81 protein-coding genes and 1 tRNA gene (1 of these 82 only partly in view) are annotated in these 47,313 nt (G+C 63.7%); 12 read left to right on the forward strand and 70 right to left on the reverse strand.

From position 1 onward, the window contains the following. Positions 1–32: 32 nt before the first annotated feature. Positions 33–245 (forward strand): hypothetical protein, encoded by a 213-nt coding sequence (locus NGM29_RS20615; RefSeq protein WP_254161568.1) that lies wholly within the window; start codon positions 33–35, stop codon positions 243–245. A 1-nt stretch (position 246) separates the two neighbouring features. On the opposite strand, the gene NGM29_RS20620 is transcribed toward NGM29_RS20615, so the two are convergent. From NGM29_RS20620 to NGM29_RS20895, 56 genes are all read right to left on the reverse strand, one after another. Continuing rightward, positions 247–498: a hypothetical protein gene (locus tag NGM29_RS20620; protein WP_254161570.1), complete on the reverse strand. Its 252-nt coding sequence runs from the start codon at positions 496–498 to the stop codon at positions 247–249. Positions 499–564: 66 nt separating this feature from the next. Further along, positions 565–840 carry a hypothetical protein gene (locus NGM29_RS20625; protein ID WP_254161572.1) on the reverse strand — a complete coding sequence of 92 codons (276 nt, stop codon included), beginning with the start codon at positions 838–840 and terminating at the stop codon, positions 565–567. A 770-nt stretch (positions 841–1,610) separates the two neighbouring features. Next, positions 1,611–2,297, reverse strand: coding sequence for a hypothetical protein (locus tag NGM29_RS20630; protein ID WP_254161574.1), 687 nt, complete (start codon positions 2,295–2,297; stop codon positions 1,611–1,613). 2 nt (positions 2,298–2,299) lie between these two features. Further along, positions 2,300–4,738, reverse strand: a complete 2,439-nt coding sequence (locus NGM29_RS20635) for a structural protein (RefSeq protein ID WP_254161576.1) — start codon at positions 4,736–4,738, stop codon at positions 2,300–2,302. Positions 4,739–4,786: 48 nt separating this feature from the next. Next, a complete protein-coding gene (locus tag NGM29_RS20640) occupies positions 4,787–5,104 on the reverse strand; it encodes a DUF7331 family protein (protein ID WP_254161578.1) in 318 nt (105 codons plus the stop codon). Continuing rightward, positions 5,055–5,633, reverse strand: coding sequence for a hypothetical protein (locus NGM29_RS20645; protein WP_254161580.1), 579 nt, complete (start codon positions 5,631–5,633; stop codon positions 5,055–5,057). Before NGM29_RS20645 ends, NGM29_RS20640 begins: the two co-directional genes overlap by 50 nt. After that, positions 5,630–5,806 carry a hypothetical protein gene (locus NGM29_RS20650; protein WP_254161582.1) on the reverse strand — a complete coding sequence of 59 codons (177 nt, stop codon included), beginning with the start codon at positions 5,804–5,806 and terminating at the stop codon, positions 5,630–5,632. The genes NGM29_RS20645 and NGM29_RS20650 overlap by 4 nt, the downstream gene beginning before the upstream one ends. Beyond that, positions 5,803–7,428: a hypothetical protein gene (locus NGM29_RS20655; RefSeq protein ID WP_254161584.1), complete on the reverse strand. Its 1,626-nt coding sequence runs from the start codon at positions 7,426–7,428 to the stop codon at positions 5,803–5,805. Before NGM29_RS20655 ends, NGM29_RS20650 begins: the two co-directional genes overlap by 4 nt. Then, complete coding sequence (locus tag NGM29_RS20660) at positions 7,425–7,805, reverse strand: ribbon-helix-helix domain-containing protein (RefSeq protein WP_254161586.1); 381 nt, start codon at positions 7,803–7,805, stop codon at positions 7,425–7,427. Before NGM29_RS20660 ends, NGM29_RS20655 begins: the two co-directional genes overlap by 4 nt. A gap of 48 nt (positions 7,806–7,853) precedes the next feature. Continuing rightward, positions 7,854–8,321 carry a hypothetical protein gene (locus tag NGM29_RS20665; protein ID WP_254161588.1) on the reverse strand — a complete coding sequence of 156 codons (468 nt, stop codon included), beginning with the start codon at positions 8,319–8,321 and terminating at the stop codon, positions 7,854–7,856. Beyond that, positions 8,314–8,643 (reverse strand): hypothetical protein, encoded by a 330-nt coding sequence (locus NGM29_RS20670; RefSeq protein WP_254161590.1) that lies wholly within the window; start codon positions 8,641–8,643, stop codon positions 8,314–8,316. Before NGM29_RS20670 ends, NGM29_RS20665 begins: the two co-directional genes overlap by 8 nt. Positions 8,644–8,755: 112 nt before the next feature. Beyond that, entirely contained in the window at positions 8,756–9,010 is a 255-nt protein-coding gene (locus tag NGM29_RS20675) for a hypothetical protein (RefSeq protein ID WP_254161592.1), read from the reverse strand. Further along, entirely contained in the window at positions 9,003–9,542 is a 540-nt protein-coding gene (locus NGM29_RS20680; RefSeq protein ID WP_254161594.1) for a hypothetical protein, read from the reverse strand. Before NGM29_RS20680 ends, NGM29_RS20675 begins: the two co-directional genes overlap by 8 nt. Further along, positions 9,535–9,930 carry a hypothetical protein gene (locus NGM29_RS20685; protein WP_254161596.1) on the reverse strand — a complete coding sequence of 132 codons (396 nt, stop codon included), beginning with the start codon at positions 9,928–9,930 and terminating at the stop codon, positions 9,535–9,537. The genes NGM29_RS20680 and NGM29_RS20685 overlap by 8 nt, the downstream gene beginning before the upstream one ends. Further along, positions 9,927–10,346: a hypothetical protein gene (locus NGM29_RS20690; protein WP_254161598.1), complete on the reverse strand. Its 420-nt coding sequence runs from the start codon at positions 10,344–10,346 to the stop codon at positions 9,927–9,929. The genes NGM29_RS20685 and NGM29_RS20690 overlap by 4 nt, the downstream gene beginning before the upstream one ends. Next, complete coding sequence (locus NGM29_RS20695; protein ID WP_254161600.1) at positions 10,343–10,585, reverse strand: hypothetical protein; 243 nt, start codon at positions 10,583–10,585, stop codon at positions 10,343–10,345. The genes NGM29_RS20690 and NGM29_RS20695 overlap by 4 nt, the downstream gene beginning before the upstream one ends. Beyond that, positions 10,582–11,046, reverse strand: coding sequence for a hypothetical protein (locus NGM29_RS20700; RefSeq protein ID WP_254161602.1), 465 nt, complete (start codon positions 11,044–11,046; stop codon positions 10,582–10,584). Before NGM29_RS20700 ends, NGM29_RS20695 begins: the two co-directional genes overlap by 4 nt. A gap of 7 nt (positions 11,047–11,053) precedes the next feature. Next, on the reverse strand, positions 11,054–11,500 hold the full coding sequence (locus NGM29_RS20705; RefSeq protein WP_254161603.1) for a hypothetical protein: 447 nt from the start codon (positions 11,498–11,500) through the stop codon (positions 11,054–11,056). Beyond that, on the reverse strand, positions 11,493–11,777 hold the full coding sequence (locus tag NGM29_RS20710) for a hypothetical protein (protein WP_254161605.1): 285 nt from the start codon (positions 11,775–11,777) through the stop codon (positions 11,493–11,495). Before NGM29_RS20710 ends, NGM29_RS20705 begins: the two co-directional genes overlap by 8 nt. Continuing rightward, positions 11,774–12,211 carry a hypothetical protein gene (locus NGM29_RS20715; protein WP_254161607.1) on the reverse strand — a complete coding sequence of 146 codons (438 nt, stop codon included), beginning with the start codon at positions 12,209–12,211 and terminating at the stop codon, positions 11,774–11,776. The genes NGM29_RS20710 and NGM29_RS20715 overlap by 4 nt, the downstream gene beginning before the upstream one ends. Next, a complete protein-coding gene (locus NGM29_RS20720; protein ID WP_254161609.1) occupies positions 12,204–13,505 on the reverse strand; it encodes a DNA modification methylase in 1,302 nt (433 codons plus the stop codon). Before NGM29_RS20720 ends, NGM29_RS20715 begins: the two co-directional genes overlap by 8 nt. A gap of 309 nt (positions 13,506–13,814) precedes the next feature. Next, a complete protein-coding gene (locus tag NGM29_RS20725; protein ID WP_254161611.1) occupies positions 13,815–14,165 on the reverse strand; it encodes a PadR family transcriptional regulator in 351 nt (116 codons plus the stop codon). Positions 14,166–14,239: 74 nt separating this feature from the next. Beyond that, positions 14,240–14,315, reverse strand: a tRNA-Met gene (locus NGM29_RS20730). 210 nt (positions 14,316–14,525) lie between these two features. Continuing rightward, positions 14,526–15,257, reverse strand: a complete 732-nt coding sequence (locus NGM29_RS20735) for a hypothetical protein (RefSeq protein WP_254161613.1) — start codon at positions 15,255–15,257, stop codon at positions 14,526–14,528. 87 nt (positions 15,258–15,344) lie between these two features. Next, on the reverse strand, positions 15,345–15,617 hold the full coding sequence (locus NGM29_RS20740; RefSeq protein WP_254161615.1) for a hypothetical protein: 273 nt from the start codon (positions 15,615–15,617) through the stop codon (positions 15,345–15,347). Further along, positions 15,617–15,829, reverse strand: a complete 213-nt coding sequence (locus tag NGM29_RS20745; RefSeq protein WP_254161617.1) for a hypothetical protein — start codon at positions 15,827–15,829, stop codon at positions 15,617–15,619. The genes NGM29_RS20740 and NGM29_RS20745 overlap by 1 nt, the downstream gene beginning before the upstream one ends. 91 nt (positions 15,830–15,920) lie before the next feature. Next, positions 15,921–16,478: a gamma-glutamylcyclotransferase family protein gene (locus NGM29_RS20750; RefSeq protein ID WP_254161619.1), complete on the reverse strand. Its 558-nt coding sequence runs from the start codon at positions 16,476–16,478 to the stop codon at positions 15,921–15,923. Positions 16,479–16,677: 199 nt separating this feature from the next. Next, the gene (locus NGM29_RS20755; RefSeq protein ID WP_254161620.1) at positions 16,678–16,944 is read right to left on the reverse strand and encodes a hypothetical protein; all 267 of its coding nucleotides are present in this window, start codon (positions 16,942–16,944) and stop codon (positions 16,678–16,680) included. A gap of 1 nt (position 16,945) precedes the next feature. Continuing rightward, complete coding sequence (locus NGM29_RS20760) at positions 16,946–17,119, reverse strand: hypothetical protein (RefSeq protein WP_254161622.1); 174 nt, start codon at positions 17,117–17,119, stop codon at positions 16,946–16,948. 59 nt (positions 17,120–17,178) lie between these two features. After that, complete coding sequence (locus NGM29_RS20765; RefSeq protein ID WP_254161624.1) at positions 17,179–18,261, reverse strand: deazapurine DNA modification protein DpdA family protein; 1,083 nt, start codon at positions 18,259–18,261, stop codon at positions 17,179–17,181. 17 nt (positions 18,262–18,278) lie between these two features. After that, positions 18,279–18,485 carry a hypothetical protein gene (locus NGM29_RS20770; protein ID WP_254161626.1) on the reverse strand — a complete coding sequence of 69 codons (207 nt, stop codon included), beginning with the start codon at positions 18,483–18,485 and terminating at the stop codon, positions 18,279–18,281. Positions 18,486–18,567: 82 nt separating this feature from the next. Beyond that, a complete protein-coding gene (locus NGM29_RS20775) occupies positions 18,568–18,909 on the reverse strand; it encodes a hypothetical protein (protein ID WP_254161628.1) in 342 nt (113 codons plus the stop codon). Between the two features lie 123 nt (positions 18,910–19,032). Next, positions 19,033–19,290: a hypothetical protein gene (locus NGM29_RS20780; RefSeq protein WP_254161630.1), complete on the reverse strand. Its 258-nt coding sequence runs from the start codon at positions 19,288–19,290 to the stop codon at positions 19,033–19,035. Beyond that, the gene (locus NGM29_RS20785; RefSeq protein WP_254161632.1) at positions 19,287–19,523 is read right to left on the reverse strand and encodes a hypothetical protein; all 237 of its coding nucleotides are present in this window, start codon (positions 19,521–19,523) and stop codon (positions 19,287–19,289) included. Before NGM29_RS20785 ends, NGM29_RS20780 begins: the two co-directional genes overlap by 4 nt. Continuing rightward, positions 19,524–19,811, reverse strand: a complete 288-nt coding sequence (locus tag NGM29_RS20790; protein WP_254161634.1) for a hypothetical protein — start codon at positions 19,809–19,811, stop codon at positions 19,524–19,526. A gap of 103 nt (positions 19,812–19,914) precedes the next feature. Further along, positions 19,915–20,913: a hypothetical protein gene (locus NGM29_RS20795; protein ID WP_254161636.1), complete on the reverse strand. Its 999-nt coding sequence runs from the start codon at positions 20,911–20,913 to the stop codon at positions 19,915–19,917. Between the two features lie 225 nt (positions 20,914–21,138). Then, complete coding sequence (locus NGM29_RS20800) at positions 21,139–22,029, reverse strand: twin-arginine translocation signal domain-containing protein (RefSeq protein ID WP_254161638.1); 891 nt, start codon at positions 22,027–22,029, stop codon at positions 21,139–21,141. A gap of 478 nt (positions 22,030–22,507) precedes the next feature. Beyond that, complete coding sequence (locus NGM29_RS20805; protein ID WP_254161640.1) at positions 22,508–22,852, reverse strand: ASCH domain-containing protein; 345 nt, start codon at positions 22,850–22,852, stop codon at positions 22,508–22,510. Next, positions 22,853–23,053 carry a hypothetical protein gene (locus tag NGM29_RS20810; RefSeq protein WP_254161642.1) on the reverse strand — a complete coding sequence of 67 codons (201 nt, stop codon included), beginning with the start codon at positions 23,051–23,053 and terminating at the stop codon, positions 22,853–22,855. Continuing rightward, a complete protein-coding gene (locus NGM29_RS20815; protein ID WP_254161644.1) occupies positions 23,050–23,223 on the reverse strand; it encodes a hypothetical protein in 174 nt (57 codons plus the stop codon). Before NGM29_RS20815 ends, NGM29_RS20810 begins: the two co-directional genes overlap by 4 nt. Beyond that, the gene (locus NGM29_RS20820) at positions 23,213–24,763 is read right to left on the reverse strand and encodes a DNA cytosine methyltransferase (RefSeq protein WP_254161646.1); all 1,551 of its coding nucleotides are present in this window, start codon (positions 24,761–24,763) and stop codon (positions 23,213–23,215) included. Before NGM29_RS20820 ends, NGM29_RS20815 begins: the two co-directional genes overlap by 11 nt. Then, positions 24,756–25,079: a hypothetical protein gene (locus NGM29_RS20825; RefSeq protein ID WP_254161648.1), complete on the reverse strand. Its 324-nt coding sequence runs from the start codon at positions 25,077–25,079 to the stop codon at positions 24,756–24,758. Before NGM29_RS20825 ends, NGM29_RS20820 begins: the two co-directional genes overlap by 8 nt. Then, positions 25,069–25,569 carry a hypothetical protein gene (locus NGM29_RS20830; protein WP_254161650.1) on the reverse strand — a complete coding sequence of 167 codons (501 nt, stop codon included), beginning with the start codon at positions 25,567–25,569 and terminating at the stop codon, positions 25,069–25,071. Before NGM29_RS20830 ends, NGM29_RS20825 begins: the two co-directional genes overlap by 11 nt. Continuing rightward, positions 25,562–26,002: a helix-hairpin-helix domain-containing protein gene (locus NGM29_RS20835; protein WP_254161652.1), complete on the reverse strand. Its 441-nt coding sequence runs from the start codon at positions 26,000–26,002 to the stop codon at positions 25,562–25,564. Before NGM29_RS20835 ends, NGM29_RS20830 begins: the two co-directional genes overlap by 8 nt. Next, positions 25,995–26,234, reverse strand: a complete 240-nt coding sequence (locus tag NGM29_RS20840) for a hypothetical protein (protein WP_254161654.1) — start codon at positions 26,232–26,234, stop codon at positions 25,995–25,997. The genes NGM29_RS20835 and NGM29_RS20840 overlap by 8 nt, the downstream gene beginning before the upstream one ends. Beyond that, positions 26,227–26,442 (reverse strand): hypothetical protein, encoded by a 216-nt coding sequence (locus NGM29_RS20845; protein WP_254161656.1) that lies wholly within the window; start codon positions 26,440–26,442, stop codon positions 26,227–26,229. The genes NGM29_RS20840 and NGM29_RS20845 overlap by 8 nt, the downstream gene beginning before the upstream one ends. Beyond that, a complete protein-coding gene (locus NGM29_RS20850; protein ID WP_254161658.1) occupies positions 26,442–26,762 on the reverse strand; it encodes a DUF7389 domain-containing protein in 321 nt (106 codons plus the stop codon). The genes NGM29_RS20845 and NGM29_RS20850 overlap by 1 nt, the downstream gene beginning before the upstream one ends. Positions 26,763–26,796: 34 nt before the next feature. Next, on the reverse strand, positions 26,797–27,384 hold the full coding sequence (locus NGM29_RS20855) for a J domain-containing protein (RefSeq protein WP_254161660.1): 588 nt from the start codon (positions 27,382–27,384) through the stop codon (positions 26,797–26,799). Beyond that, positions 27,377–28,120: a hypothetical protein gene (locus NGM29_RS20860; protein WP_254161662.1), complete on the reverse strand. Its 744-nt coding sequence runs from the start codon at positions 28,118–28,120 to the stop codon at positions 27,377–27,379. Before NGM29_RS20860 ends, NGM29_RS20855 begins: the two co-directional genes overlap by 8 nt. 99 nt (positions 28,121–28,219) lie before the next feature. Next, complete coding sequence (locus tag NGM29_RS20865) at positions 28,220–28,453, reverse strand: hypothetical protein (RefSeq protein WP_254161664.1); 234 nt, start codon at positions 28,451–28,453, stop codon at positions 28,220–28,222. A gap of 2 nt (positions 28,454–28,455) precedes the next feature. Then, the gene (locus tag NGM29_RS20870; RefSeq protein ID WP_254161666.1) at positions 28,456–28,698 is read right to left on the reverse strand and encodes a hypothetical protein; all 243 of its coding nucleotides are present in this window, start codon (positions 28,696–28,698) and stop codon (positions 28,456–28,458) included. 95 nt (positions 28,699–28,793) lie between these two features. Next, positions 28,794–28,949 carry a hypothetical protein gene (locus tag NGM29_RS20875; protein WP_254161668.1) on the reverse strand — a complete coding sequence of 52 codons (156 nt, stop codon included), beginning with the start codon at positions 28,947–28,949 and terminating at the stop codon, positions 28,794–28,796. After that, positions 28,950–29,219: a hypothetical protein gene (locus tag NGM29_RS20880; RefSeq protein ID WP_254161670.1), complete on the reverse strand. Its 270-nt coding sequence runs from the start codon at positions 29,217–29,219 to the stop codon at positions 28,950–28,952. It abuts the gene before it with no gap. A 597-nt stretch (positions 29,220–29,816) separates the two neighbouring features. Further along, positions 29,817–30,179 carry a hypothetical protein gene (locus NGM29_RS20885; protein ID WP_254161494.1) on the reverse strand — a complete coding sequence of 121 codons (363 nt, stop codon included), beginning with the start codon at positions 30,177–30,179 and terminating at the stop codon, positions 29,817–29,819. Continuing rightward, positions 30,176–30,910, reverse strand: coding sequence for a hypothetical protein (locus NGM29_RS20890; RefSeq protein WP_254161495.1), 735 nt, complete (start codon positions 30,908–30,910; stop codon positions 30,176–30,178). The genes NGM29_RS20885 and NGM29_RS20890 overlap by 4 nt, the downstream gene beginning before the upstream one ends. A 282-nt stretch (positions 30,911–31,192) precedes the next feature. Next, positions 31,193–31,570: a hypothetical protein gene (locus NGM29_RS20895; RefSeq protein ID WP_254161496.1), complete on the reverse strand. Its 378-nt coding sequence runs from the start codon at positions 31,568–31,570 to the stop codon at positions 31,193–31,195. Positions 31,571–31,777: 207 nt separating this feature from the next. Here NGM29_RS20895 and NGM29_RS20900 point away from each other — a divergent pair, with 207 nt between their 5' ends. Further along, positions 31,778–32,233 (forward strand): hypothetical protein, encoded by a 456-nt coding sequence (locus NGM29_RS20900; RefSeq protein ID WP_254161497.1) that lies wholly within the window; start codon positions 31,778–31,780, stop codon positions 32,231–32,233. Here NGM29_RS20900 and NGM29_RS20905 read toward each other — a convergent pair. From NGM29_RS20905 to NGM29_RS20915, 3 genes are read right to left on the reverse strand one after another with little or no spacing between them, the layout of a single operon-like run. After that, positions 32,227–32,508 (reverse strand): hypothetical protein, encoded by a 282-nt coding sequence (locus NGM29_RS20905; protein WP_254161498.1) that lies wholly within the window; start codon positions 32,506–32,508, stop codon positions 32,227–32,229. The genes NGM29_RS20900 and NGM29_RS20905 overlap by 7 nt on opposite strands. A gap of 4 nt (positions 32,509–32,512) precedes the next feature. After that, a complete protein-coding gene (locus tag NGM29_RS20910) occupies positions 32,513–32,671 on the reverse strand; it encodes a hypothetical protein (RefSeq protein WP_254161499.1) in 159 nt (52 codons plus the stop codon). Between the two features lie 4 nt (positions 32,672–32,675). Beyond that, positions 32,676–32,930 carry a helix-turn-helix domain-containing protein gene (locus tag NGM29_RS20915; RefSeq protein ID WP_254161500.1) on the reverse strand — a complete coding sequence of 85 codons (255 nt, stop codon included), beginning with the start codon at positions 32,928–32,930 and terminating at the stop codon, positions 32,676–32,678. 90 nt (positions 32,931–33,020) lie between these two features. Here NGM29_RS20915 and NGM29_RS20920 point away from each other — a divergent pair, with 90 nt between their 5' ends. Further along, positions 33,021–33,332: a hypothetical protein gene (locus NGM29_RS20920; protein ID WP_254161501.1), complete on the forward strand. Its 312-nt coding sequence runs from the start codon at positions 33,021–33,023 to the stop codon at positions 33,330–33,332. Between the two features lie 21 nt (positions 33,333–33,353). Here the strand turns inward: NGM29_RS20920 and NGM29_RS20925 are convergent, their stop codons facing one another. Together NGM29_RS20925 and NGM29_RS20930 are read right to left on the reverse strand one after the other, a co-directional pair. Continuing rightward, positions 33,354–33,500, reverse strand: coding sequence for a hypothetical protein (locus NGM29_RS20925; RefSeq protein WP_254161502.1), 147 nt, complete (start codon positions 33,498–33,500; stop codon positions 33,354–33,356). Between the two features lie 127 nt (positions 33,501–33,627). Next, positions 33,628–33,774, reverse strand: a complete 147-nt coding sequence (locus tag NGM29_RS20930; protein WP_254161504.1) for a hypothetical protein — start codon at positions 33,772–33,774, stop codon at positions 33,628–33,630. Positions 33,775–33,946: 172 nt separating this feature from the next. Here NGM29_RS20930 and NGM29_RS20935 point away from each other — a divergent pair, with 172 nt between their 5' ends. From NGM29_RS20935 to NGM29_RS20975, 9 genes are all read left to right on the forward strand, one after another. Continuing rightward, positions 33,947–34,984 carry a hypothetical protein gene (locus NGM29_RS20935; protein ID WP_254161507.1) on the forward strand — a complete coding sequence of 346 codons (1,038 nt, stop codon included), beginning with the start codon at positions 33,947–33,949 and terminating at the stop codon, positions 34,982–34,984. A 13-nt stretch (positions 34,985–34,997) separates the two neighbouring features. Beyond that, on the forward strand, positions 34,998–35,561 hold the full coding sequence (locus NGM29_RS20940; protein WP_254161509.1) for a class II glutamine amidotransferase: 564 nt from the start codon (positions 34,998–35,000) through the stop codon (positions 35,559–35,561). 130 nt (positions 35,562–35,691) lie between these two features. Beyond that, complete coding sequence (locus tag NGM29_RS20945) at positions 35,692–35,982, forward strand: hypothetical protein (protein ID WP_254161511.1); 291 nt, start codon at positions 35,692–35,694, stop codon at positions 35,980–35,982. A 1-nt stretch (position 35,983) separates the two neighbouring features. Continuing rightward, the gene (locus NGM29_RS20950; RefSeq protein ID WP_254161513.1) at positions 35,984–36,277 is read left to right on the forward strand and encodes an outer membrane lipoprotein carrier protein LolA; all 294 of its coding nucleotides are present in this window, start codon (positions 35,984–35,986) and stop codon (positions 36,275–36,277) included. 210 nt (positions 36,278–36,487) lie between these two features. Next, positions 36,488–36,898, forward strand: coding sequence for a hypothetical protein (locus NGM29_RS20955; protein WP_254161515.1), 411 nt, complete (start codon positions 36,488–36,490; stop codon positions 36,896–36,898). Positions 36,899–36,900: 2 nt separating this feature from the next. Then, complete coding sequence (locus tag NGM29_RS20960; RefSeq protein WP_254161517.1) at positions 36,901–37,365, forward strand: hypothetical protein; 465 nt, start codon at positions 36,901–36,903, stop codon at positions 37,363–37,365. Positions 37,366–37,455: 90 nt separating this feature from the next. After that, entirely contained in the window at positions 37,456–37,641 is a 186-nt protein-coding gene (locus NGM29_RS20965; protein WP_254161519.1) for a hypothetical protein, read from the forward strand. A 67-nt stretch (positions 37,642–37,708) separates the two neighbouring features. Continuing rightward, positions 37,709–37,960, forward strand: a complete 252-nt coding sequence (locus NGM29_RS20970; protein ID WP_254161521.1) for a hypothetical protein — start codon at positions 37,709–37,711, stop codon at positions 37,958–37,960. Positions 37,961–38,080: 120 nt separating this feature from the next. Further along, a complete protein-coding gene (locus NGM29_RS20975) occupies positions 38,081–38,401 on the forward strand; it encodes a hypothetical protein (RefSeq protein ID WP_254161522.1) in 321 nt (106 codons plus the stop codon). Here NGM29_RS20975 and NGM29_RS20980 read toward each other — a convergent pair. The 9 genes from NGM29_RS20980 to NGM29_RS21020 form a co-directional block, all read right to left on the reverse strand. Beyond that, positions 38,395–38,991, reverse strand: a complete 597-nt coding sequence (locus tag NGM29_RS20980; RefSeq protein WP_254161523.1) for a hypothetical protein — start codon at positions 38,989–38,991, stop codon at positions 38,395–38,397. The two genes, NGM29_RS20975 and NGM29_RS20980, sit on opposite strands and share 7 nt — an antisense overlap. Beyond that, entirely contained in the window at positions 38,991–39,374 is a 384-nt protein-coding gene (locus NGM29_RS20985; RefSeq protein WP_254161524.1) for a hypothetical protein, read from the reverse strand. The genes NGM29_RS20980 and NGM29_RS20985 overlap by 1 nt, the downstream gene beginning before the upstream one ends. Continuing rightward, positions 39,367–39,822 (reverse strand): hypothetical protein, encoded by a 456-nt coding sequence (locus NGM29_RS20990; RefSeq protein WP_254161525.1) that lies wholly within the window; start codon positions 39,820–39,822, stop codon positions 39,367–39,369. Before NGM29_RS20990 ends, NGM29_RS20985 begins: the two co-directional genes overlap by 8 nt. Positions 39,823–39,967: 145 nt before the next feature. Beyond that, on the reverse strand, positions 39,968–42,691 hold the full coding sequence (locus NGM29_RS20995; RefSeq protein WP_254161526.1) for a right-handed parallel beta-helix repeat-containing protein: 2,724 nt from the start codon (positions 42,689–42,691) through the stop codon (positions 39,968–39,970). 2 nt (positions 42,692–42,693) lie between these two features. Beyond that, positions 42,694–43,398, reverse strand: a complete 705-nt coding sequence (locus tag NGM29_RS21000) for a LamG domain-containing protein (protein WP_254161527.1) — start codon at positions 43,396–43,398, stop codon at positions 42,694–42,696. Further along, positions 43,395–44,321 carry a hypothetical protein gene (locus NGM29_RS21005; RefSeq protein WP_254161528.1) on the reverse strand — a complete coding sequence of 309 codons (927 nt, stop codon included), beginning with the start codon at positions 44,319–44,321 and terminating at the stop codon, positions 43,395–43,397. Before NGM29_RS21005 ends, NGM29_RS21000 begins: the two co-directional genes overlap by 4 nt. Positions 44,322–44,323: 2 nt before the next feature. Continuing rightward, positions 44,324–45,304, reverse strand: a complete 981-nt coding sequence (locus NGM29_RS21010; RefSeq protein ID WP_254161529.1) for a hypothetical protein — start codon at positions 45,302–45,304, stop codon at positions 44,324–44,326. Further along, positions 45,304–46,086, reverse strand: coding sequence for a hypothetical protein (locus tag NGM29_RS21015; RefSeq protein WP_254161531.1), 783 nt, complete (start codon positions 46,084–46,086; stop codon positions 45,304–45,306). Before NGM29_RS21015 ends, NGM29_RS21010 begins: the two co-directional genes overlap by 1 nt. Further along, positions 46,083–47,313, reverse strand: the 3' portion of a protein-coding gene (locus NGM29_RS21020) for a hypothetical protein (RefSeq protein WP_254161533.1). The gene runs 185 nt beyond the window's last position; only the last 1,231 of its 1,416 coding nucleotides appear in the window; its start codon lies off the right edge, out of view — the gene reads right to left on this strand; the stop codon is at positions 46,083–46,085. Before NGM29_RS21020 ends, NGM29_RS21015 begins: the two co-directional genes overlap by 4 nt.

Consider the following 47,313-nt stretch of genomic DNA (forward strand, 5'->3'; position numbering starts at 1 on the left):
GCAATCAGAATACGGTCAGACCGCCATCTAACATGGGACGACGAAAGATCACCGAAGAAGCCGAACGGAAGAAGCAGTCCGAAACCGAGCCAGACCAGGACGGCGATCAGCCCGACGGCCGGGACCAGCTCACACAACGGATGCCGACGGACCTCGTCGAGGACGTCGACGACTTCGCCGAGGCTCACGGGATGAGTCGAAACGCCGCGATCAACTTCCTGGTCCGTCAGGCCCTCCCGGAGTAAACTACTCGTACAGTTGTCCCAGGAGGTACACGACCAGGCCCATTACGGCCAGGAAACCAAGATGGACGAATGCGCCCGTCCAGTCCGTGGGAGGGCGCATGAGGGCACCGATAATGAGGTGCGCCCATACCAGAAGCAGGAAGAATAGGACGGCCGCGAGGGTGATCTGGACCAGGACGATCAGCCCGATCACGGACTCCTCGTGCCTTCCAGCATCGAATCGGAGCCTCGGGCCGGGTTGACTCATAGCCATACTTGGTGTTCGTCTACTCAAATATTTAAGGGTTGTCGCGATTGTGCGTTAATTTCACCAGCCAGGTTACTCGTACAGCTTCCCGAGGAGGTACACGGCTGCGACAATCGCGAGCATCACTGGTACCCAGTGACCGAGGTACAGCACTGATCGGGTCTCGAGGAAGATGGAGTTGGCGGTGACAAGCGTCCAGGGCAACAGCATAACGAGCAGGATGATCCCGAGCAGGCCCCGGAGAGTCATAATTGCCTTCACCAGGAAGTCCTCGTGGTCTCCAGCGTCGAACCGGAGCTTTGCATCTGGGAGGTCGGTGCGGTCTCGATCTTCCTGGGTCATAGCCATACTATTCAATCAACCTGTAGCGGTAATAAGAGTTGTCGCAGACATGGGATGAACACGTAGTAAAACGGCATCGGATTCCCCGGCTCTCTATCGGCTGGATAGCGGCCAGTATGAACCCATCGACCACAAAAATGATGTGCAGATTATGGTGTGGAATCGATACTTCTATATTATTTTAATTGTTAGCATTACGTGACGATTAAGGGACAATTGTTATCTGCTCCCGGCAAATATTTCGATAAGAAGGTGTCATATGTCAGTGGAAATTGCAAAAAAAGTAAACTCATTATCTAAGTTGACACTTGGTGCGTGCATCTTATTTAATGACCGAGCCGTGCCGGTTGTGGTGAAAGATATGGAAATGAGTGTGTACGACGATCACGAGACGTTTACTGTTGTACACCGGGCCTTCTGCGATGGTCCCCGCGGAGGGAGCCTGATCCTCGAGGAACTCGACAGTGGGAGATTACGTGTCCTCCGGGAATTCGGTGCCGAAGGGCGAACCGTAACCAATCTTCGTCGCAGCCAGTAACTATGCTCATCCCGTGCCCGCGCCAGCGGTAGCGGATGCCATCGCGGGGGCCATAGTCCATATCGCGTTATGGGATTTATGGGCCGAGTGTGGCGGGCTCCAGTGACCGATCAGGTCTGACAGCTTACCACAGGGATACGACTCGGGAGTAGATCAGTTATCTAAACACGTAACCCCCCGATTTCGGGTAGAAGAACGTATCCGTAAGGTGATCCACGAGACGTTCTCGCCGGCTCGCTCACTCGGCGTCGTCAGCTCCCTCGTGATCGCCCTCGCCGTCGCCCTCACCCCTACCCTCCTCGTCGACGTCAGCGCCAGCATCGCCGTCGACGGGAAGCCGGTGGGCCTCGATGGGCTCGATCACGTTCCCGGTCGCTTGCTGCAGGTCCTCGATGCTCCCGTAGATCGAGACGTGCGGGTCCTCCAGCGGCTCCGGGAACGCCTCACGCCGCCAGTCCACGTAGACGTCGTGCTCGGGGAAGTCGACACCGATGCCCAGGACGTCACCGTTGTACTCGGTCTCGTCGTCCGGGTTCGCGATCACCTGGAACACGTCCACCCCGTAGCCGTCGCCTTCCTCCTTCTGATCCGCACCCTCGCCTTCACCCTCGCCCTCGTCCTCCTCACCGCCGACCTCGTAGCCGGCGAACTCGAGCAGCGAGGCGAACGAATCACCGACCGGTTCGTCCTCGCCGGCCAGGGACTTCGCGATCTCGATGGCCTGGTCTCGCTCACTCTCATCGAGCTCGGCTTTCACCGACGCGGTGCAGATCGCGTGAGCCGACTGCTCACCGTGACCGTCCTCCATCACCTGGCGGACGCACTGATCGTAGGCTTCACCCTTCTGATCCGGGTCGCCCCGAAGTTTCGACCACTTCTCTTTCATGAAACTGTACCACGCGTCCGCCACTGTTTCTTCTGACATGGTTAGGCACTCACCTCCTGGAAGGTCCCCTGGACCGCAGCGGGCCCGGGAGCCTCGCCGAACTCGGCTTTGAACGTCTCGATCATGGTGTGTCGCTCGTTCGGATGCAGGACGAGATCTCCGCCGTACTTCAGGTTCGGGAAGAACTTGGCACTCGCTTCCTCGAGGATATCGTGCATCCGCTCGAGGCTCACCCCGCCTTTCGTCTGCTCTTTCACCCAGGCGCAGGCGTCGGTCTCGCGGTGATCTGACGGGCCGGTCCACTTGAACTTCCGGCCGTCGACGTCGCCCTGTTGTTTGTACGCCTCCTCGCGGGTCTTGTTGAGCACCCGCGCCGACTCCGTCCGCCCGATGGTGTCAGCCACTTCCTGATCGAGGTCGAACCGGTCCTGGAGGTCCTCGGCGATGCTCCCGAGGCTCCACCCTTCCGGTTGCGTCAGCTTCTCCCGGAAGAAGTCCTCGAGCTTCCGTTCCTGGCCCGACGTCAGTGACTGGATGCCATCGAAGATTGCGTCCCCGCGGTCGATCACCGCCTCGATGGCGTCCTGGACGAACTCGGGGACCTGATCGTCGGCGTCCCAGAACGGGTCCGCCTTCGTATCCTCGTCAGCCCACACGATGTGTTCGAAGCCCTCGTCGAGCTTCTCCGTGAGCCGCTCGAGCTCACGGCTGCTAAAATTTCCCAGGGTGGCCTCCGGATCACCCCCGGCCTCCGGGTCGTCAGCGTCGGGAACCTCGCCGTCTGCGTCCTCGCTGAAGAAGCCGCCCCCGCCGGCCTCGGCGTCGGCCGACTCCTCGAAGTCGCCATCAGCGATGTCGACCTCGCCGTCCTCGAGGCGGGCGTCCAGGCCGGCGTCAGCAGCGGCCTGACCCAGGTCGATCTTCGCCTGCCGTTCGTCGGTGTCCTCGTCCTGCTCGGGGACGAACGCCATCCGGTAGTCGGTCAGCCCCATCAGCTTCGCGAGCTCGTCCAGCGGCCCCGTCGATAGGTCGTGATGCCTCGAGGCAACCCCCCGCTCGGTCACCTCGAGTTGCAGGCCCTCGTTGTTGAGCCCGCCGGCGTCCTCGAGCTCGGAGTCGAACACGTCCGTTACCCGCCAGTTCTGCCGGATGTCAGACTTGAACCGCTTTTTCATCTGATCGTCCTGGCCGAGCAACTCGTCGTTCATCAGGTCGATCACCTGGACCTCCGGCGTCGACTGACTCTCGCCGGAGTACTCGTTCATCATGATCTGCTCGCTGTAGGGGTTCTCCTTCGCGTCAGACTCGGCCTTCTTGAAGTTCCGCTCCCAGGTGTCCGGGTTCGTCGTGTGGACGACCATGAACTTGTTTGGATACCGGTCGCTCGAGGGGTCGTAGAACGCCGAGGCGTAGACGTCCATCCAGTGGAGGATGGCCTGCTTCAGCCAGACGTGATGGGTAGGCGAGAGTCCGTCCAGTCCGTTGAGCCGCGGATACCAGAACGCCCAGGTGACGATCTCCTCGTTGAAGTAGTACTTCGTCGGCTTCCGGACGGTGGCCGCGCCGCTCTCTTTCTCGACGAAGTACACCTCCCGAAGCCGGGAGTTGCAGACTTCACAGTGGCCCGGCTCGCGTTCGACCACCGCTGCCTCGTGAGGCGGGCGGTGGACCGGGCAGGCCCACCAGTAGTTGCCCACCCGCCCGTTCGCGTCGACGACCGGGACGATACGCTTCGGGTCGCCCCTGACGAGCTCATCGATCTCCTCGTGGATCATGTCGCCCGGGTCGTAGGTCGGGACGTCACCCTGGGCGATCACGTACCGCCACTTGACGACGTGAAGGCCGACCCCCAGGCGGTTGTGATCGTCCTCGCAGAGTTTGTACAGATCACGAAGCGACTGGCCCTCCTTGTTGACGCTCTCGAACTCGCGTTCGGCCTCTCGCTTCTGTGCCGGGTCCGGATGCCTGACCGGGTGATCGCGGTAGCCCTCGGGGACGTCAGCCGGGTCCGCCGGTGGGGAGGAGACCCCGTCCCGGAGCATTTCACGCCGGGCACACTCGAGGCAGAAGGCGATCTCCTCGTCGTACTCGGCCCCGCAGTCGTCGTCCTCGCACTTGACGGTGAACCGCGGGATCAGGATGGGGAAGTTGTTGAGGAAGGTCTCGTCCCGGAACACGGTCGTCGCCTGGGCGATCTCGTAGCCGTCCAGGCCGAGCGCCTCGATCTGGACTGACCCCAGGGACGTGAAGATATCGTTGAACCGGCGGACCGGGCCCCCCTTCCGGGAGTCGTAGTTCTCCTCCTCGCTCGTCGGGTCCGGCGTTTTAGCCTCCGGATCACTATCGGTTTGTTCGTTCAGGGCTTTCCCGACGGCCTCCGACGCGAGCCCCTCGTCGTAGGGCATTAGCAGGACTGACCGTCCCTGCCCGTCCTGACCGAGGGGCATCACCGGCGAATCTGGATTAGGTGACGAGCTCATGCGCTTGAACCTACCTTTGTACCCATAGCCCGGAGTGATCGGTCGCGTTTAAGTACCACCCTGATCCGCATCGGCGTCTTTCTCCCGCTCAACTTGCTCGAGGTTGTCGATTGGGATGCCAAAATACGAGCTCTCAATCCAGGCCAGCGGGTTCCGACAGTCGTACATGACGAGGAAGTCCTCGGAGGTCTCATACGTCTCGGTCACCGACACCGCCTCGTTCCAGTGTTCCCGCCCTGGTTCGTTTTGATCGTCTGCCTCACCAGCACCCATACCTGATGGTTTGTACGCATACGCCGGCGAACACCGCCGCTCGTCACTCGGCGTCGTCGGCGTCAGCGCCGGCGTCCGTCGGGATCTGCTCACGGACCTCGTCCGGGAGGTCCTCGGGCGAGACGTCGCCCCCGATCACCGCCTCGAGGGTGATCGCCTTCTCCTCCTCGGGAATCGGCTCCATCCGGCCGTAGCGGGCGTTCGCGTTCGCCGTGAAGGAGTAGTCCTTCTCGAAGGAGTCGGCCACCTGGAAGAGAGCCTGGTTGATCGCCGCCCGATGCTCATCGGTCACCCAGTCCGCCATGAACGTCTGGACCTCCACCTCGTACTTGAACGACCGCAGATCAGCCAGGCAGTTCGAGCAGGCCCGCTCACCCGTCTCGAGGCGGATGTACGTGACGTCCTCGTCGGCGTCAGCCTCCGGGACCTTACAGCAGACGCAGAGTTGGTCCTTCACCGCGTACCGCGGGAGCCGGAGGTCGCGGTCGCACTGATCGCACCGGCCCGGGTCGCCATCGACGTCGTCGACGGGCTCGCCGCAGCTCGGGCAGTGCGTCAGATCGGGATGGGCGTCCGGGTGATCGGTCCACTCGAGGTCGTCGTGAGGTGTCTCGTAGTTCATGGTTTCAGCTCCGCTTTCAGTCGGTGTCCCCGCCGGTCACACGCCGGGCAGCTCCATCGCTCGGCGTAGATCCCCAGGCTCGCGTATCGCTTCAGGTCGGTGAACGCACACGCCGGGCATTCGGCTGGTGCGTCCGCGAGGTCGCTCTCGGTGTCGCTGTTGTAGTCGGTCATGTTGGCAGATCGCTCATGTCGTAGTCGCTGTCGGTCACGTTCTCGGTGCTGATCCCGCGCAGACCGATCTCGCAGGAGTCCAGGCGGTCGTCGTGTTTCCCCGTCGGGAAGCCCACCCACTCGTCGATGAACGACTGCCACTTCGCGCCCGCCCGCTCGGCCCGCTCGTCGACGGGCGTGGCCTTCGAAAGCGTGTCGTCGATAATCCGTACCCGGCCACTCTCGAACCGGCCGGCCATCGAAATGATACGCTCCTCCTTCGAGCCGCTCGAGGTCGTCGTCTGGAACCGGAGGTCCTTGTCGCGGGCCTCCTGGACGAGCCACCGCTGGGCCTGGTTACCCTCAACGTTGATCCGGGAGACCGGATGGCCGAAGGTACCCTCGACGTCGCTGACTACCCGGCTGATCCAGGAGATCGCCCGGCTCATCGTGATGCCGCGCTTGCGCTCGAGCTCGACGAGGAAGGTCGTACTCGATGGCGGGTGATCGCCGTACACCGCGACCGACCACCAGTCGCTGTCGCCCACCGCCGCCTTCTCCGGGTCGTCCTCGATGCCGACGTCGACGCCGGCGACGAACCTGACCCCCTGATCGGGGAGGGCAGACCGTGGCTCGAACACGAGTTGGTCGGCGTTGAGGACCTGCCCCTCGAGGGCCCGCGGGTCGTTCTGGTTCTCACGCTTGAACACCAGCGCGGAGCCGTCCTCGCTTTGTACCTCCGTCAGCAGCTTGTCGATCAGGTTCTCGAGCGACCACCGCTCGGGCCACAGGACGTCGACCTCGCGATGGGCATCGATATCCAGGATGGTCTCACGCTGGGCGTCGATCTGCGAGAGCTCGGCCCCGCTGTAGGTGTTGCCGGCGTCAGTCGTGACGGTGAACTCGCCGTTCTCGATCACGCTGTAGTCGCTGATCGCCTGCTTGACTTCGACGTTCCAGTTGGGCGAGTGGATCAGCTTCGAGTAAAGATCCTCTGGGTGCTTCCGGGTCCCTAACACGAGGTAAACGCTGTCCCCGGCCGCCCCCAGGTTCTGGGAGTAGTCCTGGAACTGCGACCATCGCTTTTGCCGCTGGGTCTCCGTCCGTTGCGTCGGCCAGGAGACGATGTCGTCGAAAATCAGCAGGTCGTAGTGGCCGCCCGTGATCTTGCTGTCCATACCCCGGGCAGCGATGGTGGGCTCGGCGTGGTTCGCCGTCCGCCGCAGCGTGAGGTCAGTCGCGGAGTCCTTGTCGATCTGCCGGCCGAAGCGCGGCCCCCACTTGTTGATCGTCTTCCGGCACTGGTTGAGCTTCTCCTTCGCCTTCGACTCCGACTCCATCAGGATGAGAACGCGGACGTTCGGATTCGCCAGCGCCTTCCAGGAGGGGACGATGTGCGAGCCCGTCTCCGATTTGGCGTGGTCACGCGGGTACAGCTTGCACATTCGCTTCGGCTGGCCCGGGTGATCCTCGAGCGCCCGGTACACCTCCGCCATCAGCGAGCGGAGATACCGCGGCGTCATGTACTCGAAGTCGTGCAACGCGATGGACGACAGCGTCGGGCGGGCCAGCGGGTTCTCCTTCGCCAGCTCGATCAGCCGCTGGGACTTCTCCAGCGCCCCGTCGTCAGCGCCCGCACTCATCGGCCGCCGTCACCCCGGTCGTACAGCCCGTCGTTATGAGAGGCGAGCAGCGCCCACGTGTCCGCCTCGAGGTCGCCGCCGGCGTCCTGGAGGAGGCGGGCGACCGTCTCCGACCTGGACCGGTAGCCCCGCGCCTTCGTGAGCTCGTCGAGCGCCTCGATCACCGGCTGACCCAGGGCGAACCAGATGGTGTACGGAGGAGCCCCGCGGTGAAGGGAGACGTGACAGCCCTGGCACAGTGGGACCCAGTTGTCCCGCCGGTCGTGATCGTGATCGCCGTCCATGTGGTGGACCTTCACCTGATCGGTCGACCCACAGTGAAGGCACTGCTCGCCGTACAGTTCGAGGGCCCGATCTCGATACCCGCGCCCGCTCATCTGCCTGTTACCCCCGTCTGCGTTGCGTATGGTTCGTTACCTGACCCATCATGCATTTTTACTCATTATCTCGTGTAAGGGGGGCAGGTCTTTCCCTTTTTCCGTCAGCCGGGCGTGGAGCGCCCACAGGAGCTCCCACCGCCAGTTCACGACGGCCTCGCCGTCCTCACCCGCGACCATCGTCTCCCCCGTCTCCGGGTCACCGAACGGGAGCAGGCCGATGGGCGTCAGCTTGCACAGGACGGTGTTGTCGCAGACGATCAGCGCCGCCCCGCCCTCGAGGGCCGTGTCGACGGACGTGATCTGGCGGACGTGATCGTAGCCGTTGAGGATCACCACCCAATCGTGGCCCTCCTCCTCGAACCGGTCGTACCAGATCCGCTCGAGGCTGGACAGCGGCTCGCCGTGAGCGCCGGGGAGCTCACACGCCAGGGCGTAGGTGACCGGGACGCCACCGAGTTGGTCGATTATCGCTTCGCCCTCGGCCGCCTTCCGTTGTGCCGCCTGCTCACCCATCGGCCCCCTCCTCGTCGTCGCCCCCATCGCCGGCCTCGTAGTCGAAGTCCGGCTCGAGGTCCTCGTCCTCTTTCAGTCCGACCGCGCCATCGTCCAGATCGACGACCAGGAAGCGACGGCTCACCCGCCGGGCGAGCCCGAGCATCGTCTCCCGGTTCTCCTCGGGGAGTTCGTCGAACGGGACGGACGTCCCGTCTTGGGTCTGCCAGCCGGCGTCAGCCGCGGCCTCCTCGTACTGCTCGTGGAGGTATTCAGCGAACGCTTCGACGTCGTCTTCATCCTGCGGTTCGACCATCAGGTCCGTGATTTCTTCGAAGGTCATGGTGTCAGTATGAGTGCTATTAGTGCCCAGCCACCGAGTAAGGTGAGGATGAGCAGGATCTGGAGCCAGAACAACCGGTCTCGGTGTGTCAACCCCCGGGGTAAGACTCCCTTCATCGGCTTCCAGACCCCTCGTTCTCTCCGGTTTCGCCGGTTTCGTCATTCTCTCGCTCGTCAGCGACGTCGAAGCCGGTGTACGACCTCGCCAGTTCGTTGACGATCTCGCCCGCCGTGAGCTCGTCCTCGGTCGGCCGGCCCCGGCTGGTCTTGAGGGTCCCGCCGAGCTCCTTCTCGACAGCCGCGATGGCGTTCTCGAAGTTCTCGATGTGATCCTCGTGGGTGAGGCTGACGGAGACGGTATCAGCCATCGGCCTCTCCCCCCTGATCCTGGTCTTGATCCGAGCCCCACATTGCGGCCGGGTCCGGTTTCGGGGCCTCAACCATCCCCTTCCCGAGCCTGCCGTTGACCGAGTGGTACAGCGCGAAGGCCGTCAGGTCCTCCGGGTAGACCCCCTCGGCCGACCCGTCGGGCTCGGCGATCTTCGCGGCCCACTTCTCGTCACCGGGCGAGCCCCGGTAGGTCCCCGCGTTCGTCCGCTCCATGTCCTCGGGATTCCAGACGTAGAACGCCCGCTCGCCTTTGAAGCGGCCGATCAGGATGGTCTCCATCCCGTAGGCGTCAGCGTAGGCCCGCAGCGCCTCGAGCTCGTCCTCCTGGACGTAGATGTACGGCTCGCTCGTCGTCTTCTCCTCGCCGGCGAACGCGATGCCCTCCTGGGCGAAGGTGACGTCCGGGAGATCGCCGTCGCCGCCGGAGCCGGAAGCGGCCGCCCGCTGCGCCCACCAGTGAGGAGTCTCCTGGAACATACGGACGAACACCCGCTCCTCGCGATCACCCATCGTCCTCACCCCCTCGCCGGTCCTGGATCAGCCGGCACATACCGCAGGGGTAACAGCCCTTCTCGATGGCCTCCGACCGGCTGCTGATCTGGTGACCGGCATCGTGATCGACGTCGTGGAGCGGGTCGCCGCTCTCGTCGAGCTCGTGGTAGGCCCAGGCGTTGTTCTCCGAGCGCCCCTCCGGGTACAGGACGTCGCTGTCCAGTGGCCGGCCGTCCAGCTTCGCGAGGCGGGTCCGGTCGGAGGCTGACTTCCGCCCGCCCGCGGTTCCCGTCGGGCAGGTGTGCTGGCCGACGCTGACCACGACCTTCTCGCAGTCCTCGCAGTACTCGAACGCGTCCCGGATGTCCTCCGGGTAGGATTCGGGCGGGCGGGCCAACTGGTTCACCCCACCACCCCGACTCGGTCCGTCCCTGGCTTCCAGGTCTCCTCGGGAACGCCGGCGTCAGGGAACGGCGTATCCTCGTAGTTGATCGGATGGAGATCAGCCTCGGGCGGTGCTGACGGGTTCTCGGGCAGCCAGTCTCGAAGGCCGGCCTCATCCATCGCGTAGTGATCGCGGGTCCGGTCCTCGATCACGACCAGCCCGTCTTTGAGCGTCGGCCGCCGGTAGGACGTCACCACCTCGAACTGATCGGTCTCGGGCCGCCAGGCGACGAACTGCGCCCACCCCCAGCCGATGTACACGAAGGCGATGTACCCGCCGCTGCCGGTCAGCGCCGCGATCAGCTCCTCTCGGGAGAGGGTCAGCGGGTTCTCGCTCCCCGATGCTACTCCCGAGGGTCCTTCCTCCCCACCCATCATTGGTCGGTCACCTTCGCATGCCAGGGCCTCGGCTGGTACACCTCACCCTGCCGGTACAGCGCGGACAGGGCGTCGAGGACGTCGGGTGTGGTGTAGCCCGTCTCGGCTTTCACCTCGCCGATCACCTCGTCGACGTACACACCGTTGCCGGGCGTCTCGGCATCGAGCCCTCGAACCGCCTCGAGGAGCGTCTCCTGGAGGGGCTTGCTGTCGACGTGATCGCGGCCGGTGTCGCTCATGCCATTTCCTCCAGGCTGACGGCCTCACCTTCGACGCCACAGAACTCGTCCAGGAGCTCCTCGTCCTCGGGCTCCAGGCCCTGGGCGAGCTCGAACTGTTGCGGTTCCTCGTTCGTGAGCCCGAGGCGCTGACTCATCCGCATGTCCGACTCGAGGTTCTGCCTGATCTCCTGCCGGACGGACTTCTCGGTCGTGAGGTCCTCCTGTTGACGGGCCTCGAGGGCCATCTGGTTGAGCCGCTGTCGCTGCTGACGGAGCTCGCGCAGCCGGCTCACCCCGGAGTAGTAGGCGACGTCCAGTTCGCCTATCCAGGTCTCCATCCGGGAAATGTCTGTCTTCACGGTGCTCTCGTTACAATCGAAGTTCTCGGCGATACGGGCGACTGCATCGCTGTACCCGATACCCATTTCGACGAGGAGCCGCCAGGTCTCCTCGCGCCGTGCTCTTAGTTCGTCTCTCATGGTTGTGTTAGTGATCTGCTACCTTTCCGTTGTCGTAGATGAACTCGGTGCGGCCGCCGTGACCGTGGATGGCCACCGCGACCTCCATTCGCGGTCGGATGTCGATGCCGGTGTCAGTGAACTGCAGGTTCTCGTTCTCGTCGTTACGCCACTCGATCACCACCCGGCCGGAGGGGAACTGGGCGAAGTCAGCGACGACGCCCGTCCCGCTCACGCCGGACTGATCCTCACGCCGGAGCATCACGCCCGTCAGCGGACGGCGGTCGCTCGCGATCTGCGTGACGTCCTCGAGGTGAAGGCCCCCGGACTCCTCGTCGGGCCAGTGAAACTCGAGCTCGTTCGCCCCCTCGATCACGGTCACCCCTCGCGGGAACTGGACCGCCGGGAGCGCGGCCGAGGATGGGCTCGCCCGGTAGGAGCCCTTCGTCAGGACGGAGTCGCGGTACTTAGCCATCGGGCGACACCTCCTCGATCTCGATCTTGGTCCCGCCGCCGGCGTCGGCGTCGGCATCGGTGTCGGCCTCACCCTCGCCATCGCCGGCCTCGTCGGTGACGTCGACTCGGATGTACAGCAGCCCGTCTTTCGCCATCGTGACGTCGTGGACGTCGCCGTCGACGGCATCGGTCTCCTCGAGGGCCTCGCTGACAGCCCGGGAGATCTGGCCCGAGCAGTGACCACAGAAGTGGCCGTCGATGAGCGTCACCGCGTGCCCACACCCCCGGCAGGTCATAGCTTCCTCCGTAGATCGTCACCGACGTGCTGGTAGATCACGCCCGCCAGGTCTTTGAGGTCCTCGCGGCCCACCTCGTCGACGTCGAAGTCGAGGTCCTCACCGCCGACCAGGAACGCCAGTTGCAACTCGAGCGGGTCGTCACCCCGGTCCATCGCGAGGAGCTCACCCAGGACGGCGTCGACGCCCTCGACGAACTCGAGGTCGGTCTCCTGGTGGATGCCCTGATCGCGACGGGACTTCGCCCGGGCCGCCGCCAGACACACCTCGGCGAACTCGATGGGCTCGCGGTCTGCCTCGCCCTCATCGTCGACGGCGTCAGCGTCAGCGGTAGCGTCCGGGTCGGGCCGGCTGGTCACCAGGAGGTACGCCAGGTAACCGATGCCGGCCGTGAGCCCCGCGCCCCCGACCAGGCCGATCACGAGCTCATGCATCGGCCGGGACCTCCTCGTCTGGAGCCTCGCCATCGCCCTCGGCGTCCCCGTCGCCGTCAGCGTTGCCGTCGACGTCAGCGTTCTGCGGGGAGTCTCGCTGTCGTTTGGCGGTGTGGATACGGCGTTCGATCACCGGGATGTACGCTTCCTCGAGCTCCCAGAGGCGGGTCTCGCGGCCGAGCTTGACCGCGGCCTCGCCGGTCGCGCCGGAGCCGCCGAACGGGTCGATCACGAGGTCGCCCCGCTCACTCGAACGTTCGATCAGCTCCTCGAGCAGCGCGACGGGCTTCTGCGTCGGGTGGATGGTCTCCTGGTCTTCGACGTCAGACCAGCGGGCCTCGGTGTACTCGAGGACGTCATCCGGGTAGCCATCGAGCGGGCGGGCCCCGTCCCTGACTGCAAAGAGGATGAACTCGTGTTTGTAGCCCCACTTCGGTTTGGAGCCGGTGCCGAAGGCCGCGATCTGTGAGGCGTCCTTCTTGACCCAGACCAGGTAGTTCTGGACCTGCCAGCCGTGGGCCTCGATCACGTCGCGGAAGGGGCCGGCTGTTTTCCAGGAGGCGAAGCAGTACAGGTGCGCCTGGGTTGAGGCAACCCGGTCGAGCTCGGTCATGACGTCGTCCCATAGCTCGAGGGCTTCCTCCTCGTCGTGATCGTTCGCGACGGTCCCGAGGTGTTGGGTCTCCTTCACCCGGCCCATGCTGTCGGAGATATCGATGTTGACTCCGTAGGGCGGGTCGGTGACGATCAGGTCGACCTCGTCGTCCTCGAGGCGATCAGCCATCCCATCGACGCAGTCCTCGTTGAACACCTCCGGCTGGGGAGGCGGGGTCGGAGGGTTATCCCGCGTGGGCGTCACCCGGATCATGTCCAGGTACTCGTCGAGGCTCTCATCCCGGGCATCGAGCATGTCCAGGACCTCGTCACGCCGGCCGTTCTCGACGAGCCAGTCGTACTCGAGGGCGTCAGCCTTGTCCTCGTGCTCGCCGTGGATCTTGTTCATCTTCAGCCGGAGCATCCGGCGGTCGGCCTCGGAAAGATCCTCGCCCAGGACGGGGACCTCCTCGAGCCCGATCTCGTCTGCAGCCTTGAGGCGGTGTTCGCCATCGGAAATGAGCCCGTCAGCGTCAGCCAGGATTGGCGGGCCGACCCATCCGTACTTGCGGATGTTGTTCACCAGCTCGGTGAACATTTCGTCGTCCATTTCGTTCGGGTTGTCGCCGTCGACGTGGAGGTCACCGACAGCGGTCTCGAAGCCCTCCCAGTCCGGGCCGGGTAGATCGGTTAGCTTCACGGCCCCGGATCACCCCGCGTGGAGTCCGGGCCGGGACGGCCGGTGTCAGTACGGTCAGTTGGTATCGCGTTCATGTGTTGCTGGCCTCGCGGGTGTGCGCGTGAAGGCACAAATCCGGCCTCGAAACCGACGGACGGCGTCGGGGTGCCGTTGTAACCTCCCTTCTATCGTCGTCGGAGGTAAGCCGTCTTACCTGACGAGTCAAACACACACCTTACCCTACAGATATGAGAGCCTACAGAAAAAGGTATCTCCGTTGATGGGGGGAGCGTCAGCAGGAACCAGTCGTGGAGGATAAAGCGTCAGCCGTCAGTCGTCAGCGGGTGCGGTAGAAGCCTGGGTGTCTTCGGAGCCGTAGGGGTTCGCGACGTCTTTGCCCTGGGCGTGCCGGACGAAGTACTGGAGGTCGTTGATCGCCTCGGCCCCCTTCTGCGTGAGGCTGTAGGCGTTTGTTCGCTTGTCCCGTTCGGTCTTTTCGACGAGCCCGCGGTCGACGAGCGCGTCGAGGTTCGGGTACAGCCGGCCGTGGTTGACTTCTTTGCCGTAGATCTGCTCGAGGGCCTCCTTGACGGCCAGGCCGTGGGGGATGTCTCCGTGCTGTCGTTCACTGCTTGCGATCACGAGTACGCAGTTCTGTTGGAACGCGGTTAGGTCAATCATGGAACGCGTTAGTTGATTGTAGTACCTTACCAATAAACATTTGGGTATCACTGTGAGGTAATTGTAAGACGTGATAGCGAGGGGTGGATTTGAACCACCGATCTGCGGGTTATGAGCCCACCGGGTACGTTCTGACTACCCTACCTCGCTGCTGCCCGGTCGCCGTGCCCACGCCATTAGGCGATGCGATGTGGTGGTGATTGGATTCGGCCACGGTAGGGCCAGACGTTGGTGCGTCGTGCCGTATCCCGGAGTTGGTTTGCCGGGCCCGATTGGGAGATCACACGGGTACTGTTCGTGGGCCGATAGCGCCGGGTCGTCTGTTGTATTCGCTTACGAATATATAAATATACGTGATTGTCAGGTAGTCGCCCGGCCATCCTCGAGGGAGTCGGGAGCTCGGCGTGCGATGTACTCGTGATCGCAGTGTGCCTTGTAGGTGTAGACGGTCTGGCGTTTGGTCCCGTAGGCGTCAGCGATCAGTTGCGTCGGGACGTCCAGGTCACGCAGGACCATCATGGTGTTCGCAGCGATCACCTTCCCGCGGCCGTACCAGTCGAAATAGGTCTCGGGGAGCCCACGGATGAGTCTGGAGGCGGCTTCGTCGTAGTCAAACCCCAGGCGTTTGCGGGCAACAGGTTGTCGAATCCAGAGGAGGGCCGCGGTTTTGAGCCAGGCCACCCGCCGGAAGGTGAGCCGGAGCTTCGCGTGCCGGCGTGATCGTTCCGAGCAGTCAGCGTCGTGGACGTCGATGGCCCCGCCGTCGATGTTCCCGATTCGGCCCCACCCGTAGGAGTACCCGCAGTCGCAGGTCTCCTCGAGGTCGCTGTACTTGTGAGCGTGAGCGTAGCCGGGGTTGACCCATCGGGCCTTCTTCTGACTGGTTCGGTCCTCGGGTGCGGGCCAGGAGCCCAGGGAGTGCAGGGCCTGATCGCCGAGGGTCTGCCGCCAGTGGTTCGACGTCACCGCGTCTCCGGGAGCGAAAAGGGCCGATGTCTCGGGCCGGGCGTCGACGTACTCTCGGAGCTCGGCCATGTGGGTGAGCCGGCCTTCCGGGTCAGACTCGTCAATCAGGAATTCGTGCGTCTGCATGGAGTCGCGTCGGACTGTCAGTGTTAATAAAGTACCGGTCAGGTAAAACGAATTACTCGGCCCAGGGCCTCGGGAGGTCGATGCCGGTCAGGTGACTACCTGGAGATCGTCGACGGTGTACGCCGGTGACCAGGATGCCTGGCCGACCTTCGCCCGGGTGCGGCCGGTGCTCGTTCCCTCGAGGATCACGCGGCCGCCTCGAGGGCCTTCGAGTTCGGCCCGGGAGCGGATTCGGATGGTTCCCTCGCGTTCGGTGACGTCGTCGACGTCGGTGACGGTCAGCGGCTCGCGGCGATCACCGAATAGGACGCGGTCGCCGGTAGTGAGCTCGCCGACCGTCGGCCGGTGGGTGTAGTGCATCACCGGGCCTCCTCGGGCTCGGGCCGGCTGACCGCGAAGCGGCCGCGGGTTAGATCACGCCGGAGCGCGGTAGCCAGCGCCGTCACCTGGACTCCGTCGGGCCGCTCGTAGGTGACGCTCCCTGCGTCGACGTCGGTAATGACGTGGGTCCGCTTGCGTCCGTACACCGTCTCGATCAGTAGGTCCCCTTCGGTGGGGTTGTACCGTCTCATAGCCTGTTACAACTGGTCGATGGACAGGTGACACCTTAAGGGTTGTCCTACGTGGTTAACCGCAGTCGGGCGGGGATGAGAAGGGAGCCGATCAGGCCCGCTCGATGGGCATCTTTCGCGGGTCGAAGTCAGCCTCGAGGGTGAGGGTAGCGTCGTCTATCTGCTCCTGGAGGAACTCCCGTTCGAACGGGAGGGTGTACTTCGAGCCGAGCTTCTCCGGGTCACCGATGTACACCCAGACTCCCAGCGGGCCTTCGACGCGCTTGTACAGGTGAGGCGTGCCTTCGTACCGGTCGAGATTCCGCAGGCGACCGGTCGTCACCTTGTGGACCTCGCCGCAGACGGTGTGATCCGGGCTCGGGATCAGCGTGGGGAACTGGCCGGTGTCGTCTTTGGTGAAGCCTTTGAGCTCGGCGTCGTAGCCGGAGCCGTTCCGCAGCGTCCCGTACACGAACACGTACTCGATCTCCTCTTGATCTTCCTCGGGCGTCAGCGGGACGATTTCGTGAGGTTCGCCGTCCCAGGAGCCGTCCTCGAGGACGTTCGCGTGGGTTCCGCACACCGGCCGGCCTTCGTCGTCGCGGAAGGTCGCGGTGTGATCGTTCCAGCACAGTTCGCAGAGTGTTTCGTCCGATGTGGTCACATTCATAGCCTGTTACCTCGGTGCAGGTGAACGATAGACCGCGTTCACCTTAAGGGTTGTCGCTCGTGGTTAACCGGCAGAAGAGCCGGCGGGTCCCAGGGCGGATAGGTGTGACAGTCCTGGGCAGTTGAATTATCAGCCGGGGGATGGATAAGAGTGAGCCGTGGGTGTGGAGTGAAAGTGAAAGTGAAACTCCGGTTCGCGATCAGTTGGAGACGGTGCTCCGAAGGAGTACCTCGCCGTCGGCCGTGATCGCCTCGTTCGGCCCGCCGAGCTTGGGGAGGCTCGCCTCGATCTGCTCGCGGTCCTTCTCGGTGGGCGTCAGCGTGCCGGCGGTCGTGTCGTAGACGTTGAAGCGGTCACACGCGCCGGCCGTCTCGCGGGCGGTCGCCTCGTCGGAGCCTTCGACGTAGACCCTCATCCGGGTCGCGCCGGCCCCTTTGTCGGGGAAGCAGGCGGAGTACCAGGTCATGTTAGGCCGCCCCCGTTCCGATGTGGATCAGGCCGCAGTTCTCACAGTCGATGCCGTAGTCAGCGTCGGCCTCGCCCGGGACGTCGGTGACGATGGTGATGGCCCCGCCGCAGTCCATGCAGCCGGAGTCGTTCGGTTCGTCGCGTACTTCGCGCGGTTGTGGTCTCGTTCTCATAGCCTGTTGACCTCAACTAATCGATGGACGGCTTCTACCTTAAGGGTTGTCCTTCGTGGTTAACCGTTGAGTGGTGCGGTTTCGGGGTCGTACATTGGGTGGTCCGGGTTCATGGTGTGATCCCGTAGGGTGAGGATGAGCCGGTCGCAGTACCGGCAGGCCCCGGTCTGATCTGCCAGGTAGTTCGGGTTGACGAGCTCACCGCAGCGGCACTTCGCGATGGGGTACGGCTTCTCCCGGAGGTCGGCATCGGTGAAGTCGGCGAGGCTCTTGACCGTGATCGGGTGACCGTCACCGTCGACGGCGTCGAGTTGCTCGAGGACGTCAGCGCGGTAGGACTGATAGGCCCGGGTGATCCGGTCCCAGGTGTAGCGGTGGCCTTCGGTTGAGGCGTTCGACTCGGCGTCCATCCGGACGGCGTAGTCCCAGGCGTTGCTGTCGACGGAGTCCAGCGCCATCACGACGTCAGGGAACCGGAGGACCGTCTTTTTCACGCCGAAGGCGTGGAGCCGGCATCGGTCTGGCAGCGCCTCGCTCACCTGGAGGATGGTCGACCGGATTTCCTCGTCAGCGTTCCGCCGGCAGACCGAGCCGATGCCGACGTGATCTGACAGCAGGCCGTGCTCGCGGTAGTAGTCCAGGTGCTCGAGGTACTCCGGGACGGTGTAGCCTTGGAGGACACTGACGGGTTCGGCTTCTACGCCGATCTCCTCGGCGAGCTCGAGGCATTCGACGTGGTCACGGATGGTCCACTCCTGGTGTTGGCGGGCGGTCCGGCCGTGCTTTCGCAGGACCTTACTCTCGCACGCCCAGTCCCGCAGCGCGTACCGGTCGATGGTCACGCCGTCGCGTTGCTCGTGTTCGCGGATGAACTCGAGGTACTCCCTGATCGGGTCCTCGTACTCGCTGTTGCCGAGCAGCGTGCTGTAGCCGCCGGAGTCGATGAACCACTCCGGGCCGGGCCAGGGCTTGTTCGCCCGGGTGGCGAACGAGACCATACACGACTCGGGGGCCGGGACGTCACCGAGGGCGAGGGTCTGACCGTGAGCCTCGACGGTGTCGTCGCGTTCGGCTTCGCGTAGCGCCTTCCGGGAGCCGCCGCTCGATACCGTCCAAAAGAACCGCAGGTTGTCGTGAATCATGGGCCGGGGTTCCGCCGTCAGTTCCCGGCGATGTCCCGCGCGATCTCCTCGCGTGGCGTGTCGTCCGTCTTCTTGACGAACCGCTTGGGGTACTCCTTCCCGCAGCCCCGGCAGTCGACGTAGACTTCGTCGGTCGTCTCGGTCTCGTCTTCGGTCCAGTACACCAGCTCCTCCTCATCGCAGCCGGAGCAGGTCGCGTCGGTTAGTGTGTATGCAACGTTCATAGCCTGTTGACCTCTATCTAATCGATGGACGGCTTCTACCTTAAGGGTTGTCCTTCGTGGTTAACCGTAGGGGGAGAAGGCGTCAGGTGACCGCGGGGCTCGCGGCCGGCATGTCCAGGCCCGGCCCGCCGTCGTCGTCGTCGAAGTCGTCCAGGTTCGTCTGGTCAGAATGCAGCCACGGCGTCTCCTCGTCGCAGTACTTCCCCCGGCCACGGCGAAAAAATCGGGCCCGGCAGGGCTTCGAGCAGAACCGGAGCATTTCCTTGTTGTTGTGCCCGAAGCCCAGGGAGATTCGCTTCTGTACACGGTCGCCCCGGGGGATCACCTCGAGGTCGAGCTCACAATACTGGCAGACGTCGCGGTCCTCGGGAGCAATCAGGGCCCCGTTGTTGACCGTATCGAGTTCTCGTTGAGTCTCTCGCATAGCCTGTTACCTCGAGCTCGTCCATGCACGAGCCCCGCTTTAAGGGTTGTCCCTCGTAGTTATCCGCCACGGGTGGCGGTTTCCAGAAGTCGGCCGGCTGGTCGCTGAAGTATAGCCTGGGGATCAGGCCGCGTCCGCGGTGACGTTGAGCGCCTGGAAGCGGCCGTCCTCGGTGACGGTCACCGTCCCGATCTCGAGCCGGCGGGTCTCGTCGGGGGTCGCCTTGGCCGCCCCGATCAGGTCCGAAAAGTCCTCCCGGCCGTGGAGGGCGTTCTCCGCGCGGTCCAGGACGGTGTACGGGAGCGTCTCGTCCTCGAGCGTGAGGAACGCCCACTCGTCGACCTCGTCGTAGATCAGGACCGCGTCGACGTCGACGGTCATGCGTTACCCCGCCGTCGCTCCTCGAGGTCCTGCCTGACCATGACCTCGAGCGTGGGCATCTGTCGGATGGTGGCGTTGACCGCCTCCTTCATCGCGTTGTGCGGGCGGTCGAGCGGCCGGCGGTCGTCACACTTCTGGAGTTGCTCCATTACCACGGCGTAGGCCCGGGCGTGATCGCCCTGCTGGTGAGCTCCGGGAGCCGCCATGTACGTGAAGGGTCGGTCTCCCCGCATTCACGCCTCCAGGTAGTACTCCGCGAATTCTTCGAATTGGCCGTCCTCGCGGAGGGTTGCGAACCAGGTCATTCGCTCGCTGACGAGCGTACCGGCCATCTTCGGGACGTTGTCGTAGCTGACCGTGACGTCGGTGTGGGCCAGGACGCTCCAGGCGTCCATGAGACTTCGGCCGTCGGCCTTCTCTTCCATCCGGCGGAAGCGCGGGCCCGCCAGGCGTTCGACTTCGTCCAGGAGTTGCTCGGTCAGTTCGTCGTCGTTCCGTGGGATTTCTGGGTCTGCGTTCATAGCCTGTTGACCTCAACTAATCCATAGACAGCTTCTGCCTTAAGGGTTGTCCTTCGTGGTTAACCGCGGGCCAAAAAAAGAGGCGGGTCAGTGGTGAGCGAGACTAATGCCGGGTCTCGAAGTAGCTGACGGCCTGGGACACCATGTCCGAGGTGCAGTAGCTGACGTAATCGCCCAGTGGGCCACTATCGGGCGACCAATCACCGCTGGGCGAATCCCCGCGGCAGAAGCTGCTCGCGAAGACGTCCTCCATCGCGGTGAGGGTCTTCTTCCCGCCCGCGCTGGTGACGTAGTTGTCGTTGCCGTTGTGGATGCCCTCGGCGAGCTCCCAGTCGCGGTCCGTGTCGTAGATGTCCGTTCCCGGTGGCGTGTTGACCGTCTGCCAGTGGCCGTCGTCCCGGCACCGGATCAGCGTGTGAACCAGCATGGACGTGAGTCGGCCGACGCAGTAGTCAGCAATCCGAACCCGGGCGTGAGCGTAGTCGTTGGAGTGCTGGTCACCGGCGACCTTGTCGGCAATGATCGGGTGCCACCTGCTCGAGGACATGGCCGGGTCGGTCCGCGGCCCGTCGTGGTGTTCGTCGCTTCCGGAGCCCTCCCAGTCGCTCATCTGGTTCTGGTGGACGTCACCTACGTCCCACACGTAGGTCACGTTGTCACCGAGCGAGGTCGTGTTGAGGGCGTCGTCGAGGACGTCCAGCGTGGGCTCGTAGATCGCGTAGCTGTTATCGCCCCATCCCGTGTGACCGTCGTAGTCTTCGAACCAGCCCCCGTCGTACTCGTAGAAGTACGCCGTGGCTCCCATGAGATAGTTCGACTTGCTGACGAGGTCCGAGATCACTTTCTGGCAGTGATCGGCCTCGGCGTCGATGAACTCATCGAAGGGGGTGTAATCCCCGAGATGCGATTCGGGAATCATCACTCGGAACGTCGCGCTGGAGTCGTGACTCGTGTCGCCAGCGTCGACGTATTTGGTGTGGAGATTCACGTCGAGGTCGTAGGGTGACTTCGACGCTGTTGCGTTGCCGGTAGTTCCGATCAGGCCCGCGCCTGCAAGTGTCGATACCGCTGCGGTCTTTCGAAGGAAGTTTCGTCTTTCCATTGACGTGTCGCTGTCGCGTAATTTGGTCTTAGAGCGATTCTTCTGACGTTCTGACTCTCTCATAGCCTGTTACCTCACCTGCAACCAGTGCATGGACAGAGGGTGTATTAAGCGTTGTCGTTCGTGGTTAACCGTATAGTAATTGTCATATCTGTGAGGAGGAATACCAGACACCAGACCGCGAAAAAATGGGCTCAACGGCGGGCCGCCCGCCGCGTTCAGTGATTACCTGAAGTAATCGGCCGCATCGCGGATGAGGAATGACGTGCAGGCCGTGATCTGCCGAAGGTACTCGTCACCGAGCTGGTAGTCGCTGGGCACGGTGCTGCCCCCGCAGCTCCCGTCCTCGTTGTTCATCTCCGGCTTCGAGTAGATCCCCATCGCCGTGGGGGCCCACTTGTCGCCCGAGGTGTTCACCGACCTCGCGGCTTCGTAGTGGTAGGTGTTCCCTCGGTCGGGAACATTCTCATAGAGGTCGTTCCACTCGCCGAAAGCATTGACTCGCGTGAGTGCCATGAGCGCCCCTCGAGTCAGCCGTCCCGTGACGACCTCCCCGTTGGTAACGCGGACGTGCATGTTGTTGTGACCGAGCCCGTCGTCTCCGGGGAAGCCGGTGATCGGCGGGTAAATGTCGCTGCTCGTGAGCGCAGGGTCACAGACGTTGACGAGGTTCTCCGCGCACTGAACGTTGCAGTCCCCGCCGTAGCTGTCGACTTCGTCGCAGTTCCAGACCTTGATCCGGTCGTTGCCATCAGTCCAGTGATCGCTGATGATGCCGTCAAGTTCCTGGAGGGAGATGTCCCAGCTCATTGACGAGTCGTGGTCGTAACAGTAGAGCGCCAGACCGTCGAAGTCGGAATCGCCAGCAAGATTCCAGTAATCACCGAACGTGTCCTCGGCGTGGTCGAAGGCGGTCTGGGCGTTGTTGTTCTCGTAGCGAGCCATCAACTGAATCTTGGCGACGTTCGCGCCTGACGTGTTGCCCCAGGTGGCGCTGTCAATGAAGTTGAAGTTGGTGCTCGCGGCCGCCGTTCCCACGATACCAATAGTTGCTCCCGATGCCGCTGCCGCTCGAAGGAAGTTCCGTCGATTGATGTTGTTGTCAGATCCTTTCATGGATTCTTCTAACCGCTGTAATTTGTTCGCAGAGCTATTCTCCGCCGTATCTGACTCTCTCATAGCCTGTTACCTCACCTGCAACCAGTGCATGGACCGGGGGTATATTAAGCGTTGTCCCACGTGGTTAACCGTATAGTAGCTGTCATATTTCTTCTTGTGTATGCTTACCTGTATGGTATATTTGCTTACGGATATCCACGTAGGACAACCCTTAAGGGGACGTCTGTCCTCGGACGTGGGGGAGTTCGACTTCCGACCACCGCGCGGTTCCGCTGTATAGAAGTCGGAAATTCGCTATTCGCCCGATTTCACGGGGGACAGACCCCAAAAGTACCGTTTCCGTTTGATTCCTCGCCAGGGGGTATCATACACGGAGGGGCTCCGTCGGCACTCGAGGCGAACGTGCGCGACTGTGGGCCCGCTGTCGGTCGGCAGAATTCGGGGAGGACAGGCCGCGAGAAGGCGGGTCTCGTCGTCAGTCCGGGCGGTCCCGGCCGACGTATTCGAATTCGATCACCCACACCACTTTCTCGGGGTCCCAGGAGCCCTCACCGTACACGAGCTCGTAGCCGGCCCGGAAGTCAGCGAGGTCCTCGTAGTCACCCTCCGCCCGGGCGTCCTCGTCGGTCATGTCCCCGAGCGCCTGCTGGTAGACGTCGTCGACGCGAATGTAGCAGTCAGCCTCGTCGTGACTCGTGAACATTTCCGTCGACGCGATGTACACGCCGTCCGGTTTGGCCTGCCGGCGTTCCCATTCCCGACGGGTGACGGTTTTCGAGCCCGACCTGATCTGCTCCATGTGGTAGTCCTTGAATAGCATTTACCTGACCACCATCGATGGCCCGCCTTCTTCAAATTCCTCCTCGTGATCGCACCATTCGCATTCCGCGGCCTTCACTCGGAAGAACGCAGAAAGCTCGGTCGGGACCAGGTAGTGGTGATCGCGGTCGCAGGCCCACTCCTGGTAGCGGGTTAGGTTGAACCGCTCGGCGAGGGTGTGAACGAAGCGTGGAGGTTTCATCGGTCGACCTCACCTCGCGGAGCCCCGCAGTGCGGGCAGGGGCCGGGCTCGTCCGTGATCGCGACGTCCTCGAGGAACTCCCGGTCGTCCCGGGTCTCGTGGCTCCCGCTGACCTCGAGCTCGAAGCAGCCGTTCGGACACGAGAGGTCGATGGTGGTGTCAGTCTGCATCGACCTCACCTCCGTCGGCCGGCGTCGGCTCGCCGTAGCTGTTGAGCGTCGGCTCGTCCGCGGTGAGCAGGTGTTCGCAAAGCGACTTCGCCATCGTGACGGGGACGGCGTTGCCGATCTGCTTGACCGTCTCGGTTTTGTTCCCGGCGATGTCGTATTCGTCAGGGAAGCCCATCGCCGCAGCGAGCTCGCGCGGCTCCAGCATTCGGAACCGAATATCCAGGCCCCACGGGTAGTGTTCGGGCAGGACCAGCGCCAGGCTGTCCCGGGCCGTGATCGTCGGCATCGGGTCCTCGAGCGAGCGGGCCCCGGAGTTGCCGTGGTACTGTACCAGGTAGGGCGTGACGACGTGGCCGTCGGTGTTTTTCGCCGTGACGGTGTGGAGCGGTCGGTCCTCGGGGTCGTAGGCGGGGTTCGAGTGAAGCCCGCGGTAGGCCCCGTTCCGCGGCAGGACGAACGGCCGGGGCTCGATTTTGCTGATCGCCCCGCGGGTCGCGATGGTCGGGACGCCTTCCTCGGTGACGTCCTTCGGGAGCGCGTTCGATTGCTGACCGAGCAGGTACGGAGTTGCCAGGGCGAACGTCGGGTTCGTCCTGATCGTCCCCATCGGCTCGTCGACTGACTGGTGAGCGTCTGACCGGCCGTAGTACTTCACGAGGAAGGGCTCGCCCCGTTCGGCGACGACCTCCTCGGTGACGTCCTCGAGGGCGACCGGCTCCTGTTGCATCGCTTCGACGTCGGCTTTCGTGAGCTCGGCGACGGCCTCGGCGAACGGCTCGAGATCGGCCGCGCCGTGCCGGCGGATGCCGTCAGCGATACGCTGCATCGTGTTGTTCACCAGCGGCCGGTCGCGCGTCCAGATGCTCTCGCCCGGGTCCGACCAGTCGATCACCTCCGCGGCCGCCCGCCAGGGCTCGGTCCCCGGCTCCTCGCCATCGCGACTGTGCGTCGGTTCGGGGAAGGTAGCCCGCGCCCCGAGCCGCCCGATCACGAATAGCCGTTCCCTCGAGGTGGCCTCGCCGTAGTCGGCCGCGTTGAGCACGCGCCAGTCGACGCTGTAGCCGATGGCGTGCAGCGCCGTCACCCAGGCGTCGAATAGCTCACCGTTCCGGGTCGGCTGGCCGTCCTCGTCGACGGGGCCCCAGCTTTCGAGCTCCTTGACGTTCTCGACGAGGATGGTTTGCGGCCGGATCTTCTGTGCCCAGTCGACGATGTGCCAGGGGGAAGCCCGCTTTTGCTCGTCGACGGGCTTGCCGCCCCGGGCGTTGCTGAAGTGGGTACACTCGGGAGCGCCCACGAGGATCTTGACCTCGCCCGGCGTTACGACGTTCGGCGGGTGCAGCTCCTCCACCTTCGCGTTCCGGTGTTCGGCCCACTCGTGGTTTTGCTGATGGGTCTCGATGGCGGTCGTCCAGTGGTTGACCGCGACCAGGTCGACCTCGCGGCCCAGCCCTTCACACGCCAGGGCCAGCCCGGTCGATAGCCCGCCGGCCCCGCAAAAGAGGTCGACGGCCGTCACGGCGTCGTCGGCGTCACTCATCGCCGGCTTCCTCCTCGAGGGCGTCGGCCAGCGCGGAGATCTCCGGCTTCGTGAACGGGCCCCCGCAGTCGAACGCTTCCCGGGGCTCGAAGTCGGCGTCGTACTCCTTGAATAGCAGGTTGAGCACCTCGAAGCTCACCCGCCCGTTCGAGGCGTTCTCGAGCTTCTTGCCGGTCAGCGCGTAGTACGCACGGTTCTTCTCGTACTTTCGAAGCGGCCGGTAGCCGCCCCGGACGTCTGACTCGATCAGCCGACGGATCTGCTTTCGGAGCCCGCTGACCGTCGACGGCTCGAGGTCGTCGTCGTCAGTTGGCATCGGCTTTCACCTCCCCGCCGTGCTCCCGGAGGAGCGCGGTGACGTCCGCCTCCGATAGCTGGTCGCCGTCGGTGATCGCCCCCCAGGGAACCTCGCCGATGTCGAGACGGTACAGCAGGTCGAACGGGTACAGCTTCGTCAGCGGGAACGGATGCTTTTCGGCGAAGCCGTACAGATCAGTGCTCGCGACCTGGGCCTTGTTGTTGCTGCTCATCGACTGGAACTGGATGTACTCGCCTCCGTAGCCGATCTCGCCCAGGATGTTCCGCTCACCGTCGAAGCGGGTCAGCATCAGGTACAGGTACTGGCCGCGTTCCTGCAGGTGGAAACGGATGGTTTTCGTCTCGTAGCTCGTCTCGCTGACGGTCACCTCGTACAGTGACGGGAGGTCCGTCTCGTCGACGTCGTCGACGCTGACCGGCCCGCCTTCCTGAAGGGCCTCGGCCGCGGACGGATCAGCGCCCAGGGCGTAGGTCTCCTCCTCACTCATCGTCCTCACCCCCCTCTGCGTCGACTGTTACCGGGTCGGCCTTCCGGCAGCACTCCTTGCAGTCCTCACCGTCGACGTAGGCGGCTCCCTCCTGGACGGGCGTCCCGCGCCCGGTCGGGTAGAAGCCGTACTTCCCGCAGAGACTGCGGCCGTCCTCGCCGAAGATGTGCTGGACGTGGGCGTTCCCTGGCGCACCCCAAAGGAGGTCGGGCGTCTCCAGGACGCCGGCCTCGTCGATGGCGATGGCGAGCTTCCGGGCCCGGTCAGGACTGAAGCCGTCGAGCTTCGAGAGTCGGGCGGGCGAGTAGCCGGCCGGGATGTCGGTCACGACCTCACGCAGCTCCTCGGTGCTGTCGAACTCGCCGGCGATCACCGCGGCCGTCGCCTCACCGATGCCGTTGACTTCCTCGAGGCGATCAGCGAGCTCACTCATCGCCATCGCCCCCTGCGGTCTCGTAGTTGATCTGGACCATCCCCGGGACCTCCAGGCCGCCGGCTTGTTCAACGCCGGCGTCGATGAGCGCCTCCCCGACGGCCTCGAAGTCGACGTCGTCGGCATCGGCCTCGATCACGAAGTGACCGCCCCCGTTCTGGTAGTGGGTCACGCTGTCCGGGTCAGCGCCCTCGATCTGCTCAACCGCCTCGGTGACGTCGGACTTACTCATCGTCACCACCGTCCTCGAGGTCGTCCAGGTAGCCGCGCATGCAGTCAGCCGAGCAAAGGTAGCTCGTCACGACACCCAGGCCGTCGTCCGGCTCGTGTACGTGGGTGAAGAAGGGCGTCTCGCCCGCCTCTTTCGCCTCGAGATCGCCGTGCCAGATTTCGTCGGCGAACTCGTGATCGCACTCGGGGCCTTTACACGTCAGCGCCATTAGGCATCGCCCTCCTCGTCCGCCTCGTCTGGCTGGAGGGCCCGAAGCCGGTCGGTCCATCCGTTCTCCTCGGCCATCGTCAGCGCCGCCTCGAAGTCAGCGGCCGCCTCCTCGGCGTCCTCGCCGCGGCCCTCGAGGAGGAGCTCGTCCTGATCGCGGGTGGCGGTGCCGCGCTTGACCTTCGCCCGGACCTTCACGCCGTGATCGAGGGGCTCCTTCCGGCCGGCCTCGTACTCGAGTGAGTCGGTGTCGTCGCCGTCGGTGAGGGTCGCCTGGTTCTGGTTCGGTTCGTCCGTCGTGTCGTGATTGCCTGTTACCATGTTTGGGTCTGCGTCTGCGGTTGATTCGCTCGCGTTACTCATCGACGAGGGCTTCCTCGGCCTTGCACACCCGCTTGAAGCGGGTGCTGTCCGGCTCCGCCCCCTCCGGGTGATGCCGCGCCTTCAGCTTCCGGGCGACCGTGCTCACGATCTCCGGGTCGGCGTCGGGTGCCACGCCCAGGACCTCGTGAGGTGGCTCCTCGGCGACGACGGCGTCGTCGTCCGCTGCCGGGAGAGCCGCCGCAGCGAACTGCGACTGCCCGGTTTTCACCTTCCGGTCGCCGGCCTTCCGGGTCTCCTTCATCCACATGAATACCTCCCTGACGTTGTCGCGGAGGTGGGTGTAGTCGTCACACCCCACCACGAACTGATCGCCGTCCTTCGTCCACCGGAGAACGAAGCCGGGGTCGTCAGGGCGGGCGTTGTGCAGCGGGAGCCCGTTCGATTTGGTGTGGCCGTTCCCGATGGATGCCCGGAACTTGTCAGCGCCCAGGCGGTCCATTTCGCGGGCGAGCTGCTTGGTCGTCTGCCCGAGGTTCGCCTGGTAGGCGCTCGTCGACGAGCGCTTCCCTTCGGGCGTCCGCGGGAGCTCTGGTGGCCAGTCGATGCCGGTGTCAGTCATCGGCCGGCTCGCCTCCGAAGCTGTCCAGGCCGGACTGATCCTCCTCGCGTTCCTCCTCGTCTTCTTCCTCGGGGACCTCCGTGTGCGGGAGGATCACCTCGTTGACGAACTTGGCGAACTTCTCGGTGTCCAGGTCCCAGGCCGCGACGTAGCCCGACCGGGTGACCATCATTTTGGTGATGTACCCCTCGAAGTTGCCCTCGAGCCCGAGCTGGTTGCTCGCGGAATCGCCCAGGGTGTCGTTGAGGACGTCCGAGTTACCGTACAGGGTGCCGCGGACGAAGCCCTCGGGCCCGAGCGCCCACTCCGAAGCGTCCGGATAGGCGTCACGGAGCGAGATCAGGTCGACCTCGGCCCGCGTGATCCGGGCGGTCCCCTGCTCGGCGATCAGGTAAAAGACGAACTCGCCGACTGACCGCTCGGCGACCACGTACCGGTTCGGGACGCAAATCCAGTTCGTCTGGTGGGCCTCTTTCCTACGGGCGCTTACTGTCCCGATCTCGTTGTTCTCACCGTCCACCCGAGTCTTGTCGACTTCGATGGCTTCCTCGCGGGCCGCTTTCCCGCTGGTCGCGATGTACTCGCCCTCGAGGTCGCGATGGGTGTCGGTCGCTTGAATCACTGTCGCGAGCTCGAACTCGCCCTCCATGCGGGTGTACCCCGCCGTAGTGGGCTCGCCGAACTCGCACCATTCGTCTTCGGGGATGCCGATCACCCCGCTGTTTAGGTCTGGCATGACCAGTAAGACAACGAACTTACACCCTTATAAAATTACCTGACATAGCCCAATAAGCACTCTCGGGCATTGTCTCAACTTGTAAGAAGGGGTCCGCAGTTACGCTCGCTCGCCCGTGTGGTCGAAGTGATCCTCCCAGGACATGACCGCCGGCGGGTACTCGATGGCGTCGTTGTCACCGTCACCGTAGCCGGTCCAGCCCGTGCGTTCGGCCTCGGTCAGCAGGTGATCGAAGCGCGTCGTGATGAGTGCGGCCGTCCCCGCGCCCAGGAAGTCCCGGAAGCGGTAGATCGTGACGTCCGCCCCGCTGTCGGTCGTGAGGTGGGTCGCCATCGTCAGAACACCTCCTCGGCCGGCTTCATGCCGACGAGTCGCTCGTCGAGCGTGGCTCCGTTGACCGCCTGCTTTTGCGACCATCGGTTCGAGCCCAGGCGGGCCCGTCCCTGGATCACGTACCTCGTGAACTCTCCCTCGGCCCGCTTGATCTTGCAGATTCGGAGCTCGCGCCCCGCGCCCACGAACGTCTGATCTGCCTGTACTTCCCGGCCGGCCGGTGTCGTCTCGGTTTCGGTCGTCATAGCCTGTTGACCTCAACTAATCGATGGACGGCTTCTACCTTAAGGGTTGTCGTTCGTGTTTAACCGTGCCGTCAGTCGAAAAAGAGGTGGTCAGATCAGTACGGCTTGAGTCCGACCGCGCAGGCGAAGCACGCCCCGGCTGGGGAGTGCTTGCTGTACCAGTCACCGCAGGTACACTGCTGTACCTCACCCTCGCCGTGAAGTTCCTCGGCCTCCTCGCGGGACTTTGGCGGTGATGCTCGGCGTGGCATCTACTGCGCCCCCGTGTTGATCGTCACCGAGACGACGCTGCCGTCGTGTTTCCCGGGGACGTACTTCACCTGGCCCGCTTGCTCGAGGGGTTCGTCGACGGTCAGGTGGCCGGCGTCGACGGCGTCGTCGACGCGGTCCTGGATGGTCGCCAGCGCCCCGACCGGGATGTCCGGCCGTTCCTGGTTCATCACCGCGAAGGGGCCGTCCGCATCAGGGTACACTCCGAAGGTGAGCTCGCGTTCGTTCGTTGCTGCGTCGTGTTCTGTCATAGCCTGTTGACCTCAACTAATCGATGGACAGCTTCTACCTTAAGGGTTGTCCTTCGTGGTTAAGCGTGGGTGAGAAGGGAAGCTGACCGGTGAGGAGAGGTGGGAGGAAGGGAAGGTGTGACAGTCCTCCTCGGAATCCGGCCTCGATCACGGAGGCAACGACGGTGCCGAAGGCGAAAACACCCCGGCGAGTGAAAAGAGAACCGCGGGTACTATCAACGTAATCCTACCCAGGGAGCTCACCGTGAGGGACCTCCCCCGGAACAACTCCGTAACAGCACTGTTTCGACCCTTGTTACCGCGGGGGAGTGACGTCCCCGGGAGCAACCCCGTAACACCGCTGATCCAACCTCGTAACACGACTGTTACACCCCAGGAAAGTGACTTGTCATAGAATCCGCGGAGTAACAGCGTTGTTACGGAGTTGGTGGCCCGGGACGGTACTACCGTACCCTACTTTCGTAGAAAGTCCGGTCCGGTCCCGTTGCTAACTGTTACAGCTTGTATCAATAGCGGTTATATGCAACCACTATCTCATTACCGGGGCTTATCTTGGGTTCGTGGGTGTGGCTCGGTTTTCGGTGTCTCTGTAACGCCTTACGGGGGGGTCCCTGTAACAACGCTGTTACGGGGTTGTGTCGGGGTGGGTTCGTCCACTCGTGGTGAGTCCTGTATATCCTCCGGTTCCGGCTCCTCCTCCTTCTGGGGAGAGTCAGCCGGTGGCGTTCCGGCTTTCCGGGCCTGGGCGATCTGCGTCTGGACGCTCTTGACGAGCTCGTCGTCGTCGAGCGTGATCTGCACCTCCTTCCCGAGTGTGTCAGTGTTCGGCGTGACGATCACGTCGTGAGCCTCCGCGGCTTCCCGGCTCGCCTCGAGGCGCTCGGGCGTCGGGTTGTGATCGTCCGGGACGGCGTACAGCACCTTCCGGCGTTCCTCGTCGAGTGTCCCGCAGTCAGTCATAGCAGGGTCACCCGGTCAGGGTCGGCCAGCTTCACCATCTTGAACGTTGAGCTGCTGTCCGGCGTCGGCTTCTCGTGGTACTCGAAGGCACCGCCGGTGATATGCTCACGGCCGGCGGAGTCGGTGACCTCCTCAACTTCCTCGGTCTCGGTGACCGAGAGCTTCGCGAGGGCCTTCATCGCCCGGTACACTTCGGCGTTGTGCAGGGTCTCACCGGTCGCCGCCTGCAGGTCGACTTTCAGGGCGATCTTGTTGTAGCGCCCGCGGGTGTGGTTCGTCGAGATCACCTGGCCGGCCTGGACGTGTTGTGACCAGTCCCCCCAGTGCTCGAAGATCGTCACCGCCCGCAGTTTCGAGGTGTTGCCCGCGAGAAGGTCCTGGCGTTCGTCCTCACTCATCGAGGCGTACTTCTCGAGGATGGTCATATCCTCGTAGTAGTTCCCTGATCGCGGGTCCGTCGGGTCGTCCCCGTCGAGGCGGGCCTGGACGTCGTTGAGGGTCGCGGTCAGTCCGCGGATGGTCTCCTGTTGTTCACTGACGTCGCTCGCCAGGTCTCGGGTAACCTGTTGCCAGCCGCGGACCTCGTCGCGAAGGTCCTGGACCTCCTCTTTGAGCTCGTCCGGCGTCAGTTCATCGCACGGTTCATCCTGGCCCTGGCCCTCGATCTCCTCGAGTGTATCGAGCGAGTCGAGGAAGGACCGGTCGTCGTCCGTCAGATTGTCCGCTGTCATGTCCTGTTACCTCACGAACACGGGCCGCGTGACGGAGACGGGAGGATAGGTTTATAAACCGCGAAACCGAAAAACCACCCGGCGAGACGGCGAGGTCCCGGCGGTGGGCTTCCCGTTCTCCAAACTTGTACTGCGCGACCATTTGTGTTCAGTTCCAACTGTGCTTGCCGCATCTATATATATCTACCTAACAGGTCAAACGCTCGCATTACCGATTATGCATTCGTGAGAACGAGAGAAGTATCTAACCGAAAAGGCCGTCGTTGGCCGGTGTACGGCGTGTTATTTCGGGAATTCCAGGAAAAGGTCGCGAGTCACCGGATCAACGGTGATCGTCACCTTAACCCCCTTGGCCCCTTCGTCTCCGTAGCCGAGGTCCTCCTCGATGCACTCCGGCGGGATGGTCAGCAGGACCGTCCCGTGGGAGTTTTCGCGGATTTTCCGGCTCCCCCGAGCCTTCGCCCCCTGGTTGTAGTACCGGCGGGTGTCCGCGGTGATCGCGAGCTCCCGCTCGTCCGGGAGGCTGAAGATCGCTGCATGTTCGCCCACATCGAAGGGCGTATTCTCGAGCGTATCCGGCGGGATGGAGACGCTTAGGCTGTTTCCAGATTGGTACAATTCTTTCTTTGCGAGGATGATCCTACGCTCGTCGTCAGGCATATCTGCGACCTGTGGTTGTCCTGTGCTCATCGTACTGTCACACCTATATCGTATCAATCAGTTGGTCGTCAACGTAGTTATATGCTGGGTACCATCTGTAAATACTGATAACGGATCTGTACATATTTGGTTAAGTAATTTGGATTAGATGACTGGTTAGGTATATGTGGGACAAGTATCTTATAGGACGGCTTACAATGGACCGATATGGCGAAGGACAGCCTGCTCGGGCGGGTGAAACGACAGATCGTCACCTGGGGATGGAAGCTCCAGCGCACCTACCGTGACGACCACGGAGCCTACTGCGTCAGGGCCACCTACCGTGGCCAGACCTTCTACTGCGTGGCGAAGGAGACTGCTCACCAGGGCCTGGCATCCTTCGGCCCGCGAGTCACGAAACGGGCCGCTGATACCGATAGCCTCCTGGTCGAATTCTTCGGAGAGGAGCCCCGCTTAGGCGAGGCATACGTGTTCGACCCCGCGTTCGTCCTCGAGGTCGCTGACGAAAGCCGGGGGGCATCGAAAAAGGGCCAGATCACCACCTGGTATGAGCTCCCGCTCGATCACGGAGCCATCCTCGGTGACGTCGTGAGCGGTCGCGATGAACCTGATCGGGACGTCAACGAACACAAACCGCGTCCCGTGAAAATTACCGATTACTGACTCGCCGGCCCTTCGCCGTCGGTCTCATCGTGGTCCTTTAGGTCGCCTCGAGAGATCCGGTTGATTTCGTCCATGTCTTCGTGAATCCAGGCGAACACTTCCTCGGCTGCTTCCAAGAAGTCAACCATCACGTCGTCAGTTATCCCGACGTCAACCGTTTTTTCGTCCCCGATGAACCGGACTTTCTTTATATCCTCGGCGCTGTCAAACAACTCGATCTCCCGGACCCACCTGACCGACTCATCCGGTTCGTCGTCTGGCCTGTTACCTCTCATCGATTTACTCCTCGCCCGTGATCTCGCGTTGCCACTGTTTGAACGCTTCCCGTCGGGCCTCGTTATCCTCGCGCATCTGCTGCTCGAGGGGGATGGGTTCGGCATCCCGGAGCTTCTCAAGTTCGTCCTCGGCCTCGGCCTCGATTTCGTCGCGGGTGGCCATCGGTCTATCCCTCAACCCACCAGACTCGGGCGTTCGCTCCGACCTTCTTCGTGAGCACGCGGTCGTCCTCGGCGAGCTCGTGGAGTCGGTTGTGGGCGGTCGGCTTCGAGCAGCCGACTCGCTGGGCGACTTCCTTGTTGGTGAGCGGCTCCGGGTGAGCCTCGAGCAGCGCGTCGACGACGTCGTCGTCGCTGTACTTATCCTTGAACTTCCCGCCTTCGCCGTGTTCGACGTTTCCTCGGACTTTGCTTTCTGTCATACAGCGTCCCATACGGTTATCCACGTAATAAAGCCTGCGGTTAACCACGAGGACAATCCTTAAGAACGCCGGCATCGTTGTCACGGCCATATGTCGATCACTCACCCGACCAGTTCGGCTGCCTCGGTACTGACCGATGGCGACACCGAGCTCGTCCAGGAGCTCGAGGAAGCGGCCACTGACCGATGGGGAGACGAGTGGGCGATCTCCATCCGGCGGTGGTCTGACGGCTCCGCGCAGATCTACGCCGAGCACCTCGTCGGACTGACCGAGGACGGCCATCGCGAGAAAGAGCGGTTGTGGCCCGATGGGGACGGCGGCTTCCTCCACGACGCCGTCACCGTCGAACGGCCGGCGACCGTCAGCCACGACGTGATCGAGGAGCAGGTGCGCTCCGAATAAAATCGTGGGGCCGCGGTGGCCCTACGCGAAGTACAGCCCCCGGAAGCAAGTCGGGCACACTACCCGGACGCTTCCGTAGCGGGTTTTCACGTCCCGCCAGTCGCTTTGTTCGAACGGCCCTTCTTTGGCCGCGTTGTACTCCTTGCCGCATCCGTCACATATTGTCATAGCCTGTTTCACCTCCTGCATGCATTGCATGGACAGTATGTACCTTAAGGGTTGTCCTTCGTGTTTAACGGTCACGCATTGCGGTTTCGGTGTTCGAACCGCGACGACGACGGGCCGCGGTGGCCCGTCAGTTGTTCCGGATCAGCTTCCGGTGGCACTTGTCGCAGAGTGTCTCGAGCGTTTCATCGTAGCCGGGGACGTCGTAGCGCCCCGCCCAGAATCTGTCGCCGAGGAACTGGTTGTACACCTTTCCGCATGCGTCACAATCTGTCATAGCCTGTTTGTCACCTCCTGCATGCATTCGATGGACAGTATGTGCCTTAAGGGTTGTCCTTCGTGTTTAACGGTCACGTCTGGCGTTTTTGCTGGCTTGTTAGCACGGTTAACCACGAAGGACAACCCTTATTATAACCCGTGTGTATGGACTACTTGGAGGTCAACAGGCTATGAGACACAACGGAAGCAGCCCATTTACGCACGGAATGGAGATCGAACAATTCCCCGGGGCCTGCCCGCGGGAGGTTCGCAACTACACGATGAACAACGACCGCGGCGAGCTCACTGACTGGCACAACGACATGAGCGGCCCGCGGGAGACCAGCATCGGGGCATACAAGAACTGCAAGACCATCCTCAACCGGTTTTACGCCGACACCCGCGACGAGGATATCACCTGGGACTGGCACGCCAGTCACGAAGGGGCCGGCGCAGGAAGCCACGTCCACCTCTGTGTGGCCGGTGACGTGTTCGACGACCCGATCACGGCCTGGACTATCAGCTACAACACCGTGGCCGAAGTCTTCCCCTTCCTGGCCCCCTTCTTCTGTCACAACTGGGAGGAGGGATTCCGGGACGGGAGCCAGCGCGGGTACGGCAGCAGCCTCAACGTCGAGCACTGGGCCGAAGGTCAGCTCACCCGGTACAGTCAGGACAGCATCGAAAGTCACGTTAACCGCCCGCGGAGCTTCAACCGAAGCTACAACAGCGTGACCTTCAACCCCGCGGCCGGGAACAAGCCGGTGACCATCGAACTCCGGGCGAACGACGCCCACCCCGCGATGGCACTCAACGGCCTGCTCCTCATCCGCCGGCTGACCGGCCGAGCCATCGAGGGCGGCTGGTCACCGAAGCTGGAGAACCACCGCGCGACCCTCGAGGCGTGCTACGAGACGATTTACCGACGCGCGGCTGACGTCGGCCTGCTCACCGCGATGAAGGAGCAGATCCCGGGCGGGATCACCTTCCAGGAGGACCGCGGCCTCCCGGGCATCGACAAGCGCGAATTCGACACCATGTGGGAGGTACTCCGGGCGATCATGGTAGCCTTCCCGCAAACCCCCGGCACCTGGCGCAAGCGCAGCCACATTCTGGTCCGCAGCGGCCGGGATGAATACGGCCCACAGAACAACCCCGACGCACTCTGGAACTTCGACGCCCCGCGCGGGGAGTTCGAATGGGACCACGGCCCGGAGCAGGAGGACTAAGCCGATGTGTTGGATGAGCGTTTACCGCGGTGAGGATGCGGTTTCGCAGGCGCTGACGGCTTGCCAGGAGAACGAACAACACTCGGGCGGGCATTCGTGGGGCTTCGCGGCCGTCACTGACGACGGCCTCGAGATCGGGCACGGCCTCGGTGAGATTCCCCCGTATGTCTCTTCGGTGTGTGACGGCTCCGAACTGGCCCTGGGCCACACGCGGCACGCCACCCGCGGGGAGATCACCCTGGAGAACGCCCACCCGTTCCCGGTGTACGACGCCGAGGGTGAGGCGGTCGCGGCCCTGGCTCACAACGGCACCTGGTACGAAGCCCCGGACGACGGCCGGTGTGACAGCTACCACATTGCCCGGCTGCTCGAGACGATGTACCGTCACAACGACGAACCGTTCGAGGACGTCGTCAGGGACGCCGGTGAGATAACCGGCGAGACCATCACCGTGATCCATCGCGACGGCCGGGCGTTCGCATACGCCGGCCGCTTCGGAATCACCACTGACGGTGAGGCAGCGATCAGGAGCTCGGGCGAGGAGCCGATACGGCCCGGCCGGGTGGTCGAACTCTAAGCGGCCCGCGGCCCGCGGCCCGCGGCTCGACCAGCGAACCTCTTTTCTCGGCTGTTACCACGGTTAACCACGAACGACAACCCTTAAGGTATAACGGGTATATGGACTGCATGTAGGAGGTCAACAGGCTATGAACGGAACTACTACGAAACGACTGGAGGACCGGACGACTGAATTCATGCACGCGCTGGCCGCGGCCGACGTCGACGCCGCCAATATCTCGGCTGACCGCAGCGGGGCCGGCATGATGGTACACACCTGGCTCCCCGAGGCGGACCTCGAGGCAGCCGAGGAGATCGCCGGCGACCACGGCTTCGAACTGTACGGCGAGACCCTCACCGAACTGAAGGCGAAGTACAACCGCGCGGCCGCAGATCAGGGCCGGAAGCGATACCGCTTCGAAGCCGAGGAGGGGGCCTAAGATGAACGCCGAACAACACCCGCTCGACTCGGACGACCGCGAGAAGACGGTCACCCACGAGGACGTCGACGTCCGGGCAACGATCAGCGCGGACGGGAAGCGCGTCCGGCTGACGGTGACCGACCAGGACGGTGACCGCGAGCGGTACCAGCTCCGAGGGCTCACCCTCAACGGGACGCCCATCCGGGCCGGCCAGCCACTCTCGCTGTACGGCGTCGACGCCGTGATCGAATGGCAGAACGGCGGGCTCGGTCTGTACCCCGGCGTGAACGTGATCGTCTCCCGGGACGACTAGCGCCGGCCACCCGGTGCTCACCACGCCCCGGCCGCACTGCCGGGCCAGGTTCTGGCTCGCCATCGGTCTCATGCTGATCCCGCCCGCCGGCCTCGCGCTGGCGGTGGCACTGCTCACGTAACTCCTTTTCACCCGTCCACGGTTAACCACGAGGCACAACCCTTAAGGTGTACCCCGTCCATGCAATGAATGCAGGAGGTAACAGGCAACATGGCAACCGCATACCGACACTTACCGGCCAAAGCGCCGGTCGACCGTATCGAACAGCACGACGACGTCCCGCAGATCCCAGGCCCCTGGGAGCTCATCGAGGACCCATCTGACCGCCCCTTCGACGCCCGGGCCGCCTGGGCTCACCGTGAGACCGGCCAGATCGTCGCCGTAGTCAAGAACGTCCGACCGACCCAGATGCACACCCCGGAGACGTCCCGCGACGACACCGGGTACAACGCCCGGGTGTACCGCCCTGACACCACCGGCGAACGCGACCTCTCCAGTGAGCTCGGCTCGAAGGACGCCGCCTGGGTCAGCGCCATCCGCTTCATGGCGAAGTACCCTGCCGGCGACTACGAAATCCCCGAACTGGACACCTGGGACTACGGCACCACGGTGGAGTGGTAACGATGAGCGACGACTTCCCCACCCCCGACGGCGTCGAGCTCGCTGACGAGACGGAGCGACCGGGCGAGCCGCTGTACCCCGGCACTCACACCATCGTCGACCGGGAGAATGAAGCGTTGACCCAGGGCGAGGTGATCCAGGTCTGGTTCGAAACCTACGCTGACGGGTTCGGCACCGAGCTCGTCACCGCGGAGCTCCTGGTGATCGGTGACGACGGCGAAGGCGATATCTTCGCCGTCCCAGCCCACCAGGACTTCTCCGACACCTCGAGGGTGTACCGCCTCGCCGGCGATCTCGAAACCATCCAGGCCGGGTACGTGATCCCCGTCCCAGACTACGACCACGAGGAGGGCGTCCTGACGGTCACCCGCGAAGTGATGGTCCAAGGTAACCCGAAAAACGACCTCATCGAAGCCCGCAGCCAGGGAATTGAGGGGTTCTGGACCCACAACGGCAGGGAGCTATGAGCCGTCAGAACACCCCCGACACGGAGGGATACCCCCCTAAAACCACCACCAGGATTAATAACAATGGTTCACCTACGCGAGATAAGTGTGATGAACGTGTCGCTCACAGAACACCGGCTCGAAAACCTGCACACGGCAGCCATCCTGACCGCGTTCGGCGTGATCGGGGTCGGGTTCGTTGGTGTTCTCAACCACATGATCGGCATCCCGGTCATCGCAGTGTGCCTGCTCGTGATCGGGTACACGACCCTCAAGCTGGCGGAATTCGAAGACTGACGACGCGCCGACCGGGTCACGAGCTCGAACGCCCGCCCGGCCGCCTCGAGGAGCAGGTGATCCCGGCATGAACGGGTACGACCTGGCCGACGCGATCTCCGGTCACGACGCTGCCGAGCTCGTCGACTTCACCCGCGACGGGTACCGACGGATTATCGCCCTCGCCCACACTTCCCGGGCGAAGTACCGCCTGATCGACCTCGCGGAGCAGGCCGGCTTCGATGTTACTGTCGCCGGTGAGCTCGACGAGGAAACGCGAGCCTATCGGCTCACGTTGATGGTTCCTCAGAAGGTCCGGGAAGGAGGTAACAGGCTATGAAACTTCCTTCGGACCGCATCCTCACTATACCGGGTGGAAGTAAAAAGCCTGCGTCACGTCAGGCAAACGTGAGACCAGTACGCGGCCACAGTGACGTCGGCTGCCTCGCCGGTGGTCGCGATGAGTGAGACTGCAACCCCCGGGTCCGGCCCCCCAGATCACCGGAAGCACGCCGACTGGGTCGCGATCACGAACTGCCACGGTACCCAGCGCCGAATCCATAAGGTGAAGGGCAACCCCGGCCCGGGCGAAATCCAGAACGGTGACGAGGTGGAGGTCGCCTGTAAAACCTCCCTCGTCGGGAGTGAGTCCTCCTGGAAGGCAAAGCCCGCTGCCGTGTTCCCGCCCGGGTACCATCCGCTTTGTGACTGCCCGGAGTGCTTCGGTGAGGAGATCGGTGAAACCGATGGCGACGGGCGGGGCCAGGGCCAGGATCAGTAGGACAGGTTGAGCGCCTCCACGATCACGTCCTGGGCCGTCTTTACGTACCGCGCGACCTGGTGATCGTGGAAGTTCTCCGGGTCCAGGCGTTTCTTCGGGTAGTACCGCTCCTGGAGCCGCTGACAGTGCTCGAGCTTGATCTCGCGCATGGTCCGCTCCTGGAGGTTCCCGTGCATGTGCCGCCGCTCGTACCACTGACGGGCATCGTCCTGGAACACCCGCAGATCTCCCTCCATTTCGAGGTACTTCTTCAGGCTGATCGACCGCTTCTCACAGAGTCCCGCCAGGAACTCACTCGCGACTATCCACCACCAGTCGTTGCCCTTCGACCGGTGAACCTCACCGAAGTCGACCAGGACCGATGCCGTGTTCCAGGTCTCCGGCCCCGCTTTCCCGAGCTCCTCCTGGAGCCGGGAGTGCGTGACCATCGGAGGGTCGCCGTTGACGATCACGAAGTACGCCTCGCTCACTTCCTCGAGGGTGACGTCCCGCTCGGTCGCGATCTCCTGGAGCTCCTCCAGTTCCTCGGAAAACAGCGCCTCGAACCGGGCGAACTGCGGCCCCGGCCCATCGTCTCGCTTCGGGCTCATCACGACAGCCATGTCCCCGTGGTGAGCGTGATCGCCCCGACACCCAGGAGGAACGCCCCCAGGAAGTGCCACGGCTCCCACCTGATCGTCTTTAGCGCGATGCTCTTTTCGTACTCGTCAGCGTCGTGAGAGAGTGACCGCAGGAACGGCCGGCCGAAAAGTGCGTACCCGACCAGGCCAGCCCCCGAGAAGAAGCCGATGGCCTCGTAGCCGATCAGGTAGGCCACGGTGACCAGGATGCCAGAACCGATGCCGATAACGTGAGCGTGAAACTCGTTTACCGAGATCGGGTGATCGATCACCGGAACACGGTACAGGACGTCGTCGCCCGCCCGAAGCCGGTCCTCGAGCTCGGCCGGCTGGCGGTCGTCGACCTCACTCATCCTCCTCGCCTCCGTCTGGAAAGAGGTCGCCCCCGTCGTCCCGGACGATATCGTCGTCCAGGTGTGTCTCAATCCGGTGTAGCGCCCGCTGGGTCGAATGGGCGTGCTGGGCAACCCGCGCCTCGAGGTGCTCGATGGAGGTCCCGTTCTGCTCGGATTGGTCTTTGACCGAGTGAATCTCCGCTGATAAGGATTCGATGTCTTCTTCCGCCCGCTGTATCTCGGTCGCCCGCTGGGAGACGGCTCCCCGGTCAGAATCGTCGTCCGGGTGGCCGAAAAGCCGCGTCGTGAGCTGCACAAATCCCCGGTCCAGATCGCTGATCGCCTTCCCGTTCTTGTCGATGTCCTCCTGTTGTTTCCCGTCCCGCCGGTACAGAAAGCCAGCTCCCGTACTGGCCAGGCCGATCACCCCGAGAAGAGCCGCGAGAAAGAGATTGGGGTCTTGCATCAGGTAACCCACCCTACGAGTATGGTATTACACATGACTTACACGGGAAAAGGAAGTCCCCGAGTATTTACTTTTCCGTACCTGGAGGTCTCGAACCGATGGGGTTGAGGTGGGCCAAAAAACAGCGATCTGCCGCTTGTGAAGGCTACTCCGTGGTGGTGTGGTCGTGTTCGACCTCGGAGAAGTCCGGGTCGTGGTGATCGTTCCCGTGCGGGCTCGGTGCGTAGGCGTCCTCCATCGCCGGCCCGCCGAAGAAGATCCCCTTCTCGCTAATCATATCTATCGAACTGGCGACACTGCCCGTCCCGTTCGTGAAGTTGATCCAACTCCCGGAAAACAGGTTGACGGTATCCGCGGTCGCGTTATGGGCGTTGATCCAGGAGCCCCGCGTGGCCTCGATAGACCGACTGCCAGTGTTGACCGCTGATCCACCGGAGAAGTTGATCCGGGCCCCCTCGTAGGCGAGTACTCCCTGGACGCTTGCGCCGTCCACTGACGCACCCGAGGCGTTTACCGTCGACCCTCGGTTCGCGACGATACCGTCCCCGTTCGAATCGGTCAGATCAGCGTTGTGGACGTTGATCGTCGAGGCGTAGTCCGCCCGGACGTTATCGGCGTTCGTCGAAGCCCGCGCATCGTGAGCGTTGATCGTCGACGACCGAGTCGCCTCGATGCCGGTCTGGCTGCAGAGATTGGCTTCCCCGTTGTGGAAGTTGATCGTCGACCCCTCGTAGGCGAATACACCGGCGAAATCCGCGGAGCTGCAGTAGGCTCCGGTCGCGTGAACTATCGAACCGTTCTGGGCCGCGATGCCGTCCGTTCCCGCCGAACTGCAGTCGGCGTTCCGGGCCGACACCAGCGACCCATCGTGACAGTCGATGCCCCGCTCCGTGGCGTCTGAAAGGTCCGCCTCGTTCGCGTACACTCGGGATGCTCCTTCCGAGACCACCGCGTTCCCGCCGGCGAGCGAGCAGTCCCCGCCGTTGACCGTCAGCGTCGACGAGCCATACGACAGGACGTTATCCCCGCCGTTCTCCCTGATCGTTGCGTCCTGGGCGTTCACCGCTGACGCTCGGGTCGCCTCGGCCCCGCGTTCGCCGTTGTTGGTCGCGGTCCCGTTGTCGAAGTTGATCCGGCCGGCCTGGTACGCCAGAAGCCCCTTCCGGTCGTTATCGGTCGTTGAGGCTTCCCCCGCGTTCACCACTGACCCTCGAAGCGCGGAGAGACCATCGCGACCGCTGCCGCTCACCTCACCGCCCTGGAAGTTGATGAACGATACCTCGTTCGCCGTCACCCCATCGACAGCATCGACGGTCCCACAGTCGGTCACCACGGCGTTCTCGGCGTTAATGATGCACGCCCGGGACGCGATCACGCCCTCCGCGCCGCTTCCCGTGGCCGTCCCCGTGTTGAAGTTGATAACCGACCCCTCGGTCGCCAGGGCACAGTGCCTCGTCGGCCCGTCGACGGTCGCCCCTTCGGCGTTCACCGCGGAGCCCCGAAGCGAGACCACTCCGTCCTGGGCCCCGCCCGTGATCTGCACGTTCGGGCAGTTGACCATCGATGCCTCGTTCGCGACGAGGGCGTCGTGGCCGGGGTTCTCGATCACCACCCGCTCGGCGTTGATGAGACAGTTGCGGCTCCCGACCATCGCCTGCCCGCCGGTGTTCTTTGCAATCCCGTCCGTGAAGTTGACCGTCGACCCCTCGATGGCCAGGACCGCGTGCCGGAACGCCCCGCTCGCGTCGACGGAGTCGGCGTTGATCGTCGACCCCCGCAGCGCCGCGACGTTATCCCGCTCTTTCCCCCCGGTGCAGATCGACCCTTTGATGCTGATCGTTGAGGACCGGTTCGCGACGACGTTGTCGCTGACGCAGTCCGTGATCGTACAATCCTCGGCGTTGAACCGGCTCCCGCCGGTCCCGACAATCCCGTGGGTGCCGGCCTCCGAGAAGTCTGACTCGGCCGCCTCGATCACCGACCCACTGATCGAAACAGCACAGTCGTCTAGGGAGCGCCGGAAGGTCCCCCCGGTCGCGTACAGCGTCGACCCCCGCGTAGCCATCAGGTTGTGGTGGACGGCGTCCTCGGCCTCGGCGTTTTCTGCGACGATGGTGCTCCCCCGGCTCGCGTGGATGCCGATATCCCCACACCAGTTGGCCGTGATCCCGTCGGCCAGCGCCCGTGACCCATTCAGCGCCCACAGGCCGTTCCCGGCCGAATTCATGTCCGGCGTCTCGCCTTCGTACACGCCGCCTGCCTCGAACTCGTCACGGTTGCCCGTCCCGCTGACGTCCGCACCCCGCGCGTCGACGAACGCCCCATCGTGAGCCGCGATGCCGAAGACGTCGCCGTCGACGGTCGGGAACTGATACCTGGCGTCGGTCGTCACTGACCCTTCCCCGCCCGTCACCAGGAGCCCGCCGGCGTTCACCCCTGACTCGAGGTCCTCACCGTGAACCTCGATGTTCGTCACCTCACCGAAGCTCGTGTTATCGATATGCAAAAACGGCTGCATGAGCCCGTGGGAGGTCTGTACCGTCTCCCCGTCAGATAGGCCCGTCTCGATCACCGCGCCGTTCCCGAGCCCGACGATGTTCACCGCCCCGGCCTGGGCGTGCGTCACCGTCGTCGTTTCCTCCCATCGACCGCCCGAATAGCTCCCCTCCGCGACCTCGATCACCACCCGCGAGTTGACCGGCAGGAGCTCGTACTCGATCTGCTCGATGGCGTCCTTGATCGTGTCGTAGTCCTCTGGTACCGAAAGGACGACGTCTGACTCTTCTGCCTGAAATCCCGTTGCTATCAGACTGCCCTCAATGAAGGCAAACGAATTCCGCTCCGGAAGCTCGTCGTTATTTCCGGACATGGTTATTGTGAGAACGGCTGGCGGTCGTACAGCGCCGTCTTCTCGTCCCTGGTCAGCCCTGTAAACCCGATCATTACCTCGCCGATCACGCCCACGAACTCCCGGCTGCCCGAGCCCCGACGCCCGATCTTGAACGTCGTCGGCTCACCACCGGGGACCGTCCCGCTGGACGTGGTGGTGTTCATCGACTGATCGTTGAGCATGATCTCCCGGTTGTCATTCAGGTTGTCGTGGATGCCGATGGTGTGGTACTGCGTGTCCGCCGAGACGGAGCCCGCCCCGCTGGTGATGTTGTTATCGCCGCTCATCCACCAGCCGATACGGCCGTCCTGATCCCAGCTTCCCGTCTCGAGGTTCCAGCGGTCGGAATCGGACGTGTCCACGACCGATGCCAGGATTCCCCGGTTGTTCGGCTCGTAGTCCGTAAACGCGACTGACACCCACATTTGTTCCTCACCGCCGAACGCCGTCGAATCCAGGTCGAACTGGACCCAGTCGCCTGCAGCGAATTCGAGCCCGTACCCGCCTATCCAGTCGCCGGAGACCCAACTCGCCCCGTTGATCGTCCCGACCTCGCCGGTGACCGAGCAGGTGATCGTCCCTCCGCTTCCTTCGTCGATCTTCCAGTGGTAGTCGGCCCGGTCGGCCATGTTTCGGTAGATCGGGTCGCCCGTCGTCAGGTCTCTCCACAGGTTAAAGTGTGTCATTCTTGGAATAACCCCGCGTATCGGTCTTCATCCTCGATGTACGCCAGCGTCGGCTCCTCCAGGCTATCCGGATCAGGGAGCTCGCTCCGTTGAGTCACCGCCAGCGTGTCGATATCGATGCTGTCCTCCACTGATTGGACGTCCGAAGCGACCGCGTCCACCTCGGCCTTCCTGGCGACGTCAGTGTCGGAGCTCGGCTGATCGCTCACCGATGCCGCTGTCGCCGTGAGGCTGGCGACGTTCGTCAGGGCGTTCCCGTCCAGGTCAAGGTCGGCCGCCAGCGTCTCGATCTCCGCCACCAGGGCGTTGATCCGCGCCAGCGCCTCGGTCTGTCCCAGGGTCTCGCCGGAGTGATCGTGGCCCTCCTGGCTGAAGTTCGGGTCGTGCTCATCGTTCCCGTGGGGGGAGGTCGCCGTATTCCCGACCAGCCAGGTGAAGCCCTCGTGGACCGTCTGCCCGTCGACGTCGTTGTGATCCAGGGGAGCGTTCGCCGCGGGTTGCGGCCGAGTCCGCCAGTTCCTGACGTCCTCGTCGGTCAGGTTCGGCATGTCCGTGTCGACCTCGATGTATGCGATCAGCACCTCTCCGTCACCGATGCCCTCGGGCTGCGGTGTCGACCCCGGCGTGCCGGTCTTGATCCCGACTGACTCGGTCGCCGTATCGAAGTACACGACGTCCCACCGCGGGTCCGCGTCAGGCTGGTTCACCGTCAGCGTGTCGGCTGCCGCGTGCTCGAACCGCTGTCCATCGTACTGGACCTCGCCGGCCGCGACGTCGACGTCCCAGTCGCCGCTCCCCGCGGTCGCCTCGAGCCCGCCGATGCCGATCACGCCGTGGCCGTAGATTCCCTCGCTGAACGCCCGGAACGTCACCGGGAAAAGCGGGTCCGGTACAACTATCTCGAATTCTGGTGCTCGTGTCATGGCTATATGATCCTGATCCTCGCGTCGACGATCACTGGCAGATCGTCGGTTTTCTCTTCCGTGTCGAACACGGTCCGCCAGATCAGCCGGCCCTGGTTGTCTTCGAGCCCGATCTCCCGGAGGGAGTGCGGGTGACCGGCTGGCTCATCTTCGAACCAGACGGTGAGCGCCGAGACCGAATCAGAACGGGCGTGGCGTTCGACCGCCTTGTCGTCCAGGCGCTCGCCCATCGTCGTGTCCGTCGGGGCCGGCTGCTGATCGGACGTCCCGATCACCGCCCGGTCGATGCCGGCCACCTCCTCGCTGACGGAGACGGAGTCGGTGATCGCCTCCAGCCCGACGTCGGTGATGTACCCGTCGCCGAGGGTCTGACTCTCGAAGCGGAGGGTCACCTCCACCCGGTAGTCGCTGGTCCCGGTCACTGATCCGACGTCGCCAAACAGGAGCCGGCCCATCAACCGCCCGTTGCGGTCGATCACGCCGGCCTCGGATAGATCACCCGTCAGCACGGAGGAGAACTTCTGCAGGACCGTCACCTCCGTCGGTCCGGTATCTTCCGTCCAGGCCCGATGCCGCTCGGTCTCGTTGTCGAGCTCCTCGTCTGACCGGACCGCGGGCTCGTCTCCCGTCCCGACCGCCAGCTCGTGTATCCCGTTCTCGATACCGCGGAGTGAGTCAACGACCGTCGCCCGGCCATCGACCGTGAACACACCCGTCTCGCCCTCCTCTGTCACCTCCATATACTCGCCGTACTCGGTCCCGATGCCGCCCCGGCCGATGCCGTGTTCGGGCTCCGTACTCCCGACCAGGAGGTGGTCGCCGCGGTCTCGCTCGTACACCGCGCCCGAAACGCGGACCATGCAGGTGATCCCGCTGAAAGACAACTCGAGCGCCCGCTCGTCACTCGCGTCGACGAGGTATCCTTCCAGCCGGCCGACGCCCCGGTTGTTGTTCGAAACGAAGTCCTCGACGCGCCGCGCCATCACAGATCACCCGAGGTTACTCGAACCTCAACCGGAGGCTCGCCGTCGATCTGTACTTCGAGGCGGGAAATCCGTGGCTGGACGTAGCTAAAGCGGGCTTCCTCGGTTGCTCCCTGGGCGATATCGACTTCGACCTGCTCTTCGACCACGCCGTTCACGACGAGCTGCGGGAACACCCGGACGTCAGTGTCGGAGTTGTTGGTGATCGGGCAGAACACCTCGAACTCTTCATCCACTATCGGCTCGGCCGGCTCCACCTCGACGGCCCCGTAGGCGAGGTCCTCCTCCTCCGGGTCCGGCTCCTTCATTTCGGAGATCTCCAGCCGGCTCCCGAACAACTCGATGGTCCCCGGAGGCAGGCTCAATCCCGCTTTGCTCACCCCCGCTTCATCGTGAAGCCGGACCCCGACGGCCACCTCACCGTCGCCGGTCGTCTCGATGCCGCCGAAGACGACCTCGGACGGGAAGTCGCCCTTCATCGCCCGGTAGGAGTCGACCTGGACGTTGATGTAATTATCATACGCCCACCAATCGTCGAACGAGTTGTCGATCTTTGACGTAAACAGCTCCGCGTCAGGCTCCGGCCAGCCTTGCTCGCGGATCAGCCGGAACTCGTGATCGGCCAGGTCCGCACTCTCGTCGACGAATATCTGGTACTGATCGAACCCCCCGACGGTCCGCTCGAGGCGGTTGATCTCCGCCTTTACCTCGCTCTCGTCGTCGCCGTCACGCTTCGCTCCCAGCCATTTCAGCTTCTTCCCCTCGGTGAGCTCGGGGCTCATGCCCGAACCCCCAGCCCGAGGGTCACCTGCCCGGAGCTATCGACCTCCTTCTCGTTCACGACGAAGTACCCCGTGAGGTCAGCCGATGGCCAGTCAACGAACATGGACGACCCCTTCTCGACTGACTGGTAGGCGGTATCCGCGATGGTGAACGTCGCCGCGACCTCGTCCCAGGCGTGTTTCGCCAGGTAGCCGTTCCCGCGGTCCTGGGCCTCCGCGGAGGTCTTGATCGACTCGTCGATCAGCGCCTCCTCCCTCGAGGACACCCCGTAGTACCGGATGGATTCGGCGTCCCGGACGTTCTCCTGGATGCCGTCACCCTGGACCTTCACCTCGTTGACGATGCCGTCGTAGTCACGGTCGAAGTCGGCCGCTGTTACCGCGGTCTCACCCCGGACGATCTGCAGGTCGGTCTCCTCACTCCCGACCGGCTCGAAGTACACGACCTCGTTCGAATCCACCCACGAGTGATAGTTCTCCTCCGTCCCGAGGTCCTGGATCACGTCCAGTGCTGACTCATCGAACCGACGGGAGATCGCCCGCTCCGTAGTCCGAACCCCGCCCGCGCCCAGCGGTGACTCGCGGTCGACCACCTCGAAGGTGTACGTCGTCGCGTAGTCGATGGCGAAGCCGGTGTTGTCCGCCAGGTCGCCCGAAATCTTGAAGCGGTACTCCAGGGTGTCCGGGGACTCAATCTCACCCCCCTCGGCGTCCTCGAGGGCGAGCTCGTACTTCGTGAAGCCGTCAGACCCCGGGTCGATCTCCCACACCAGGCTTAGGCCCTCGTCAGTGACCAGTTCCACCTCGCCCGTGATCTGGTCGGCGTTGTCGTTGACCATCAGCCGCGTCTCGAGCTTGTAGATCTGCGCCCGCCCTGGAACCGACCTCGAGGGGACGTCAGTGAAGCGAATCCGGTAGGTCCCCGACCCGCCCTCGCGGATGCCGCCAAACAGGACGTCGTCGCCCTTCTCGTGGAGCTGCTTCGACGCCAGGTTCCCCAGTTCGAAGACGTCCATGTCGGACTCCCATCCTGCGAGGCTACTCCCCCGATGGACGTCCTCACTTCCGCGTTCCTCGGCCTTCGTCCGGATCACCTGCCGGACGATCTCCCCGCTGTCGACCTGGAAAAACGGCCGCGAAACGTTGCTCTCCTTGAGCTCGTACCGGCTGTCCATCGCCTTGATCTCGATGGTCCCCTTCGATTCGTCGGTCGGGTTTGCCGTCAGG

Source organism: Natronosalvus rutilus, assembly GCF_024204665.1.
GTDB classification, from domain to species: domain Archaea; phylum Halobacteriota; class Halobacteria; order Halobacteriales; family Natrialbaceae; genus Natronosalvus; species Natronosalvus rutilus.

What these genes read in the sequence shown, in the direction of transcription:
- NGM29_RS20780 (WP_254161630.1), bottom strand. Translation starts at nt 19,290, where the DNA reads ATGACCGTCGACGTCGACGCGGTCCTGATCTACGACGAGGTCGACGAG.
- NGM29_RS21010 (WP_254161529.1), bottom strand. Translation starts at nt 45,304, where the DNA reads ATGGCGCGGCGCGTCGAGGACTTCGTTTCGAACAACAACCGGGGCGTC.
- NGM29_RS20690 (WP_254161598.1), bottom strand. Translation starts at nt 10,346, where the DNA reads ATGATGGGTGGGGAGGAAGGACCCTCGGGAGTAGCATCGGGGAGCGAG.
- NGM29_RS20920 (WP_254161501.1), top strand. Translation starts at nt 33,021, where the DNA reads ATGTCGATCACTCACCCGACCAGTTCGGCTGCCTCGGTACTGACCGAT.
- NGM29_RS20735 (WP_254161613.1), bottom strand. Translation starts at nt 15,257, where the DNA reads ATGCAGACGCACGAATTCCTGATTGACGAGTCTGACCCGGAAGGCCGG.
- NGM29_RS20865 (WP_254161664.1), bottom strand. Translation starts at nt 28,453, where the DNA reads ATGGCGACCCACCTCACGACCGACAGCGGGGCGGACGTCACGATCTAC.
- NGM29_RS20910 (WP_254161499.1), bottom strand. Translation starts at nt 32,671, where the DNA reads ATGGCCACCCGCGACGAAATCGAGGCCGAGGCCGAGGACGAACTTGAG.
- NGM29_RS20630 (WP_254161574.1), bottom strand. Translation starts at nt 2,297, where the DNA reads ATGTCAGAAGAAACAGTGGCGGACGCGTGGTACAGTTTCATGAAAGAG.
- NGM29_RS20765 (WP_254161624.1), bottom strand. Translation starts at nt 18,261, where the DNA reads ATGATTCACGACAACCTGCGGTTCTTTTGGACGGTATCGAGCGGCGGC.
- NGM29_RS20925 (WP_254161502.1), bottom strand. Translation starts at nt 33,500, where the DNA reads ATGACAATATGTGACGGATGCGGCAAGGAGTACAACGCGGCCAAAGAA.
- NGM29_RS20620 (WP_254161570.1), bottom strand. Translation starts at nt 498, where the DNA reads ATGGCTATGAGTCAACCCGGCCCGAGGCTCCGATTCGATGCTGGAAGG.
- NGM29_RS20930 (WP_254161504.1), bottom strand. Translation starts at nt 33,774, where the DNA reads ATGACAGATTGTGACGCATGCGGAAAGGTGTACAACCAGTTCCTCGGC.
- NGM29_RS20915 (WP_254161500.1), bottom strand. Translation starts at nt 32,930, where the DNA reads ATGACAGAAAGCAAAGTCCGAGGAAACGTCGAACACGGCGAAGGCGGG.
- NGM29_RS20885 (WP_254161494.1), bottom strand. Translation starts at nt 30,179, where the DNA reads ATGACTGACTGCGGGACACTCGACGAGGAACGCCGGAAGGTGCTGTAC.
- NGM29_RS20775 (WP_254161628.1), bottom strand. Translation starts at nt 18,909, where the DNA reads ATGCGAGAGACTCAACGAGAACTCGATACGGTCAACAACGGGGCCCTG.
- NGM29_RS20725 (WP_254161611.1), bottom strand. Translation starts at nt 14,165, where the DNA reads ATGATTGACCTAACCGCGTTCCAACAGAACTGCGTACTCGTGATCGCA.
- NGM29_RS20715 (WP_254161607.1), bottom strand. Translation starts at nt 12,211, where the DNA reads ATGCATGAGCTCGTGATCGGCCTGGTCGGGGGCGCGGGGCTCACGGCC.
- NGM29_RS20695 (WP_254161600.1), bottom strand. Translation starts at nt 10,585, where the DNA reads ATGAGCGACACCGGCCGCGATCACGTCGACAGCAAGCCCCTCCAGGAG.
- NGM29_RS20820 (WP_254161646.1), bottom strand. Translation starts at nt 24,763, where the DNA reads ATGAGTGACGCCGACGACGCCGTGACGGCCGTCGACCTCTTTTGCGGG.
- NGM29_RS20830 (WP_254161650.1), bottom strand. Translation starts at nt 25,569, where the DNA reads ATGAGTGAGGAGGAGACCTACGCCCTGGGCGCTGATCCGTCCGCGGCC.
- NGM29_RS20955 (WP_254161515.1), top strand. Translation starts at nt 36,488, where the DNA reads ATGGCAACCGCATACCGACACTTACCGGCCAAAGCGCCGGTCGACCGT.
- NGM29_RS20745 (WP_254161617.1), bottom strand. Translation starts at nt 15,829, where the DNA reads ATGAGACGGTACAACCCCACCGAAGGGGACCTACTGATCGAGACGGTG.
- NGM29_RS20980 (WP_254161523.1), bottom strand. Translation starts at nt 38,991, where the DNA reads ATGAGCCCGAAGCGAGACGATGGGCCGGGGCCGCAGTTCGCCCGGTTC.
- NGM29_RS20825 (WP_254161648.1), bottom strand. Translation starts at nt 25,079, where the DNA reads ATGCCAACTGACGACGACGACCTCGAGCCGTCGACGGTCAGCGGGCTC.
- NGM29_RS20680 (WP_254161594.1), bottom strand. Translation starts at nt 9,542, where the DNA reads ATGGGTGATCGCGAGGAGCGGGTGTTCGTCCGTATGTTCCAGGAGACT.
- NGM29_RS20810 (WP_254161642.1), bottom strand. Translation starts at nt 23,053, where the DNA reads ATGAAACCTCCACGCTTCGTTCACACCCTCGCCGAGCGGTTCAACCTA.
- NGM29_RS20985 (WP_254161524.1), bottom strand. Translation starts at nt 39,374, where the DNA reads ATGAGTGAGGTCGACGACCGCCAGCCGGCCGAGCTCGAGGACCGGCTT.
- NGM29_RS20665 (WP_254161588.1), bottom strand. Translation starts at nt 8,321, where the DNA reads ATGGGTGAGCAGGCGGCACAACGGAAGGCGGCCGAGGGCGAAGCGATA.
- NGM29_RS20905 (WP_254161498.1), bottom strand. Translation starts at nt 32,508, where the DNA reads ATGAGAGGTAACAGGCCAGACGACGAACCGGATGAGTCGGTCAGGTGG.
- NGM29_RS20625 (WP_254161572.1), bottom strand. Translation starts at nt 840, where the DNA reads ATGGCTATGACCCAGGAAGATCGAGACCGCACCGACCTCCCAGATGCA.
- NGM29_RS20875 (WP_254161668.1), bottom strand. Translation starts at nt 28,949, where the DNA reads ATGCCACGCCGAGCATCACCGCCAAAGTCCCGCGAGGAGGCCGAGGAA.
- NGM29_RS20835 (WP_254161652.1), bottom strand. Translation starts at nt 26,002, where the DNA reads ATGAGTGAGCTCGCTGATCGCCTCGAGGAAGTCAACGGCATCGGTGAG.
- NGM29_RS20660 (WP_254161586.1), bottom strand. Translation starts at nt 7,805, where the DNA reads ATGAGCGGGCGCGGGTATCGAGATCGGGCCCTCGAACTGTACGGCGAG.
- NGM29_RS20995 (WP_254161526.1), bottom strand. Translation starts at nt 42,691, where the DNA reads ATGTCCGGAAATAACGACGAGCTTCCGGAGCGGAATTCGTTTGCCTTC.
- NGM29_RS20700 (WP_254161602.1), bottom strand. Translation starts at nt 11,046, where the DNA reads ATGAGAGACGAACTAAGAGCACGGCGCGAGGAGACCTGGCGGCTCCTC.
- NGM29_RS20855 (WP_254161660.1), bottom strand. Translation starts at nt 27,384, where the DNA reads ATGACTGACACCGGCATCGACTGGCCACCAGAGCTCCCGCGGACGCCC.
- NGM29_RS20950 (WP_254161513.1), top strand. Translation starts at nt 35,984, where the DNA reads ATGAACGCCGAACAACACCCGCTCGACTCGGACGACCGCGAGAAGACG.
- NGM29_RS21000 (WP_254161527.1), bottom strand. Translation starts at nt 43,398, where the DNA reads ATGACACACTTTAACCTGTGGAGAGACCTGACGACGGGCGACCCGATC.
- NGM29_RS20750 (WP_254161619.1), bottom strand. Translation starts at nt 16,478, where the DNA reads ATGAATGTGACCACATCGGACGAAACACTCTGCGAACTGTGCTGGAAC.
- NGM29_RS20850 (WP_254161658.1), bottom strand. Translation starts at nt 26,762, where the DNA reads ATGGTAACAGGCAATCACGACACGACGGACGAACCGAACCAGAACCAG.
- NGM29_RS20675 (WP_254161592.1), bottom strand. Translation starts at nt 9,010, where the DNA reads ATGGCTGATACCGTCTCCGTCAGCCTCACCCACGAGGATCACATCGAG.
- NGM29_RS20785 (WP_254161632.1), bottom strand. Translation starts at nt 19,523, where the DNA reads ATGCGGGGAGACCGACCCTTCACGTACATGGCGGCTCCCGGAGCTCAC.
- NGM29_RS20770 (WP_254161626.1), bottom strand. Translation starts at nt 18,485, where the DNA reads ATGAACGTTGCATACACACTAACCGACGCGACCTGCTCCGGCTGCGAT.
- NGM29_RS20645 (WP_254161580.1), bottom strand. Translation starts at nt 5,633, where the DNA reads ATGAACTACGAGACACCTCACGACGACCTCGAGTGGACCGATCACCCG.
- NGM29_RS20815 (WP_254161644.1), bottom strand. Translation starts at nt 23,223, where the DNA reads ATGCAGACTGACACCACCATCGACCTCTCGTGTCCGAACGGCTGCTTC.
- NGM29_RS20895 (WP_254161496.1), bottom strand. Translation starts at nt 31,570, where the DNA reads ATGCCTGACGACGAGCGTAGGATCATCCTCGCAAAGAAAGAATTGTAC.
- NGM29_RS20845 (WP_254161656.1), bottom strand. Translation starts at nt 26,442, where the DNA reads ATGGCGCTGACGTGTAAAGGCCCCGAGTGCGATCACGAGTTCGCCGAC.
- NGM29_RS20965 (WP_254161519.1), top strand. Translation starts at nt 37,456, where the DNA reads ATGAACGTGTCGCTCACAGAACACCGGCTCGAAAACCTGCACACGGCA.
- NGM29_RS20940 (WP_254161509.1), top strand. Translation starts at nt 34,998, where the DNA reads ATGAGCGTTTACCGCGGTGAGGATGCGGTTTCGCAGGCGCTGACGGCT.
- NGM29_RS20900 (WP_254161497.1), top strand. Translation starts at nt 31,778, where the DNA reads ATGGCGAAGGACAGCCTGCTCGGGCGGGTGAAACGACAGATCGTCACC.
- NGM29_RS20945 (WP_254161511.1), top strand. Translation starts at nt 35,692, where the DNA reads ATGAACGGAACTACTACGAAACGACTGGAGGACCGGACGACTGAATTC.
- NGM29_RS20710 (WP_254161605.1), bottom strand. Translation starts at nt 11,777, where the DNA reads ATGACCTGCCGGGGGTGTGGGCACGCGGTGACGCTCATCGACGGCCAC.
- NGM29_RS20805 (WP_254161640.1), bottom strand. Translation starts at nt 22,852, where the DNA reads ATGCTATTCAAGGACTACCACATGGAGCAGATCAGGTCGGGCTCGAAA.
- NGM29_RS21005 (WP_254161528.1), bottom strand. Translation starts at nt 44,321, where the DNA reads ATGACACGAGCACCAGAATTCGAGATAGTTGTACCGGACCCGCTTTTC.
- NGM29_RS20760 (WP_254161622.1), bottom strand. Translation starts at nt 17,119, where the DNA reads ATGAGAACGAGACCACAACCGCGCGAAGTACGCGACGAACCGAACGAC.
- NGM29_RS20650 (WP_254161582.1), bottom strand. Translation starts at nt 5,806, where the DNA reads ATGACCGACTACAACAGCGACACCGAGAGCGACCTCGCGGACGCACCA.
- NGM29_RS20740 (WP_254161615.1), bottom strand. Translation starts at nt 15,617, where the DNA reads ATGCACTACACCCACCGGCCGACGGTCGGCGAGCTCACTACCGGCGAC.
- NGM29_RS20655 (WP_254161584.1), bottom strand. Translation starts at nt 7,428, where the DNA reads ATGAGTGCGGGCGCTGACGACGGGGCGCTGGAGAAGTCCCAGCGGCTG.
- NGM29_RS20860 (WP_254161662.1), bottom strand. Translation starts at nt 28,120, where the DNA reads ATGCCAGACCTAAACAGCGGGGTGATCGGCATCCCCGAAGACGAATGG.
- NGM29_RS20990 (WP_254161525.1), bottom strand. Translation starts at nt 39,822, where the DNA reads ATGCAAGACCCCAATCTCTTTCTCGCGGCTCTTCTCGGGGTGATCGGC.
- NGM29_RS20705 (WP_254161603.1), bottom strand. Translation starts at nt 11,500, where the DNA reads ATGGCTAAGTACCGCGACTCCGTCCTGACGAAGGGCTCCTACCGGGCG.
- NGM29_RS20880 (WP_254161670.1), bottom strand. Translation starts at nt 29,219, where the DNA reads ATGACAGAACACGACGCAGCAACGAACGAACGCGAGCTCACCTTCGGA.
- NGM29_RS20975 (WP_254161522.1), top strand. Translation starts at nt 38,081, where the DNA reads ATGAGTGAGACTGCAACCCCCGGGTCCGGCCCCCCAGATCACCGGAAG.
- NGM29_RS20755 (WP_254161620.1), bottom strand. Translation starts at nt 16,944, where the DNA reads ATGACCTGGTACTCCGCCTGCTTCCCCGACAAAGGGGCCGGCGCGACC.
- NGM29_RS20890 (WP_254161495.1), bottom strand. Translation starts at nt 30,910, where the DNA reads ATGACAGCGGACAATCTGACGGACGACGACCGGTCCTTCCTCGACTCG.
- NGM29_RS20935 (WP_254161507.1), top strand. Translation starts at nt 33,947, where the DNA reads ATGAGACACAACGGAAGCAGCCCATTTACGCACGGAATGGAGATCGAA.
- NGM29_RS20800 (WP_254161638.1), bottom strand. Translation starts at nt 22,029, where the DNA reads ATGAAAGGATCTGACAACAACATCAATCGACGGAACTTCCTTCGAGCG.
- NGM29_RS20795 (WP_254161636.1), bottom strand. Translation starts at nt 20,913, where the DNA reads ATGGAAAGACGAAACTTCCTTCGAAAGACCGCAGCGGTATCGACACTT.
- NGM29_RS20635 (WP_254161576.1), bottom strand. Translation starts at nt 4,738, where the DNA reads ATGAGCTCGTCACCTAATCCAGATTCGCCGGTGATGCCCCTCGGTCAG.
- NGM29_RS20615 (WP_254161568.1), top strand. Translation starts at nt 33, where the DNA reads ATGGGACGACGAAAGATCACCGAAGAAGCCGAACGGAAGAAGCAGTCC.
- NGM29_RS20960 (WP_254161517.1), top strand. Translation starts at nt 36,901, where the DNA reads ATGAGCGACGACTTCCCCACCCCCGACGGCGTCGAGCTCGCTGACGAG.
- NGM29_RS20870 (WP_254161666.1), bottom strand. Translation starts at nt 28,698, where the DNA reads ATGACGACCGAAACCGAGACGACACCGGCCGGCCGGGAAGTACAGGCA.
- NGM29_RS20790 (WP_254161634.1), bottom strand. Translation starts at nt 19,811, where the DNA reads ATGAACGCAGACCCAGAAATCCCACGGAACGACGACGAACTGACCGAG.
- NGM29_RS20840 (WP_254161654.1), bottom strand. Translation starts at nt 26,234, where the DNA reads ATGAGTAAGTCCGACGTCACCGAGGCGGTTGAGCAGATCGAGGGCGCT.
- NGM29_RS20970 (WP_254161521.1), top strand. Translation starts at nt 37,709, where the DNA reads ATGAACGGGTACGACCTGGCCGACGCGATCTCCGGTCACGACGCTGCC.
- NGM29_RS21015 (WP_254161531.1), bottom strand. Translation starts at nt 46,086, where the DNA reads ATGAGCCCCGAGCTCACCGAGGGGAAGAAGCTGAAATGGCTGGGAGCG.
- NGM29_RS20670 (WP_254161590.1), bottom strand. Translation starts at nt 8,643, where the DNA reads ATGACCTTCGAAGAAATCACGGACCTGATGGTCGAACCGCAGGATGAA.